The 57671-nt window shown below is 60.5% G+C and carries 52 protein-coding genes and 1 pseudogene (1 of these 53 running past the window's edge); 25 read left to right on the top strand and 28 right to left on the bottom strand.

All coding sequences use genetic code 11. From position 1 onward, the window contains the following. Window positions 1-980: 980 nt before the first annotated feature. Window positions 981-1226 carry a hypothetical protein gene (locus ACVWVY_RS18750; protein WP_456627758.1) on the top strand — a complete coding sequence of 82 codons (246 nt, stop codon included), beginning with the start codon at window positions 981-983 and terminating at the stop codon, window positions 1224-1226. Window positions 1227-1268: 42 nt separating this feature from the next. On the opposite strand, the gene ACVWVY_RS18745 is transcribed toward ACVWVY_RS18750, so the two are convergent. Next, window positions 1269-2360: a hypothetical protein gene (locus ACVWVY_RS18745; protein WP_456627757.1), complete on the bottom strand. Its 1092-nt coding sequence runs from the start codon at window positions 2358-2360 to the stop codon at window positions 1269-1271. 366 nt (window positions 2361-2726) lie between these two features. On the opposite strand from ACVWVY_RS18745, the gene ACVWVY_RS18740 reads away from it, so the two are divergent. Then, window positions 2727-3011, top strand: coding sequence for a hypothetical protein (locus ACVWVY_RS18740; protein WP_456627756.1), 285 nt, complete (start codon window positions 2727-2729; stop codon window positions 3009-3011). Between the two features lie 500 nt (window positions 3012-3511). Next, window positions 3512-3715, top strand: coding sequence for a hypothetical protein (locus ACVWVY_RS18735; protein WP_456627755.1), 204 nt, complete (start codon window positions 3512-3514; stop codon window positions 3713-3715). A 67-nt stretch (window positions 3716-3782) separates the two neighbouring features. Here ACVWVY_RS18735 and ACVWVY_RS18730 read toward each other — a convergent pair whose 3' ends face one another. Next, window positions 3783-4454, bottom strand: coding sequence for a BA14K family protein (locus ACVWVY_RS18730; protein ID WP_456627754.1), 672 nt, complete (start codon window positions 4452-4454; stop codon window positions 3783-3785). Between the two features lie 223 nt (window positions 4455-4677). Between ACVWVY_RS18730 and ACVWVY_RS18725 the strand changes: the two genes are divergently transcribed. From ACVWVY_RS18725 to ACVWVY_RS18705, 5 genes are all read left to right on the top strand, one after another. After that, window positions 4678-4953, top strand: coding sequence for a hypothetical protein (locus ACVWVY_RS18725; RefSeq protein ID WP_456627753.1), 276 nt, complete (start codon window positions 4678-4680; stop codon window positions 4951-4953). A gap of 356 nt (window positions 4954-5309) precedes the next feature. After that, window positions 5310-5873, top strand: a complete 564-nt coding sequence (locus ACVWVY_RS18720; protein WP_456627752.1) for a hypothetical protein — start codon at window positions 5310-5312, stop codon at window positions 5871-5873. 45 nt (window positions 5874-5918) lie between these two features. Continuing rightward, window positions 5919-6329 carry a hypothetical protein gene (locus tag ACVWVY_RS18715; protein ID WP_456627751.1) on the top strand — a complete coding sequence of 137 codons (411 nt, stop codon included), beginning with the start codon at window positions 5919-5921 and terminating at the stop codon, window positions 6327-6329. Between the two features lie 668 nt (window positions 6330-6997). After that, on the top strand, window positions 6998-7627 hold the full coding sequence (locus ACVWVY_RS18710; RefSeq protein ID WP_456627750.1) for a sugar transferase: 630 nt from the start codon (window positions 6998-7000) through the stop codon (window positions 7625-7627). Between the two features lie 234 nt (window positions 7628-7861). Further along, on the top strand, window positions 7862-8128 hold the full coding sequence (locus tag ACVWVY_RS18705; protein WP_456627749.1) for a hypothetical protein: 267 nt from the start codon (window positions 7862-7864) through the stop codon (window positions 8126-8128). Between the two features lie 153 nt (window positions 8129-8281). Here ACVWVY_RS18705 and ACVWVY_RS18700 read toward each other — a convergent pair whose 3' ends face one another. Continuing rightward, window positions 8282-8659 carry an H-NS histone family protein gene (locus tag ACVWVY_RS18700; protein WP_456627748.1) on the bottom strand — a complete coding sequence of 126 codons (378 nt, stop codon included), beginning with the start codon at window positions 8657-8659 and terminating at the stop codon, window positions 8282-8284. 721 nt (window positions 8660-9380) lie between these two features. Between ACVWVY_RS18700 and ACVWVY_RS18695 the strand changes: the two genes are divergently transcribed. Both ACVWVY_RS18695 and ACVWVY_RS18690 read left to right on the top strand, forming a co-directional pair. Beyond that, window positions 9381-9692, top strand: a complete 312-nt coding sequence (locus tag ACVWVY_RS18695; protein WP_456627747.1) for an H-NS histone family protein — start codon at window positions 9381-9383, stop codon at window positions 9690-9692. 38 nt (window positions 9693-9730) lie between these two features. Then, complete coding sequence (locus ACVWVY_RS18690) at window positions 9731-9934, top strand: hypothetical protein (RefSeq protein WP_456627746.1); 204 nt, start codon at window positions 9731-9733, stop codon at window positions 9932-9934. A 5-nt stretch (window positions 9935-9939) separates the two neighbouring features. Here ACVWVY_RS18690 and ACVWVY_RS18685 read toward each other — a convergent pair whose 3' ends face one another. Next, complete coding sequence (locus ACVWVY_RS18685; RefSeq protein WP_456627745.1) at window positions 9940-10287, bottom strand: hypothetical protein; 348 nt, start codon at window positions 10285-10287, stop codon at window positions 9940-9942. A gap of 265 nt (window positions 10288-10552) precedes the next feature. Between ACVWVY_RS18685 and ACVWVY_RS18680 the strand changes: the two genes are divergently transcribed. Next, window positions 10553-10960 carry a hypothetical protein gene (locus ACVWVY_RS18680; protein ID WP_456627744.1) on the top strand — a complete coding sequence of 136 codons (408 nt, stop codon included), beginning with the start codon at window positions 10553-10555 and terminating at the stop codon, window positions 10958-10960. A gap of 196 nt (window positions 10961-11156) precedes the next feature. Here ACVWVY_RS18680 and ACVWVY_RS18675 read toward each other — a convergent pair whose 3' ends face one another. Together ACVWVY_RS18675 and acdA are read right to left on the bottom strand one after the other, a co-directional pair. Next, complete coding sequence (locus tag ACVWVY_RS18675; protein ID WP_456627743.1) at window positions 11157-12002, bottom strand: copper chaperone PCu(A)C; 846 nt, start codon at window positions 12000-12002, stop codon at window positions 11157-11159. 633 nt (window positions 12003-12635) lie between these two features. Continuing rightward, a complete protein-coding gene (gene acdA, locus ACVWVY_RS18670) occupies window positions 12636-13847 on the bottom strand; it encodes a 3-sulfinopropanoyl-CoA desulfinase (protein ID WP_456627742.1) in 1212 nt (403 codons plus the stop codon). A gap of 126 nt (window positions 13848-13973) precedes the next feature. Here acdA and ACVWVY_RS18665 point away from each other — a divergent pair, with 126 nt between their 5' ends. Next, window positions 13974-14816, top strand: coding sequence for a nitroreductase family protein (locus ACVWVY_RS18665; protein ID WP_456627741.1), 843 nt, complete (start codon window positions 13974-13976; stop codon window positions 14814-14816). A 180-nt stretch (window positions 14817-14996) separates the two neighbouring features. Here ACVWVY_RS18665 and ACVWVY_RS18660 read toward each other — a convergent pair whose 3' ends face one another. The 7 genes and pseudogenes from ACVWVY_RS18660 to ACVWVY_RS18630 all read right to left on the bottom strand — a co-directional run bounded on the left by ACVWVY_RS18660 (window position 14997) and on the right by ACVWVY_RS18630 (window position 21455). Then, the gene (locus ACVWVY_RS18660) at window positions 14997-15536 is read right to left on the bottom strand and encodes a tannase/feruloyl esterase family alpha/beta hydrolase (protein ID WP_456632246.1); all 540 of its coding nucleotides are present in this window, start codon (window positions 15534-15536) and stop codon (window positions 14997-14999) included. Next, a pseudogene (locus tag ACVWVY_RS18655) lies at window positions 15528-16505 on the bottom strand (tannase/feruloyl esterase family alpha/beta hydrolase); the annotation flags it as partial. The gene ACVWVY_RS18660 and the pseudogene ACVWVY_RS18655, both read right to left, overlap by 9 nt. Before the next feature lie 212 nt (window positions 16506-16717). After that, window positions 16718-17803 carry a branched-chain amino acid ABC transporter permease gene (locus tag ACVWVY_RS18650; protein ID WP_456627740.1) on the bottom strand — a complete coding sequence of 362 codons (1086 nt, stop codon included), beginning with the start codon at window positions 17801-17803 and terminating at the stop codon, window positions 16718-16720. Between the two features lie 11 nt (window positions 17804-17814). Further along, window positions 17815-18684 carry a branched-chain amino acid ABC transporter permease gene (locus ACVWVY_RS18645; protein WP_456627739.1) on the bottom strand — a complete coding sequence of 290 codons (870 nt, stop codon included), beginning with the start codon at window positions 18682-18684 and terminating at the stop codon, window positions 17815-17817. A gap of 1 nt (window position 18685) precedes the next feature. Beyond that, window positions 18686-19387, bottom strand: coding sequence for an ABC transporter ATP-binding protein (locus ACVWVY_RS18640; RefSeq protein ID WP_456627738.1), 702 nt, complete (start codon window positions 19385-19387; stop codon window positions 18686-18688). Between the two features lie 3 nt (window positions 19388-19390). After that, the gene (locus ACVWVY_RS18635; protein ID WP_456627737.1) at window positions 19391-20104 is read right to left on the bottom strand and encodes an ABC transporter ATP-binding protein; all 714 of its coding nucleotides are present in this window, start codon (window positions 20102-20104) and stop codon (window positions 19391-19393) included. A 22-nt stretch (window positions 20105-20126) separates the two neighbouring features. Beyond that, a complete protein-coding gene (locus ACVWVY_RS18630) occupies window positions 20127-21455 on the bottom strand; it encodes an ABC transporter substrate-binding protein (protein ID WP_456627736.1) in 1329 nt (442 codons plus the stop codon). Between the two features lie 117 nt (window positions 21456-21572). Between ACVWVY_RS18630 and ACVWVY_RS18625 the strand changes: the two genes are divergently transcribed. The 3 genes from ACVWVY_RS18625 (at window position 21573) to ACVWVY_RS18615 (ending at window position 24790) form a co-directional block, all read left to right on the top strand. Continuing rightward, on the top strand, window positions 21573-22445 hold the full coding sequence (locus ACVWVY_RS18625; protein ID WP_456627735.1) for an IclR family transcriptional regulator domain-containing protein: 873 nt from the start codon (window positions 21573-21575) through the stop codon (window positions 22443-22445). Window positions 22446-22553: 108 nt separating this feature from the next. Continuing rightward, window positions 22554-24149 carry a 4-hydroxyphenylacetate 3-hydroxylase N-terminal domain-containing protein gene (locus tag ACVWVY_RS18620; RefSeq protein ID WP_456627734.1) on the top strand — a complete coding sequence of 532 codons (1596 nt, stop codon included), beginning with the start codon at window positions 22554-22556 and terminating at the stop codon, window positions 24147-24149. 62 nt (window positions 24150-24211) lie between these two features. Beyond that, window positions 24212-24790: a flavin reductase family protein gene (locus ACVWVY_RS18615; protein WP_456627733.1), complete on the top strand. Its 579-nt coding sequence runs from the start codon at window positions 24212-24214 to the stop codon at window positions 24788-24790. A gap of 140 nt (window positions 24791-24930) precedes the next feature. Here ACVWVY_RS18615 and ACVWVY_RS18610 read toward each other — a convergent pair whose 3' ends face one another. After that, entirely contained in the window at window positions 24931-25140 is a 210-nt protein-coding gene (locus ACVWVY_RS18610; RefSeq protein WP_456627732.1) for a hypothetical protein, read from the bottom strand. Between the two features lie 557 nt (window positions 25141-25697). On the opposite strand from ACVWVY_RS18610, the gene ACVWVY_RS18605 reads away from it, so the two are divergent. The 3 genes from ACVWVY_RS18605 (at window position 25698) to ACVWVY_RS18595 (ending at window position 28059) form a co-directional block, all read left to right on the top strand. Beyond that, entirely contained in the window at window positions 25698-26009 is a 312-nt protein-coding gene (locus ACVWVY_RS18605) for a hypothetical protein (RefSeq protein ID WP_456627731.1), read from the top strand. A 792-nt stretch (window positions 26010-26801) separates the two neighbouring features. Continuing rightward, window positions 26802-27617 carry a Crp/Fnr family transcriptional regulator gene (locus tag ACVWVY_RS18600; RefSeq protein ID WP_456627730.1) on the top strand — a complete coding sequence of 272 codons (816 nt, stop codon included), beginning with the start codon at window positions 26802-26804 and terminating at the stop codon, window positions 27615-27617. A 202-nt stretch (window positions 27618-27819) separates the two neighbouring features. Further along, window positions 27820-28059 carry a hypothetical protein gene (locus tag ACVWVY_RS18595; protein WP_456627729.1) on the top strand — a complete coding sequence of 80 codons (240 nt, stop codon included), beginning with the start codon at window positions 27820-27822 and terminating at the stop codon, window positions 28057-28059. A gap of 45 nt (window positions 28060-28104) precedes the next feature. Here the strand turns inward: ACVWVY_RS18595 and ACVWVY_RS18590 are convergent, their stop codons facing one another. The 3 genes from ACVWVY_RS18590 to ACVWVY_RS18580 are packed head-to-tail and all read right to left on the bottom strand — an operon-like array spanning window position 28105 to window position 30529. Further along, a complete protein-coding gene (locus tag ACVWVY_RS18590; protein ID WP_456627728.1) occupies window positions 28105-29256 on the bottom strand; it encodes a Gfo/Idh/MocA family protein in 1152 nt (383 codons plus the stop codon). A gap of 31 nt (window positions 29257-29287) precedes the next feature. Beyond that, window positions 29288-30361, bottom strand: coding sequence for a sugar phosphate isomerase/epimerase family protein (locus tag ACVWVY_RS18585; RefSeq protein WP_456627727.1), 1074 nt, complete (start codon window positions 30359-30361; stop codon window positions 29288-29290). 15 nt (window positions 30362-30376) lie between these two features. After that, the gene (locus ACVWVY_RS18580; RefSeq protein ID WP_456627726.1) at window positions 30377-30529 is read right to left on the bottom strand and encodes a hypothetical protein; all 153 of its coding nucleotides are present in this window, start codon (window positions 30527-30529) and stop codon (window positions 30377-30379) included. 506 nt (window positions 30530-31035) lie between these two features. Between ACVWVY_RS18580 and ACVWVY_RS18575 the strand changes: the two genes are divergently transcribed. The 6 genes from ACVWVY_RS18575 to ACVWVY_RS18550 all read left to right on the top strand — a co-directional run bounded on the left by ACVWVY_RS18575 (window position 31036) and on the right by ACVWVY_RS18550 (window position 44593). Continuing rightward, on the top strand, window positions 31036-35067 hold the full coding sequence (locus ACVWVY_RS18575) for an AAA family ATPase (protein ID WP_456627725.1): 4032 nt from the start codon (window positions 31036-31038) through the stop codon (window positions 35065-35067). 24 nt (window positions 35068-35091) lie between these two features. Further along, complete coding sequence (locus ACVWVY_RS18570; protein ID WP_456627724.1) at window positions 35092-37434, top strand: FAD-dependent oxidoreductase; 2343 nt, start codon at window positions 35092-35094, stop codon at window positions 37432-37434. Next, window positions 37431-40421: an FAD-dependent oxidoreductase gene (locus ACVWVY_RS18565; protein WP_456627723.1), complete on the top strand. Its 2991-nt coding sequence runs from the start codon at window positions 37431-37433 to the stop codon at window positions 40419-40421. The genes ACVWVY_RS18570 and ACVWVY_RS18565 overlap by 4 nt, the downstream gene beginning before the upstream one ends. Window positions 40422-40668: 247 nt before the next feature. Further along, entirely contained in the window at window positions 40669-41853 is a 1185-nt protein-coding gene (locus tag ACVWVY_RS18560; protein WP_456627722.1) for a cytochrome P450, read from the top strand. Window positions 41854-42234: 381 nt separating this feature from the next. Next, complete coding sequence (locus ACVWVY_RS18555) at window positions 42235-44340, top strand: carbon starvation CstA family protein (protein ID WP_456627721.1); 2106 nt, start codon at window positions 42235-42237, stop codon at window positions 44338-44340. Continuing rightward, the gene (locus ACVWVY_RS18550; protein ID WP_456627720.1) at window positions 44309-44593 is read left to right on the top strand and encodes a CstA-like transporter-associated (seleno)protein; all 285 of its coding nucleotides are present in this window, start codon (window positions 44309-44311) and stop codon (window positions 44591-44593) included. Before ACVWVY_RS18555 ends, ACVWVY_RS18550 begins: the two co-directional genes overlap by 32 nt. A 110-nt stretch (window positions 44594-44703) precedes the next feature. On the opposite strand, the gene ACVWVY_RS18545 is transcribed toward ACVWVY_RS18550, so the two are convergent. From ACVWVY_RS18545 to ACVWVY_RS18495, 11 genes are read right to left on the bottom strand one after another with little or no spacing between them, the layout of a single operon-like run. Beyond that, entirely contained in the window at window positions 44704-46101 is a 1398-nt protein-coding gene (locus ACVWVY_RS18545) for an FAD-dependent oxidoreductase (protein WP_456627719.1), read from the bottom strand. Further along, window positions 46076-46690 carry a cysteine hydrolase gene (locus tag ACVWVY_RS18540; RefSeq protein WP_456632245.1) on the bottom strand — a complete coding sequence of 205 codons (615 nt, stop codon included), beginning with the start codon at window positions 46688-46690 and terminating at the stop codon, window positions 46076-46078. The genes ACVWVY_RS18545 and ACVWVY_RS18540 overlap by 26 nt, the downstream gene beginning before the upstream one ends. Further along, window positions 46690-48750, bottom strand: coding sequence for a hydantoinase/oxoprolinase family protein (locus tag ACVWVY_RS18535; protein WP_456627718.1), 2061 nt, complete (start codon window positions 48748-48750; stop codon window positions 46690-46692). The genes ACVWVY_RS18540 and ACVWVY_RS18535 overlap by 1 nt, the downstream gene beginning before the upstream one ends. Then, window positions 48747-50486 (bottom strand): hydantoinase B/oxoprolinase family protein, encoded by a 1740-nt coding sequence (locus ACVWVY_RS18530; RefSeq protein WP_456627717.1) that lies wholly within the window; start codon window positions 50484-50486, stop codon window positions 48747-48749. Before ACVWVY_RS18530 ends, ACVWVY_RS18535 begins: the two co-directional genes overlap by 4 nt. Continuing rightward, window positions 50483-51373: an isocitrate lyase/PEP mutase family protein gene (locus ACVWVY_RS18525; RefSeq protein ID WP_456627716.1), complete on the bottom strand. Its 891-nt coding sequence runs from the start codon at window positions 51371-51373 to the stop codon at window positions 50483-50485. Before ACVWVY_RS18525 ends, ACVWVY_RS18530 begins: the two co-directional genes overlap by 4 nt. 2 nt (window positions 51374-51375) lie before the next feature. Then, window positions 51376-52077 (bottom strand): ABC transporter ATP-binding protein, encoded by a 702-nt coding sequence (locus ACVWVY_RS18520; protein WP_456632244.1) that lies wholly within the window; start codon window positions 52075-52077, stop codon window positions 51376-51378. A 4-nt stretch (window positions 52078-52081) separates the two neighbouring features. After that, window positions 52082-52825: an ABC transporter ATP-binding protein gene (locus ACVWVY_RS18515; protein WP_456632243.1), complete on the bottom strand. Its 744-nt coding sequence runs from the start codon at window positions 52823-52825 to the stop codon at window positions 52082-52084. A gap of 8 nt (window positions 52826-52833) precedes the next feature. Continuing rightward, the gene (locus ACVWVY_RS18510; protein WP_456627715.1) at window positions 52834-53823 is read right to left on the bottom strand and encodes a branched-chain amino acid ABC transporter permease; all 990 of its coding nucleotides are present in this window, start codon (window positions 53821-53823) and stop codon (window positions 52834-52836) included. Continuing rightward, a complete protein-coding gene (locus tag ACVWVY_RS18505) occupies window positions 53820-54689 on the bottom strand; it encodes a branched-chain amino acid ABC transporter permease (protein WP_456627714.1) in 870 nt (289 codons plus the stop codon). The genes ACVWVY_RS18510 and ACVWVY_RS18505 overlap by 4 nt, the downstream gene beginning before the upstream one ends. 42 nt (window positions 54690-54731) lie before the next feature. Then, window positions 54732-55967 (bottom strand): ABC transporter substrate-binding protein, encoded by a 1236-nt coding sequence (locus tag ACVWVY_RS18500; protein WP_456627713.1) that lies wholly within the window; start codon window positions 55965-55967, stop codon window positions 54732-54734. A gap of 18 nt (window positions 55968-55985) precedes the next feature. Beyond that, window positions 55986-56804, bottom strand: coding sequence for a GntR family transcriptional regulator (locus ACVWVY_RS18495; RefSeq protein ID WP_456627712.1), 819 nt, complete (start codon window positions 56802-56804; stop codon window positions 55986-55988). 115 nt (window positions 56805-56919) lie between these two features. Between ACVWVY_RS18495 and leuC the strand changes: the two genes are divergently transcribed. Then, window positions 56920-57671 carry the 5' portion of a 3-isopropylmalate dehydratase large subunit gene (leuC, locus tag ACVWVY_RS18490; protein ID WP_456627711.1) on the top strand. It continues 655 nt past the right edge of the window, so only the first 752 of its 1407 coding nucleotides appear in the window; it begins with the start codon at window positions 56920-56922; its stop codon lies beyond the right edge, outside the window.

Here is a 57671-nt window from a genome sequence, read left to right as displayed (position 1 = left end):
GTATCCCGGCAGTCGCGTTTGCGTTTACCTCGTCGCTCTTGGGCCCGGTTCCTGGAAGGACCGAGCACGACGGCAGCAATATCGCGAATGCAAGGGCGAGAACGGGGTGCGGCGTCCCGATGCGTTTCAACCACCGGAAGCTGGACTGTCGATCCGCGACCGGACGTGGCGCAATATTAAGAGGGCCACCGTCTGGCCCGCTTTTTGACACAACCGCAACTGGTAACAACCCGGATTTCACGCCCTGCCCTCAGTTCTGCGTTTCAAGTTGACCGTTTCAGACGACGTAAGCTCGCAGTAAGTTTCAAAGGGAACCTACAAGGGGAGTCGCTCGTATTAAACAGCCCAGTCGAGCCCATAGCTGGTTTTGGCCGTTCCGTTGCCTTCACGCCACACCCGGCCAAAGCGCTGTATTTCTAATGAGTTGTTCGGAAAATCTTCAAAAAGAGGTAAAAACTCCAAACAAACTGCTGTATAATCCCCCCGTGCCGCCTTGCTCCTGGACGGCTTTAGCCACCCGCCATCCACATAAAAGGCACCCGCGCGGCACTCCCGCGTCATCCCACGACCCAGATTCGTCCAGCGGACCGCAGTGTGGCCAAAAAGCCCCAAGCCGACAGCGCCCCCGTTACCCGAATATGCACTTAAAAGGTTATATTCTAATAAATCCGGACCCTTAACGTCCCCGGCAAGCGATCGCGTCAGCGAGATTGCAAAGCTTTAAGCCGAGCAACCTCCGGCACGTTCTAGCGGGGGCTGTGAGCTAGATTGATCGGGGACAGCAGAATCGCTCGTGAGGGGCGACCTGCGCAGCTTAAAGCTGTATCTTTTTGACGACAGATGATTCAATCAGTTAGGGCGCGATTCGGGGTCGGCCCCGACCAGAAACCTCAAGCAGTCGAATTAGTAAGCTTCGTGTTGCAGGCCATCAGTTGAGTGCGGGTACCGGCGTGATTCATTCAGCGGCGGGGGGAACTGGCATGATGTATGCGGCACTCTTATTGATGCTGTTGGGATTTGGACTTGGCATAGCTTCGCGACTGGGCGTGTTGATTTCGGCGTCGGCTCTGCTGGTTGTGCCATCGGTGGCCATTTCCATTGCCTGCGGGCTAAGCGTCCTGGACGCTGCTTTGGCAGCGATGGCGATGCAAACGATCGTTCAAAGCTGTTATTTCGGAGGCTCGCTGGTTAGGAGCCTTGGCGGAAGTTTTGCTGAGCGCAATTGACATAAGCTCCCACTCTAGAAGCAGCATCTGTCGCGAAGCCTTTTATGGCTTCTGACAGCCGGAATAGAACGACCCGTTGACCGCGTCGGTCCGTTCCAGGCACTGCGACAGATCGGTGATCTCGCCGGCTACCGTGAAGTCGTACCCCTGGTTCTTCAGCGCCAAGGCGTAGCGGCCAGCAGGCAGCGTGAAGTCAGGTTCGGCTGGTTGCACCAGAAGCATTTCGGGATTTCCGGCAACCGGTCGAACCCTGAATTCGTAGGACAGATTTCGAATATTCCAAGCGTCGGAGACCGGCGAAACAATCGGCTTGCCCTTGGCATCGAATTTCAGGGCGCGCATGACCTTGGCCACCACGCGAACCTCCATCCTCTCCGGCGCGTTGCCGACCAGATCGCGCCGGAACACCACGAACCTTGCCTTTCCGTCAGGAAGGGTTGTGACGCTTGATTGGCTGATGGGTGTGGATATCGAGACCCTCTTGTCAGGCACCTGCTCGGACAGAAGGTTGAGTTCGCTCAAGCCTGCGGCGCTCAAGGCATACACGCCATAATCGGTGGGTAACGGAAAAGGTGGCTTGGGCGGCGAGGCGGCCGTTGTCTCAGGAACAGGAGATGCGGGAAGCGCAGATTGCGACGATGCGGGAGGGGTTATGGCTGCCGCGCCTGCCGATGTTGCCGCCTTGCTGACTTCCGCGTCGCGAATACGTGCGAATATCAGTTGCGTATTCGCGTAAGTCGCGATGCCCGCCACTGCAGCAAATAGCAGCAGCATCCCGACCCAGAACCCGGCAGCCCTTGATGTGAGCGGCGCAGCCCGAACTGGCGAGGGCGGCATGACGTCGTCCCAGGAATAAACGACCTTCGCAGGAACGACCGTTTGCGGCGGCTCCGGACGATGGATCTCGACAACTGACGTTCCCGGTGTTTCTTCCGGGGGTCCCAGGCCTCCGAGTTGCGGAGGCTGCGTCGATGCCTCGATGCGTGCCCGGTCACCGCCGCGGACCGCGAAGTCTTCAACGCCACGAATCGCCGTTTCGAGCGAGGTCAGGAGCCGCTTTCGTTCAGCCTCGTTGGCCCAGGATGTGTCGGTCTTCAGCCGCGCGCGGGCAAATTCGTAGATCGCCAGGCGCATCTGTGAAGGGTCGTCCTTCACGGTGGTTATCATCCGCGAAAGAATCAGGGCGAATTCGACCGCCTGTACTTGGAATAGGGCGGTCTCGTCTCCCTCCGATGTTGGCGTTTCTGACTTCATGGCGGCAAGAGTTACTTCTGTGAGTATAGAATTTTACCTAAGGCACTGCAAAATCACGCAATTACTGTTTTCGGCTCCTGCTCCACAGGCGCATGATGTACCAGCACGCGCACCGAGCCAAAGACTATTCCAGAACTTTCAGGTGGCAATAGACCAAGGCGTTCTCGGCAGAGCTTGGCCAACCGGCCCATTACAGTTTATTGTTTAGCTAGAGCTCGTCATTCCACGCGAATCAAGGATTTGGAAATGCACGCCATCAAGATCGCCGTGTTTTCAACGATCGTCGCAGCCCTTGCTGGCCTGTCGGATGAAGCATCTGCACGCGGGGGTCTGTATCCGTTGACTCGCTGCGGGCCGGATCTTGCCTATCTCTGCCCGATCCATGGCTACTACGACCAGCCGTCCTTCCACTACAATCTCGCGGTCCATCCCGGCTGCATCAAGACGGTCCGCGTCGAGACGCCGGCGGGCGTTGAACGCCGCCGCGCGATCGTTTGCGGAGCGCCGGAAAGACCGATGGTCTACTGGTAGGGACCAGCAGGCGCCGGACGGACCTTTCCATCAGGTTATTGCCTGGAGTTGTTCGTGATGCCGGTATTAATGCCGGTGTTTGGCGCCGTCCTCTGCGCTGGCCTCGCAGGCGCGTTTAAATTGTTGACGGGCGCGCGATCGTACGTCCGTCCAGAATTCATTCCGGAATCGCGAATAAGATTGCCATTGCCGTCTCGGGCATTGGATACGCCATATTGCGCGAATGCCGAACTGCTGCAGGCAACGAGACAAAGAACCGTGAGCGTTATTTTCATATGACCTCTTTTTTCTGCTGCGTTCATCATAGACACGAATGCACAGGAATACACCCCAGGCATTGCACGATTAGCTGGCGGACCGTTTCAAGGCCAAGCTTTCGAATTCCGCATTAGACTTCAGCGCGATTTCCAGATTAATGAGCGGCCAGACGCTTCAGAATTTCAGCGGGGCGATCGCATCACGAACAGCCGCGCTCGAATAACACTGTCAGGAGTCACCCCTTGGAATGGGTTCTTTTCGTCTCACTGCAATGGATCGTTCTGGGAAGTCCCACCCAGCCGACTTCGCAGGTGATTCAACCCTTTGCTTCTGAAGAGGTCTGCAACAAGGCTGCAGAAGCACTCAGGAACGAATTAAACGCGCCGATTCCGACCCAGCGGGTTCAAACCGTGGGACGCGTCGTTTGCCTTCGCAAGGACAAATGAAAGAGCTGCGGCACCGGCGATTGCGTCAGTTTCTTGCCGCGACCGCCGCGCCTCTTGCCATCCTGGCCTAGGGGCACGGCCGACGTTGCCCGTTGAAATCGCGATAGCTCGCGGTGGCAGCGTCGTAGCTCCGGAATCTCGCGCAGCCGGACGTACCGGTTGTACCGACGACCCGGTTTCGATCCTTGCCGCGCTTGGGCAGTGCTGCCGTTGTCGGAGGCTCAGCCTCGGAATTGCCGTTTGCATCGGGCGCCCCGGCGGCCTGATTGGCTGCAGGCCGGGCGGCTGGATCCACCAAGGCCTGTGTCGCTGCCGGTTTTGCCTCTTTGTCATCTGCCGGGCTGCTACCGGCGGCGGTTGGCCGCTTGGTTGGTTCGGTGTCGGTGGGCGGCTTGCTGGCCTCGGCAGTCGCCGGTGCTCTTCTGGCCTCGGCGATGGTCGGAGCCTTGCTGGCTTCGGGAGCAAGCGGCGCCTTGCTGATTTCGGTAGCGGCGGGCTTGGTATCCGCCTCGCTGGAAGCACGATCCGCAGCCTTATGCCGCTCGATAAAGTCCCTGCAAGTCAACGGGAAAACGATTTCCCCTGAAGCAGTTACACCGATCGGAGTGCAGCCGCCGGGCGGCGGCCCGCCGTCGGAAGCCCCCGCTCGCTGAAGCGGCTCGGAGGTCTGGGCAACCCCTTCGCGACTCGTCCCCAACAAGGCCGACAGCGTTGCAGCCAAAATGAGAATAATTGCCAATAAGTGTCTCATGGCTACAACTCAACAAATTTAAGACTGGGCCATAATGGGTTCCGATAGATAGCTTGTTCTGGGCGGGCTGATGGCGCGAAAAGGGTCACCGTGCGGCCAATTACTGGCACAACTGCGCATTTTGCTGGGTGGCCTCCTTCCGTCGATCCGTGCCCCGGTTGACGCCACAGGGAATGTTCCGGCACTATTCATCATCTGGGGATCGAGATTCATGAAAAGCATCAAGCCGATTTTGACTGCCTCTCTTATTCTGGGGACGACCGCGATAGCCGCTACGGGTTCCGCTGAAGCCCGCCACTTGCGGCACGCTGGCGGCGCGTATGCGGTAACTGCGGGCGCCTGCAGCGATCCAGGGCCGCGCCCGACCTACATCTATCCGGCCCCAAATTGGGAGCCGTTCTTCCGGCGACACGTCTATCGTTACGGTCCGATCCTGATTTGCGAACCGGTGCTTCAAGCCACCAATGTGATTTCCGTGCGTTACTGACCCCAGGACGGTCGTCCTAACATCCGCGATGACCCGGCCAGCGGGATAACTAGGCTGTGCTTATTCGAGCGCGGCGCTTGGCCGCCCAGGGCGCCGATTCGTTGTTTCGGAGCCTCGGCCGGGCTCGATCTGTCGCCGTTTCCTTGAGCACTTGATGCCAACGACATGGGCTGGCGAGGTGCACCTTCGCAGCCCGATACAGCCACGTAACACCTTTGCCAGGCACCCGTTTTACCTGACCGCGCCCCCGGCCCCGGCGGTCGGGTTTCCGTCGCTGCGGCCGCCAACAAAATTACCTTGCGCGCTTCCCGGGGGCGCGGAAACATCCCTCCTCCAGATCGACGGCGGGTGATGCGATGCTTGTTTGGATCGTGATTTTATTGCTTTGGATTGTGCTGATATCGCTGATCTTGCACGACGCCACCAAGGGGGACAACAGCGGGCGGAAAGCACGATCCAGCAGAGCGACCAAGCATCAGGATGCAAAGAAAACTTCATTGCAGCCTTCGTTGAAGGTCGAGGAGCCTGCGGCGCGTACTGTTTCGTCGTCTTCGGAAGCAGCGCCACAAGAAGAGCCGGGCGCGGAGAAGCAGACCCTGGGCCGGCCGCAAAAGAAGAAGTGGTGGAGCAAAGATTCCCGCGCGCAGATAACCGGTGCGGAGCTCGAAGCGGCAATATTGGAGGCCATGAAGAAAACCGCTCCCTGCCAAGACTTCATCGGGGTGATCGTCGGACGCAAGACCCCTAAATCGCACCTCGATCCAAACTGGGAAGTTCAGGGAACAAAATTCGGCAAGGCGGACCGAAAGCTGGCTGAGGAAATGTTGGCAAGTGTTGTCCAGCGCATGCAGAAAGAACTTGTGCTCGTCGAGGAAAGAGACACGACACCACAACGCGCCACGGGCCGGGTTGTGCTCTGATCGGCAGCGCCGATCTATCGCGCCCCTTCAGTCGCGGCGTCTGCGTTGAATCAGAACTACCGCCGTCAATACGGCAGCCAGGGCAACAAGCGCCAATATGGCGATCTCCGGCCGCGTGAAACCGGCATGAACATGAAGGGTATGCCGGAGGACGGCTGCGGCAATCACCGCGGCGACGAGAATGCCGGCGACATATCTCATCCGTATTTTGGTAGGATCCATTACAGATATAAACGTCTGCGCAGGGCGGCACCTGACGGGTCCGCGATTGACGGATTTCAGCAAAGCCGCCGGCGTTGGTTTGGCGCGGGCAGTGCACCCGTTTTGGAGATTACCGAGCCCTTGCGCGTCTCCGCCGCTGAACCGCTTTGCCAAAGTGCTTGTCTTCTGAGCGCCACAATCAACCCGGCGAACGAGGCTCGCAACCCCGTTCACCTCGCTCCACAGCCTTCCTAGCACGATTATTTCGTGTTCACACGCGAAGCGCTGAAGCTCGGAACGCCAGCCGGTCCCATTGTCAAAAATGCATTTCGGCGCCCGCCGAGACGAACCATGTTCGAGCGACGGGCAACTCGATGCGCCCATGGGCGACCGGCGTCAGCCAGGCATGCTGACGTCAGCGACGCCGGGCAATACCCCTACAGGGATTTCTCTGAACGCTCCGCAGGCGGGGTACGCGTTTTCGCCGCCAACTCGGCCCGTCGAACCCGGGCTCTCAGGCGCAGTATTTCGGCATATTGCTCGGCAAGGTTGCAATCGATCCCGGTTTCCCCATTCGTCCTGGAATTGATCTGCTGCATCTGGTGCACCCGGTTCGGATCATCATCATTGTTAGTGAACCCAAGTTCGTTTCAGGTTCAGACCGCGCCCTCGTTACAACCCCATAGCGTTAACACGGGCAAGATGAACGAGCATTGTGACCGGCTCAAGAACCAAGTCGATTCCCGACCCGATGACCGTGCCGCACGTTAACTCTGTTATCGGGTCGCGCTCTTGATCACGGCGAAGGCAATGTGATTTCGTAACTGCGGACCGAACGCCAATCACAAACATGGGCGTGCGTGAGCGATGCGCTCAGACCGATAATGCTTGCCGAATTAATGCGTTGCGATAGAATATCAAAGTTGATTTTCTATTTAATTTTCGATGACGATATTTTGGATGGACGATCTTTCATGGCGGAAATTGCCAAACCGATCCCGGACACGCGAGTCGGTCCGAAGAGAGTTGCGCCGGTAGGTGGCGCCATCAAACGGTTGATCGACATCATTCTGGCGGCCGTGGCGATCGGGCTCATGCTGCCGCTCCTCGTTCTCTGCGGGGTTGCAACGTTCCTCGCCTCGGGACGGCCGGTCGTCGCCCGCCATCGGCGGATTGGCTTTCGCGGTCGTGCTTTCGAGTGCTTCAGTTTCGAGACCTCCGCCGAAACGCGCGTCACACGTTTGGGCGCCGTACTTCGCAAGGCCGGTCTCGATGAATTGCCGCAGCTGTTCAATGTGCTGCGGGGCGACATGAGCATCGTAGGACCACAGCCCATCAGCGGTAACGAGTTCGACCAGTACGCCGATCAGGCAGCAGCCTATCTGTCGTGCAAGCCGGGCATTACCGGGCTCTGGCGAGTTCACGGCAAGGCGAGCCATCTCGAGCGAGTGAGCCTGGACTGCGACTATGCCAGGAGTTGGTCTCCGTTGCTGGATGCCAAGATCGCGATCTCAACCTTCTCTGCCGCATTGGGCCCGACAGCGCATCGCTAAGGAGCGATTTTTCCGACAGACTCTTCACCTTATCGAATCGACGAGTGCGATCTCGTAACACCATCCGAGGACGGTTAGCGGTCCCTTGGCGTCCGCGCATGGCTCAGTGCTTCAGGAAAGCATGATTGGAACGCCTGGCGCCCCCGGATAGGTCTTCGTTAATGATTATCACATTAAACTCATTTGAACGCATCACGACGATTCTGAATGCCAGGATCAGCCACAGGCGGGCAAATGGAACTGCTTATCGCTCTCTGCCTGGTCGGAGTTTTCCTTGGCGTCTATTGCCACTTTCTTGTCCTGGTGCCGCTGACGCTGACTACCGCGATAGCCTGCGGCGCCTTCGCGGCATGGCACGGCCAGACCATCTTCGAGACGCTGCTGACCATTCTGACATCGGCGGTCGCGCTTCAGGGGGGATACATGATCGGGCTAACCAGCCGCCAACTCCTGGGCCAACTGCTTTCCCGGCTGCATCTGGTACCTTCCAAGCGCATTTAGGCTCAAGCCATTACGCGGCCTGTTGCGCTACAGCGGGTTCATCGAAGAGGTCAATGGCCGGCGGCTTGCCTAACCGCCGAAACGAGAGCCAATAAGGAAACGGAGGACCTTCGCGCTTTGCTGGCGATTTGAATGCCGGAAGCGGAGATGGTTTTAACGCAGCGCTCTCACCTTCCCTTGCTTCGCACCGGGGATCTTGAAGTCCTCAATCATGCCACCTGCCTTCAAAGCGGAAACTAGCCATCGCGGCTGTTTGCCTCGTCCAGACCAGGTTTCGGACGGCACTGCTGGATTCCGATATTTTGGGAAAACCCTGGGATAATGGCGACGAGGGCTTTTGCGATCGATCTTGGTTGATTTCACCTCGACCGCAACCGAAGCTTGCGCGATTTTTCCGCGGTTGAGCTGGACCAGCCTGCTTTCCAGCTGGCGCTTCTCCGCCATAATCCGCTTGGACAAGATGGCGGTGAGTTGCTCGTGAAGGGACCACAGACGATCAAGAGGCATCGCCTCAAGTTCTGACTTTTCCATGGGCGTTCAACAACGTTTCCGACTCGGTTAGGGATAACATATTACTCCGTATTACCCTGCGTTCAACCCACCTTCCTTCAACCACCTTCGCACCTTTCCTGCTGGCGGCAGTCTGCGCGTGGGACGACCACGCGGGCAAGCCGCAACGACCGTGCCCGGCAGCTGATCCTGGTTGCAGATCGGCGATTGCCGCGAGGAAATTTTGCGGTACTCAGAAAGAGCCCAGCTTCGTTCTGCACTGCCTTTGAGTATGCTCCCGAACGGTCAGGATCAACGACTTGCAAGTATCAGCAGTGTCGCTGCTCTGAAGCTTCGCAAGAAAACGCTGAGAGGTTTGCAAGGCTTCGCTGGCTATGGTCGGCGCGCGCCCGATCCCTTTCCGTTGCTGAGGGAGTATCGGTTCTTTCCCGGTGGGCCGGCGACCAGAACAGATTGAGCGATGCAGCAGAAGTTCATCCAGGCGCCGGAAGGTAAAACCGAAGCCGCCGCAGATTGTTCAGGAGCGGGGTTTCGGCTATCAGTTTGAGATTGAAGTCGGCCCCACCGCTCGGGACCATAGTACCGCAAATTAGCCGGGGAACGAGCAGCGAGACCTGGTTTTTTGCGGCGCGGTTGACATCCAATTTAACTCCCTTGCTGATTGTTTTATTCAGATCAGAGTTTCTTTCGCCAATGCAACTGTCGTCAATATCGACATGCACGCTCCCTTTGGCGGTGGGATATGAAAGACAGCGATCTTGAAAAGATGCCGCACGACGCGCTCTGGGAGCTGCACCAGAGGATCGTTGAGGTTCTATCTAGAAGGCTGAAGGACGAAACCCTCAAGCTACAAAAGCAACTCGATGAGCTTGGACGCAAGTCGGGTGGATCTCCCAACGACCTCGTGCAACGTCGTCCATACCCCAAGGTCCAACCAAAGTTTCGAAATCCAGACAATCCTTCAGAGACGTGGTCTGGAAGAGGCAAAATGCCACGCTGGCTGGTTATACTCATCGCGTCTGGAAGAGACCGCGATGAGTTCAGAGTTCGATAGTCGTTTCTCCGTCGCCTCCTCCGCCAGCAACACGGATCATGTGCGATTGCCGTCGATCTGCCCAGCTTATCACGGTTGCACGGCCGCGATCCGCGATCGTCGACCGGCCACGGATCAAGAGCCTCATCGCCAACGGCGCCGTGAAGGTGATCGATGACCGGCTTTCCATCAGCGACGGCGCGGAATTCCTGGTTCGGAGCATCGCGTCGGCGTTCGATGAAGCGACAGTCGCGTGGCATTGATGTTCCTACCGCACCTTGTCGGCGAAATACCGGCTGAAGACTTCCTGAATGGCGCCCAGACCGCCCAGCTGGCGCTCGAGCTCCTGGGTACGTTTTTCGCCGCTCGCCATTTGCTGCTCGTATTCCCTGATCCTGGCCGCGTCCTTGGCGTCGCGCGTCAGATATTCATCATAATCAGTGCCTGTGGCAAAGGCAGCCTGATCGCGCGCCGCGTCGACCCGCGCACGCAGGGCGTGCCTCTCCCTCGTGATCGACGCGACTGCGGCCTCAACGGCGGCAGAAATTGAGCCGAGCCGTTCGCTGTCGGTCTGAGCATCGCGCTCCGCGGAACGAACCTTGAAAGCTCGTGCCATATCGAGTCTCCTTGGGGGCACCGGTTTTCGCTGCACTGCTTCGCTGGACCGGCAGACCGCTAAACCACCGTTGGAAGGGAAGTTTTATACAGCCTATCGAACCGCTGCCCGATCAACAACGTTGCATTTTTTCGAAAAAGCGAAAGGCTGGATTCTTGGATGATTCGGAGTTTCTGGAATAGTAACGACCGTGCTCGCGTATAGGCTTGCCAAGTATTTGCCGAGGTGACGACCGGACAAAAGCAAGATGAGATTTCGAGACACCTTGAAATTTGCTCTTGAGCTGTTTGTGCCTGAAAGGCTCACGCACCCATGCGGGAGTTCTGCGCCCGATCGGAGGCCCGAACCTTCGCAGAATGTCGCGACAGGTCTCGAGGTCGAGGAAGCCGTACAGGTCGGAAAGGGCCGCCGGATTATCGAGGAGTTGGACTATGGCCAGTTTGGCGGTCCCTCGTTCGGTCCGCAAACGATCGAGTTGATGTCAAAGGCGCTGGAAGGTGCCGAGGCTTCCTTGCGCGGGCCGGCATCGGATCAGCAGCTTCGATTGATCGCAGCCAAGATCTTGAAGGTGGCCGGCGACGGCGAGCGCGATCCGATCCGCCTGAAGGCCGCGGCGGTGTCTGCCCTGGAGTCGGTTGCTGGCAATGCGGATGAAAAGCCGCCGGCGACCTGACAGCAAGCGCCGCCGAAAGAACGCGCCGCCGAAGCTACCGGCCCGGCATCCGCCTGATCGGACGGGGTGATTTGCCGCTGAAGCGGATGGCAAGCTTTAAGCTGATCGAGCGGTTGTCGGCTTCGCCACGCTGAACACGTTTGCCGGCACCAGCATCAAGCGGGGCTGGCGCCTTCGTCCGCGCATCGTAGCCTTGTCACTCGATGAGTATCGGCGCCGCGATGTCGACACGGTCGTCCTTCGCCAGGTCGATGCCGAGCGACAGCGACCACTTCCCGCTCGCCGCGGCCGTCAAGCGGACACGCCAGCTATCGGCCGCCACGCGCTCGGCCGTCGCGGTGACGGGAGCGATCCCCTTGTCGGGATTGGACAGGGTCACGGAAAGCCCATCGACCGCGAGAGGTTTTTCGTCGCTGTCTTCGATCTGCACCAGAACCTCGATCGGACCGCTGCGGCCCGGCGAGACGGTAATGTTGGCCATCACGCGCGTTCCGCAGATGTGGGTGAAGAAGGGTTCGTCAGCCGCAGCGGCTCGCGCCGGCGCTGCCGCCGCCACGGCAGGCTCCGTCGAGGCGACCTGCAATCTGGGCCCCTTGGCGCCGACGCTGCCGACCTCGAAGCTCACCTCGATCTTGCCGGCGCGCTCGAAATTCAGCGAGACCGGGACGCGTTGGCCCTCCTCGAACGGCGCCGTCAACCCAATGAACATGATGTGGTCGCCTCCCGACTCGAGCGTCACCGTGGCTTCCGGAGGGATCGCCAGACCGTCGTCGCGAGGCCGCATCGTCATGATGCCGTCCTGCATGCTCATTTGATGGATTTCGACCCTGGCGGCTGCGCCGCTCGACGCGGAAAGCAACCGGTCCGGCTGCACCCCCCGGTTCTCGATGGTGAGGTAACCGCCAGCTACTTTTGCCGCCTTTGGAGTAGCGCGACTCCAGGCCTGGCTCACGGAGACGTCATGCGCGACTGCCGGCGAGGAACCGAAGAACGCCGCCAGAGCGGCGGCGGCGAGCATGATTTTTCTGAACTGGTAGGGCATGACTGAACCTCCGACGAGATCGGGCTTGCTTCCGCAACGTCACATATCGCGGCGTTCCCGACTTTGATAAGGCGCAAACTGACGATGATCGAGGCAACTTTCCGTCTGCGGCTTTTGTAGATGGGCGGCGCTTCAGCGTTCGACGAACCGATCCTTTGCGGAAAGAATCGTAGGGCCGCTTTCGTCGCGCGCCGTGAACACCACATCGGCCTCCCCTGAAACACCGTGACGCAATGATTGCAGTCGACGCAGTCTCCCGCCGGCCTGAAGGCATCCCGCGAATACCTGAGTGTGTAATGCCAAGGTGGGCCAGCCTTTTCAACTGCACCGCAATTGACGAGCCGATCCGCGGCCGAATTGGCTCGCCGTGATTAAATCAGCAAAAGGCCCGGCACGAGGGCCGGGACTGATCGCCAATATATTTCAAGGGTCGAGAATGTCTTCAACTGACACCATCCTGAAACTAGTGTCTGCGCAAAAGGTCACTTAGGAACTTTGATCTTCTCTGGTCGAGTTGCGCCCCAGGTCCGCCTTGCAGCATCATTCCGCTACCTTTCGCTTCGTTCCGATTGCAGCATTGCGGAGCGGTCAGGCTGTGCCGCGGCAACGCATGGCCGCGCGGTCTGATCGAGATCACTTCGCAGCGAGGGATGGAGCCTGAACCGCCTCCAGATATCCGTTGCGGGTCTGCGGGATTTTGGTGTCGAGAATCCGGGACGCCACCAGCGTCCTCAGCACCTGCGCCGTGCCGCCGGCAATCGTGAACATGCGCGCATCCCGAACCATGCGTTCGAGTGGATAATCCCGCGAGTAGCCTCTGGCGCCGAACAGCTGGAGTGCCTGGTTGGTGACCGCATTGGCCGTCTCCGAAGCAATGATCTTCGCCTGCGCCGCGAGAAGTGGATCCGGAAAGGGATCGGCGCTAAGAGCAGCCTGATGAAGCGATAGCCTCGCTGCATTGAGCGCGACCGCCATGTCGGCCAGCATCCACTGCAGGCCCTGGAATTCGGCGATCGGCCGTCCGAACTGCTTGCGCTCCTTCACGAAGGTCAGGGCCTTCTCAAACGCACCCTGCGCGAGCCCGAGCGCGACCGTGCCGGCGCCGACCCGTTGGCTGTTATAGGCGTCGATGAGGTCGGCAAAGCCGCGCCGCAGCCCGCGCGGCGGCAGCACCAGCATATCCTCAGGGATTTCCAGATCTTCGAAGATGATCTCCGTTTCGGGAATGCCGCGAAGGCCCATGGCGGGTTCGCGTTTGCCGATGATCAGACCGGGCGTACCCGCAAGCGCGAGGAAGCCGCCGATCCCCTGCTGTTCGCCCCGCTCGTCGAAGACCCTCGCGAAGATCAGATGGAGTTTTGAAACCCCGCCTCCCGTGATCCAGTGCTTCTTGCCTCGGACAACGTAGGTATTGCCGTGCTTGTCGGCGCGCGTCGTCATCTCGGTCGCCGCCGATCCGGCTTCCGGCTCGGTGATGCAGATCGCGGGCTTGTCGCCCGAAAGAACGAGATCGGCTCCCAGCCGCCTCTGCTTTTCGGTGCCATACTGCATGACCGCGGAGATGGCGCCCATGTTGGCTTCGACCGTAATGCGTCCCGTCGCCCCGCACACCCGCGCCATTTCCTCGATGATCAGGGCGGCTTCGAAGTAACTTCCTCCCCGACCGCCATAGGATTTTGGAATCGTATAGCCCATGAAGCCTGCGGCCTTCAGGGCCGCCACGTTGTCGAACGGATAGGCTTCGGTCCGATCGATCTCCGCCGCTCTGGCTGCGAATTCGGTTTCGGCCAGTTCACGCGCGGCGCTGCGGAGCTTCAGTTGCTCGGGCGACAGTTTCATATCCATGGCAATCATCCTCCGGGAGCCGGCGCGGTCTTTTCGATCATTCGGCTCCGAAGCGCTGCAAAACGCAACCGATTAATTTATGCTCCCGACTTCAAATCATGAGCAGCGCCCCTGGAGATTTCTGAGATGTCCAATTCAAAAACCCCGCTCGTCGATCGCTTTGGTCCTGACGCTGCGGATGTGGAGCTCGGCAACGTCGCCCCTCCCCTCCTCGGTCAATTGGCAGCCCGCGGCTCGGTACGAAAATTCCGGCCCGATACCATTCCGTACCTGACGTTGCGGCGGCTCTGCGCAGTGGCGCTATGCGCTCCGACCAAAAGCGATCTCCAGCAGCGCGATATCATCATCATCGACGCGCCGTCGCTGAAATCCCAGATCGGCGCGCTGCTGGCTCACGGCCCGCTGGGCCAGAAATGGCTAGCAAACGTTCCGAACCTTCTCATCTTCTGCGGCAACAATCGAAGGCAGCGTCGAATCCACACATTGCGCGACCGGCATTTCGCCAACGATCATCTCGATGCCTTCTTCAACGCCGCGGTCGATGCGGCGATCGCCTTGTCCGCGTTCGTGATCGCGGCGGAGGCTGAAGGCCTGGGTGCCTGTCCGGTCAGCGCGGTCCGCAATCACTCGGATGCGCTGTCGCGTCTCCTGAACTTTCCCGATCACGTTTTCCCGGTAGCGGGACTCGCCGTGGGATATCCCGCCGAGGCGCCGCAGCTCAGCATGCGGCTTCCGCTGTCCGTGACCGTGCATCACAACACGTTTCTGGAAGACGGCCTCGATGAAGCCATCGAGGCATACGATCGGCGCCGCGAGGCAGCGCAACCTTACGCGGCTCAACGCTATGTCGGGGAGTTCGGATTGGCCGAACCCTATGGCTGGTCGGAGGACAAGGCGCGGCAATATGCGCAGCTCGAGCGCGCGGACTTCGGCGCCTATGTGAGGCGCATCGGCTTCAGGCTGGACTGATCGCTCGAACGATCCCGCGCGGGGCGTTAGTTGAACAGATGAATCAGGCCGATACTGATCGCGAGCAGCAGCATCAAGCACGATTGGCGGATCGTTGCTCGATCTGCTCGATGATCGGCGCGGTCCGCACAACACGCGCACCAATCGTTATGCATGAACCATCGGTTCACGGGATTTCCATTATTTGCACTCGAAGCTCGCGGCGTTTTCCGGATCGCCCTGCCCCTTGAATTGCGCATGTTGCGGATAGGGGCAAAGCGGCCGACTGCGGCCAGGAAAGGCCGGGCCGGTCGCGATCACCGAAAGGGGCGCCTTGCCGTCTTCGACCCAATCCACGACGGCGCTGAGAAGATCGAAACGTTCGAGCGTGGCACCGCTCGAGCAGTGACCCATGCCGGGCACCAGATAGGCCCGGCTCGATTGCTCCCGCACCAGCTCCATTCCACCGGAGTCCGCCGCCATCCGCTCGTAGTAGTTCACCGTATCGAGTGCCGAAAACCACGGATCGCTCGAACCGTGGTAAAAGAGAATCTTGCCGCCATGACCGAAGAAACTCGTCAGATTGGTCCAGTAGGCGGTATTGGTCAGGCGCTCCAGCCCGCTCGTTGCGACTCTGTCTTCGAGTTGATCGACATTGATGCTTTCCCAACTGGTCGGCCCGACCGGACTGCGTGCGCCGGTCGTCAAGATGCCGGGAATGGCAACGCCTTCGGCCGCCACACCGCTGTCCCACGGGAAAGCCGGATAGACCTGGGTGCCGCGTGAATTCTTCGGTCCCGCGAACGCTTTTTTCAAAGCATCGACCTGCTGCGGCGCCAGGCAGGAATCGGTCTTGGCGCCGTTGCAGGTGAGTGCCGCGGGATCGAATTGACACGCCTTGCTGTCGAAAATCATTCCATCCTTGACGCCGTCCTTGGCGTCACAGGCATCGAGGATTCCTTCCGTAATCAGCTTTCTTTCTGCGGCGGAGAAAGTATTGGCAGGCTCCGGCTTCCCCGAGGCGTCTTTCGGCGCGATCTGGCTGAAGGTAGCATTCGCCCAGGCGAGACCAATATTGGAATTGCCGGTACGCATCGCAGGAGCGCCGGCGACGATGCCGTCGAACTGTTCGGGATAGCGCGCCGAGGCCAACATGCCTTCGCGGCCCCCGGTCGAACACCCCGCGAAATAGGAACGCCTGGGAGGCTGGCCGTAATAATGAGCGACAATTGCCTTGGCGGCATTGGTCACCTTGCCGACCGACGCATTGGCGAAGTTAAGGGCCGCTTCCTGGTCCTTCAGAAAGGAGGCGTCGAATACCGCTCCCTGATGACCGCTATCGGTCGAGACCACGGCAAAGCCACGCGCGAGGGCGGGCACCTCGCCAGCCGCTTGCGAACCTAGCGGGGGCCGGATCGAGCCGTTCAAACCGCCGCCGCCCTGATACAGAAACCGTCCATTCCAGCGATCGGGCAACGCGACTGCAAAGCCGATCGCGTAGGATTTGCCTTCGACACCCACGCGCTGGTCAATCACGCCATCCGCACGGCAGTTTGGCGGCAGCGCGACCGATACCGTCGCCGGCGATGATGGCGACGGCTGCACGGTCCCCGGCGGCGCCTCGGGCACCTCCTGCGCCTTCGTGACGATCGTCGTCGAGCCGGGGACCTTCCACCCGGTCAGGTCAGCGCATTTGAGCGCTGGTGCCATGTTCGCCGAATTGGCACTGGAAGCCTCCGCGCTGGCCGGCGAGATCCCAGTAATCGAGACGGCCCCGAGGGCCAGGCAAACTACCGCGCAATCAAGCGCCACGTTTCTTTTTTGCTTCATCATTCCTCCCGCCGTTTTCTGCCTGCGTTGCACCTCTTTCCTGGCAGCAGAATAGCCGGAAAGGCGAGCCTGCGGGAAGGCGTACATCTGAGCTACGCCCTTCCCTCATCGTCACGGGTGCGAACGACAAGCCGACGCCGCGTCGGAAAAAGCGTCAGATCGTAGCGTTCGGAAACAAGGCCCCACAAGCCTTTTGGTGCAAACAGCATGACCAGAATTCCGAGTGCGCCGAGCAGAATGAGATACGAGGCGCCGAAGTCGGCGAGATAGCGCTGCATCAGATAGAAGACGATCGCGCCGATGACCGGACCTTCCATCGTGCCGATGCCGCCGATCACGACGATGAAGATGACGTAGGCGGTCCAATCGAGCACCGAGAAGGCCGCGTCGGGCGAGATGCGCGCCTTCTGAAGGTAGATGAGCGCACCGATCATGCCGGTCATGGCGGCGGTCGCGACATAAACGGCAAGCTTGATCCGATAGATATCGACACCGAGACCGGCGGCTGCGGCCTCGTGGTCGCGGATCGCACCTAGCGCAAGGCCGCGACGCGACCGGAGGATGAGATAGACAAGGGCGAGCGTGCCGGCCGCCAACGCCAGCGCCACCCAATAGGAGACGATGTCACGCGCCGCCGGCGTGCGCACGTCGAGCAGGGATTTGACCCATTCGATACCGGGAACGGACGATGTGACGGACGGCGTGAGCGACGTTCCGGTGCCGCCGCCGAGCGGCTTCACTTGCGCGAAGACGAGGCGATAGACCTCGGCCACCACCCAGGTGCCGATCGCGAAATAAGCGCCGTGCAACCGAAAGACGATGAGCGCAGTTGGCAGCGCGAACAGTGCGGACACGACGCCCGCGATGGGAATGGCGAGCAGCGGATTGATGCCGCCGAGCAGCGTGAGCGCGAAAAGGAGATAGCCGCCGAGCCCGACAAAGGCCTGCTGGCCGACCGAGATCAGGCCGGCATAGCCTGCGAGCAGGTTCCAGCATTGCGCGAGCGCCAGCATGTAGAACAGGAAGATCAGGTCCTGAATCAGGTTGCGGCCGGCGAAGACCGGAAGCAGCACCAGGATCAGCAGAACGACACCGGCGGCAAACGCGGCGGCGCGTGAGGCGCGGCCAGCGGCCTCGATGCGGAATGCCTGCGTCGGCTTGGCTGATGCCTCATCCATCAACGCATCCCTCAATCCTGCGCACGGGGAAACAGGCCGCGCGGCCTGAGCACCAGCACCACGAGGAAGGCAAGATGGCCCGCCAGGATCTGCCACTCGGGATCGATGCGGGCACCGATGGTCTGGGCTAACCCGAGCACGATGCCGCCGGCGAGCGTCCCCCAGAAGCTGCCGAGACCGCCGATGATCACGGCCTCGAAGGCATAGAGCAGCCGGGCGGGACCGATGGTCGGATCGAAATTCGCCCGCAGTCCGAGATAGAGCGCGGCGATCGTGATCACGACAAAGGCAAGCCCCATCGCCACCGCAAAGATACGTCTGATATCCACGCCCATGAGCTGCGCGACTTCGAGGTCGTCCGACGTCGCGCGAAACGCGCGGCCGATCGGCGTCCGGTAGAAGATCAGATTGAGGAGCACGATCACGGCAATCGCGGACAGGAGCGTCAACAAGGGCACGACGCCGACCGCGATGCCGCCGCCAAGCTGGATCGAGGCGGTTTCAATTGCGCCGGAGCGCAGGCGCTGGCTGTCGGCGGAAAAAACCTGCAACAGTCCGTTCTGGATGATGATGGAGAGACCAAAGGTGACGAGCAGCGGTGGCAGCAAATCGCGCCCAAGCGTCCGGTTCAACAGCACGTGCTGAAGCGCAAAGCCGATCACGAACAGGATCGGCATTGCCACCAGCACCGCGACAAAAGGATCGAGCCCAAGCTTGCTCGCGACAAAGAGGATCGCGAAGGCAGCGAGCACGATGAGATCGCCATGGGCGAGGTTGACCAGCCGCATCACGCCGAACATGAGCGAGAGCCCGGCCGCGAACAGGGCGTAGAGGCCGCCGAGCAATACCCCCTGGATCAATGCATCGAGCCAGCCGGTCATGTCATGAACCAAAATAGGCGCGGTGGATCTGGTCGCGGGTCAGGTCCCGCGGGCGGCCGGTGAGCGACAGACGGCCTTCCTGGAAGCAATAGACGCGATCGGAAACCTTCATCGCCTGGACGATATCCTGCTCGACCAGCACGACGCTGGTGCCCTCCGCCTTGATCTGCGGGAGGGCCGCGTAGATGTCGGCGATGATGATCGGCGCGAGGCCAAGGCTGATCTCGTCGCACAAGAGAATGCGCGGATTGGACATCAAGGCGCGGCCGATTGCAGCCATCTGCTGTTGACCGCCGGACAGGGTCGGCGTTGCCGAGACGCGCCGCTCCTTCAAAATCGGGAACAGCGCATAGACGCGATCGAGCGTCCATGGGCCCGCTATCTTTCGGCTGTAGCCGCCGATCAGGAGGTTCTCTTCCACGGTGAGCGAAGGAAACAACCGCCGCCCTTCCGGCACGAGCGCGATGCCGAGCTTGACGATGTCGGCCGCTGGCCGCGCGCCGATCGGCGAGCCGTCGAGCAGGACACTGTCGGCGGCGCCTTGAATGAGGCCCGCGATTGCCTTCAGGAAGGTCGACTTCCCTGCCCCATTGGCGCCGATGATGGCGATGGTCTCGCCCTTCTCCAGCATCGTGTCGATGCCGTACAGCGCCTGGAAGTCGCCATAGAACGCCGTGAGCCCGCGGGTCTGAAGCAGCGGCATGCGTCAGGCCTCGATGCCGATATAGATCTGGCGCACTTGGGGCAATTGGATCACCTCTTTCGGCACCCCCTCCGCAATCTTGCGCCCGAAGTTAAGCACAACCAGGCGATCGATAACGGCGAGCAGGGCGTGCACGACATGCTCGATCCACAGGATCGCGACGCCGGTCTGGCGTATCTCGCGGATAGTGGCGACGAGTTCGAGGCACTCGCCCTCCGTCAGGCCGCCGGCGATCTCGTCCAGCAGCAGAAGCCGCGGCGCGGTTGCGAGCGCGCGGGCCATTTCCAGCCGCTTGCGTTCCAGGAGCGTCAGCGAGCCCGCGAGCGTGTTGGCACGCTTGATGAGCCCGAGCCGTTCGAGGATCTCGCCGCAGGATTGCGTAACCTCCCGCTCTGACTTGTGGCGGCCATAGACCGCGCCGACGAGCAGGTTCTCGAACACGGTGAGATTCTCGAACGGTTGCGGAATCTGGTGGGTGCGGCCGATGCCGGCCCGGCATCGCCCTTGCGGCGGCTGCTTTGAGAGGTCTCGGCCGTCGAAACGAATGCTGCCGGCGGTCGGCGTCAGGCCGCCGGCGATCAAATTGAACAGCGTGGTCTTGCCTGCGCCATTCGGCCCGATGATGCCGACCGCCTCGCCCGGCGCGACCACAAGATCGAGATCGTCGGCGACGATGATCGAGCCGAAGCTTTTCTTCAGGCCTGCGACTTCCAGCATGAGATGTCAACGCGTCGCGCGATCAGGCGATGGCCTCCATTTGGCCACCGACGGGGATCGCCGGCGCCGTCTTGTTGTCGGTGATGACGATATCGTATTTGCCATCCTTGAACCGCCACTGACCGCCGACCAGCGGAGTTTTCGCGACGTTCTTGGCAGCGAAGGGCGGCAGGTTTGCACCGCCCCATTGCACCTTGCCGACGACCGTGTCGAGATTGGTCGCAGCGATGGTCGCAGCGATCGCCTTGGGATCACGGTCGGGCGCGCGCTTCAGCACGTCGACGGCGACTTCGAACAACGCATGGATGAAGCCGATCGGCTGCGTCCACTGCTTTTTGGTCGCGGTCTGATAGGCGCCGGCGAGGTCTTTAGCGCTCACTCCGGTGAGCGACGACTTGAAGGGATGACTGGGCGACCACCAGACCTCCGAGGACAAATTGTGACCGTCCTTGCCGAGTGCCTCGACCGCGACCGGAAAGAGGATCGCCTTGCCGATGGAAGCGACCTTCGGCTTGAAGCCTTGCTGGAGTGCCTGTTTCCAGAACGTCGTGAAATCCGGCGGCAGCACCACACCGGTGACGATCTCGCAACTGGCCGACTTGAACGCACCGATCTGGGCGGAGAAACTATCGGTGAGATTCTGATAGCGGCCGGGATCGGTGAGCTTGTAACCGCCCTTCTCCAGCACCGGCGGGAAGCCAACGACCTTGTCACCCCAGGCATTGCCGTCGCCATCGTTCGGAAACAGCCCGCCGACGGATTTGTTGGTCGCGACCTGGCTCCACATGTTGGTGAAGACGGCGATGACGTCCTCAAGCCCCCAGAAGAAATGATAGGTGTAATTGAAGCCCCTCCAGGCCGGCGGCCCGCCGCCGGGATTGGCCTGACGGCCGATGAACCAGGGTTGCCACGGCGCCATGGTGGAGATGCACGGCACCTCCTCGATCTCGCATTGGGTCGAGACCGGATTGGTGGTCTCGGGCGTCGATGCGACAAGCATGAGATCGATCTTGTCCTGGACGATCAGATCCTTTGCGACTTCGGCGGCGCGGTTCGGATTGGACTGGCTGTCCTTCACGATGACTTCGACCGGCACGGTGGCGTTACCAATCTTGATGCCGGCCTTTGCCGCTTCCTTGAAATTGGCGATGATGAAATTGTCGGCTTCCGCAAAGGCTGCGAGCGGTCCCGTGAGCGGAGAGACATAGCCGAGCTTGATCGCGCGCGTCTGCGCGATCGCCGGCGATTTCAATCCAACCGACAGCGCGGCGCCCGTTGCGGCCGAGTATTTCAGGAGCGTACGGCGGTCGATCTGATAGCGATGAGTCGAACTGATGTTGTGGCAGGTCATCTGCGCGTCCTCCCCTCTGGATGCCCCGGATTTCCATCGTGGTTCGATTGACACACGGGCCGGCGTTCGATATTCGAACATACGTTCGTATGTCGACCAGTCTCCGCCAGAGACCACATGGAGTCAACAGGCCGCGTCATGACGCAAACCCCGCCGCCACGTAAGGGCGACCCCGGGCATCGCAACGGCGAGCCAGGGCATCGCAAGGGCGAGCCTAGGCATCGCAAGGGCGAGCCCGACGACAAGGAGTTCATGACGACGCTCGCCAAGGGCCTCGCCGTGCTTGGCGCGTTCGGCCGGCAGCGTCCGACCATGACCTTGTCTGAGGCCGCAGGGGTGGCGGACCTGTCGCGAGCCACTGCGCGCCGCGTGCTGCGCACCCTCACCCAGCTCGGTTATGTCGAACAGGACGGCAGGACGTTTTCGCTGTCGCCGCAGATTCTCGACCTCGGCTTCGCTTATCTGTCGACGCAGAGCTGGATCGATCGCGCACTGCCCCTGATGCGCGAGCTCAGCGAGCGGCTCGGCGAATCCAGCTCGGCCGCGATCCTGCAAGGCAACGACATCGTCTATGTCGCGCGCGTCCCAGCCCGCCGGATCATGTCGGCGGCGCTGTCGGTCGGCAGCCGTCTGCCGGCGCTGCACACCGCGCTCGGCCGAATCATGTTCGGCTATCTTGACGACGCCGAGATCTGGCGGCGGCTCAAGTCGCAACGCATCGAGGCCTACACGCCGCAGACCATCACCGACCTCCAGGCGCTGTTCGATCGGATCCGCGCTGATCGTGCGCAGCGGTTTTCAATCGTCGACGAAGAGCTCGAGCGCGGCCTGCGCGCGTTGGCCGTGCCGGTGCTCGATCGCAGCGGACAGGCCGTCGGCGCCATCAACCTGTCGACACACTCGACGCGCACGACGCGCAACGAAATGCGGGAGCATTTTCTCCCCGAGCTCAACCGCATCTCCGAACAGATCTCATCGATGACCTTCTGAACAAGCGCTGCCCTTGCCAAGCGACCGGCGCGGCCGTATCGTCGCACTAAGTTCGGAATACGGACACTAGTTCGATAATCGAACAATGAGATCGAGGGAGATCGCGCGATGGCAGGCAAGGCGCAGGGCAACGCGGCATCGGCAATTCCGCCGGAGCACATCGGCAACGTCAAAGTCACCCGTCCGCAAACCGGCCAGGAATATCTGGACTCGCTGCGCGATGACCGCACCGTCTACATCTACGGTGAGCGGGTCAAAGACGTCACCACCCATCCGGCCTTCCGCAACACCGCGCGCATGGTCGCCCGCCTCTACGACGCGCTGCACGACGACAAGCGCAAGCACAAGCTTCTGGTGCCGACCGACACCGGCAATGGCGGCGTGACGCACGCCTTCTTCAAGGCGCCGAAGACCATGGACGATCTCATCGCCGGGCGTGATGCGATCGCCGAATGGGCCAGGATCACCTATGGATGGATGGGACGGGCGCCGGATTACAAGGCCGCGTTCCTGGCGACGCTCGGCGCGAATTCCGATTTCTACGAACCCTACCAGGACAATGCCAAGCGCTGGTACAAGTTCAGCCAGGAGCGCGTGCCGTTCATCAATCACGCGATCATCCATCCACCGGTTGATCGTGACCGTCCGCCGAACGAAGTCGCCGACGTCTGCTGCCATATCGAGAAGGAGACCGACGCCGGCATTATCGTGTCCGGCGCCAAGGTGGTCGCGACCGGCTCGGTGCTGACCAACTACACCTTCGTCGCGCATCACGGGCTCATTCCGCTCCAGGACAAGAAGTTCGCAACCGTGTTCATGGTGCCGACCAACGCGCCCGGCGTGAAATTCATCTGCCGCACCTCGTACGAGATGAGCGCGAGCGTGATGGGAAGTCCGTTCGACTATCCGATCTCGAGTCGTCTCGACGAAAACGATGCCGTGTTCATCATGGACAAGGTGTTGGTGCCCTGGGAGAACGTCTTCGTCTATGGCGACATCGAGAAGGCCAACAACTTCTTCCCGCGAACCGGTTTCCTGCCGCGTTTCGTCGTTCACGGTTGCACGCGGCTTGCCGTCAAGCTCGACTTCATCAGCGGGCTGTTGCTGAAAGCGACTGAGGCCGCCGGCACCAAGGACTATCGCGGCGTGCAGGCCAATGTCGGCGAAGTCATCGCCTGGCGCAATCTGTTCTGGAGCCTGTCGGATGCAATGGTCCGCGATCCCAAGCCGTGGATCGGCGACTACGTGCTGCCGAACATGGATCCCGGCAATGCCTACCAGATCATCGCCACCATGGCCTACACCAAGGTCAAGTACCTGATCGAGCAAACGGTCGCCTCCGGGCTGATCTATCTCAACAGCCATGCCAGCGACTTCAAGAACGACGAGATCCGTCCTTATCTGGATCGCTATTTGCGCGGCTCCAACGGCTACAAGGCCGAGGAGCGCGTGAAACTGCTCAAACTACTGTGGGATTGCATCGGCAGCGAATTCGGCGGCCGGCACGAACTCTACGAGATCAATTATGGCGGTTCGACCGAGGAGATCCGCCGCTACTGCCTGTTCGGCGCGCAAGCCTCCGGCAATGCCGACCGGTTCAAGGGATTCGCCGAGGACTGCATGGCCGAATACGACCTCGACGGCTGGAAGGTGCCGGACCTCACCGATCCCGGCGAACTCAGTTATCACATGCTGCGAAAGTGACGGACGATGTCGCAGCGGCGTCATGACTGCTCTGACATTGGGTCTTGGGAAACCCTGGCGACATGAACACACGCATCTCATCTCTGGGGCAAGGCAACCGAAGCGCGATCTTGCGCGGTGTCTCCATCGATCCCAAGCAATTCCGGTCTGTCATGGCAACCTTTGCAACCGGGGTCGCCGTCATCGCAACCGAATGGAGCGGCGAGCTTTTCGGCGTGACCATAAACTCGCTGACGTCGGTCTCACTGGAGCCCTGCATGCTTCTCGTTTGCACAAGCGAGGGCAGCGCGACTGGCACAGCTATCCGCAACCGGGGCTTCTTCTCGGTGAACATTCTTGGCCAACATCAATCGGAACTGTCGGCTCGCTTCACGGGGAATCAGCAGAACCGATTTAAGGATCTTGCCGTTGCGTTCAGCGCTGACGGGCTGCCCCTGTTGCAAGGTGCCGCGGCTCAACTCTGCTGCCGGGTCGCCGCGATCCACAAGGCAGGCGACCACGATATCATCCTGGGCGAGGTGTTCTCGGGCGAAGAGATTGCTTGTCGTCCGCTTGTTTTTCACAAAGGGGCGTATGGGAGTTTTCAGCGTGGAAATCTCGGCTCGCGGCAGAAGGAGAGCGACCCGAACCACAGTTACTAGAATGGCGGCCCGGGACCGAGACTCCCAGTTTGACCGAAGCGGACTGACAAGCGCCGGCATCAACGTACGGGATTTTATCGAACGCGTGTTTCGGTACGCGCGGGGCCGACACGCCAGCACTGAACGCCTTAAGGCGGCCCTTAACGCACTTCAGCTGTTGAAGATATATAACCCATGTGCAAGCAGGTCGGTCTTCTGTCTCCATCGAACAGCACGGTGATACCGGTGTTGTGACGGCTCAAGCCGACAACGATGCCCATTTTGTCAGCCAGCTTTGGACAACGAACGGCTCCAAGTTTGCTGATTTTAAAGCGAGTGCCAACTGCAATTCCATTTGTTTCCCAGTTCATGGTTTAGCTCCGCAAAGCCTTTATCGAAAACCAGGAATCGTTGACGGCCTGTGTTTCAGGATTATTTCGTGGCCTACAGAAATTGGTTTCGTGGCAGCTACCGGCAATATTCGTTCCGGTTTGTCATTCCGCCTGGGAACGCCGCATCTGCTACGGAAGCCAAACCGTTCGCATGAGAGTACTCGGGCGACCGGCAAATCATCTTGCATCGCGTGTCATCGCGTTTGCAGTTAGTTGAGGCTGTGGATCCGGTCAGCGAGGAAGCAGCCTTCGATAGCGGAGAACGTGTCGAACGGTTTGGCCGATGGCTCTTCTGTGAAGGGTGGGTGTCCGCTTACCGTCCAGCCCACCCGGTCAGCGCCGGAGCTGGAACATGTCCGGAAGGTGAATGGAACTTAAGAGGGATCCTCCTTTTTGGCAGCTATTGCATCAGGTTCCTGCGGATAGAGTGTCGCGGCCTGCCGGGCTTACGCCGCCCAGCCCCCTGCCCGGAGAGCAAGCGACCCTGCCAAGCGAGGCGGGGTCGCTTTGTGCGTGACTTTCTGGAGCCAAAGGTAATGCCTCGCTCCCCGTCCATCGTACCGCCAAGCGCCGACCATGACACCTATCTGGTGCTGAACGATTTTGGCAGGCTCGGGCGCGCCTGGTGCGAGGCCGACGAGGAAGGCACCGACCGCGAGACGCTGATCCGCCGTCTCCTGGAAGACCAGTATAGCCATCCGGTTCGTGTCGTCGCCTTCAACACCGCCGAGGGCTGGTCGCGAGATGTCACGGTCGATATTGCCGATGAGCTGCGTCGGCGCTTTGTCGAATACGACGAGGTACCGCGCTCGGTGCAAGAATTCCTGGAAACCGCTGTCCGGCGCTGAGCTGTTCGCCTAAGAGCCGCCAGGCTCAAGGAGGAGATCATCTCTTCGCGTGCCATTCCTATGCTGGATAAGGATTTTAAAGAGCAGCGCGCCAAGACGGTGCGCGATCTCGCCGCCAAAGCCATCGTCTCTTTCATTAAGACACGTCGCAGAACGGTACGCCGGCGAGCGCACGACCGTGCGCGCGGCAACGACGATCGACCTACAGCTTGCAAGCCCGGGGCAAGGAAGTCGATTTTCTGCCAGGCATCGGGTCAGGTTGTTAGACCGAAATTCGGATGCTGAACATGTGTCCCCCTTACCACATCGCGCTAGTTCCGCATTGATCTGCTCGCTTTGGTACAGACTCCTCTGCCGACATCGGCAACCTTTCCTATTGGGGAAGGTAGCGGCGGCGGCTGCGGACTCGTTGAGGAAACCTCCAAGCCTCGAACGAGTCCGCTCGCCCGGCATTCAACGCCAAGGGCGAGGCCCGCGGTTGTTCTTGGTTTTGAGGCCGAGTTTCCGTCGCTCGTTCTGTAGCTTTGGTCTGGCTGGCGCGGCATGGCTGGACGCTATCAATCTCAATCTTATCCAAAATGGATAGCACCGGCTGGCGCCTTGTCGTCGGCCGCATCGGCAATGCCCGGAAGCGCATTGGCGCTTTCCAGCCTGCGGGTAAAAATGCCGAAACCGCTCTTGAGGTAAATCGACGATCGCCGCTATTAATCTTACCCAAATGGTTATCGGACTTCGATTATCGTATCCAGGATATCCAATGAATACCGACGGCTTTGCGCGGGGGAATATCCGATGAACTCGAGCAGCGCAGATTCGACGATACTAGACCGCATTCTTGATACGGCGGCGGACAATCTCAGGATCGCAAAGATTCTGGTTCAGATGGGTCTCGATCCCAACAACATCACCTACGACGCACTATTCAACCGGCTACTGGAAATCGGGTTGGCCAACATCACGCTTGCCAACATGTTCGCCCTGATTGGCGCCATCTTCTTTGTCGCGACCTTGCTGATGCAGACAATGGTGCCGCTGCGCATTGCGAACATGGCCGGCTGTACATTCTTTGTTGCCTTTGGCGCGCTCTCCGGCAACGTCGCAACGTTTCTGCTTTATCTGCTTTTGCTACCGATCAATGCCGTTCGCCTCCGTCAAATGCGCAATCTGATCAAGAAGGCACGTGTCGCGACCGAGAGCGATACCTCGATGGAATGGCTCAGACCGTTCATGACCGAGCGCAGATATCGCCGGGGCGATACATTGTGCAAGAAGGACGATGCAGCCAACGAAATGTTCCTGACAATCACAGGAAGGTATCTAGTCACGGAAATCGGCGTCGAACTTCCGCCGGGACGCATCGTGGGCGAACTTGGCTTCCTGACGCCCAATAAGCAGCGAACCGCGACGGTCGAATGCATAGAGGACGGGCAGGTACTGACCATAACTTATGACAAGCTGCTCGAGATCTATTTTCAGAATCCGCAATTTGGCTATTACTTCCTCGTCCTGACCAGCCAGCGCCTGCTGGAGAACATCTCGCGACTGGAAGGAATTATCGCGCAAGAAAAACCCGCAAGGCAAACTCTGGCCGCGGATGACATAGCTTAACGCTTGGCTCTTGATGTCCCGCACTTTTGGTAACAGGACATCAGGCGCAGCGCGGGTGACTCGAAGCGCGCGCCCCCGATTCCCGGACCTTGCCGTGCGAATACCCAGCCTATCGAAGGTCGCGCTCTTGCAAGTGGAACCCGAATTGCTCTCGTTCTGTTAGGTATGGGCCGCGCGGCCTCCGACCAATGGAGCCAATCCGATGCCCAAGATCCGCGTTTCAATGCCGGAATTGCACCGTCGAGCGTTGCTGGAAGTTAGAAGGCAGCCCGGCTGCCATAACGTGCAGGACGTAGCGATCAATCGGGTGACAAAGCATGCTGAAAATAACTGGTCGCTGTGTGTGCTTGCAGCGGGCACTGCAGATGCCAACACCGCCGCGCGCGCGGCGGTTCACGTTCAAACTGTTTTGCGCCGGGACTATGATTTGCTGAAGGATTGATCTGCAGGTCCATAAAAGGGGGCGTAGATGGCGTGGTCGGTGCGTTCACAATTCAACCGGCATCCATACCCCTCCGGCTGCGCTCGAGCGCAGGACGGCGTCCACCATCGCAACACCGGCAAAGCCATCTTCAATCGTTGGAAAGGTCAGCCCCGGATCGGCAAGGGAAGCGGTACGACCCGCTACAATAGCTGTGGCCACTTCGGTATAGATCGTCGCGAACGCTTCCAGGTATCCCTCAGGATGGCCGGGTGGCGTACGATTGACGCGCTGACCGGCGGCGTTCATGGACGTTGTGCCGCGGCGGATCAACCGTGGTGCTTCACCGAGCGGAGACCACACGAGAAGGTTCGGGTCTTCCTGCCGCCAGTCCAGACTGCCCTTCTCACCGAAGATCCGTAACCGCAGCCCGTTATCGTTTCCGGGCGCGACCTGGCTCGCCCACAGTGCGCCCCGCGCCCCGTTCCCGTAACGCAGCAAGATCTGAACGTTGTCATCGACACGGCGGCCCGGCACGAAGATGGTCGTCTCGGCCAAGATCTGCTCAGGCGCCATCCCGGTGACAAAGTGCGCCAGCTGGTATGCATGGGTGCCGATGTCGCCGACGCAGCCGCCGGCACCCGAGCGCGCCGGATCGGTACGCCAGTCGGCCTGCTTCTGGCCGGTGGCCTCAAGCGGACCGGCCAACCAGTCCTGCGGGTATTCGACCTGCACGATCCGGATCGCGCCGAGTTCGCCACCCTGAAGCATAGAGCGTGCATGGCGGACAAGCGGATAACCGGAATAATTATAGGTGACGGCAAATATCAGTCCGCTCGTACGCGCCTTGTCGCGCAAGCGGCGTGCCTCCTCAAGGGTCGTCGTCAGCGGTTTGTCGCAGATGATGTGAACCCCCGCATCCAGGAAGGCGTCGGCGACAGGGGCATGCATATGGTTTGGCGTGACAATCGCAACCGCCTCGATACCGTCGGTTCGCGCGGCTTCGGCCTGAGCCATGGTCCGGAAGTCCGGATAGGACCGATCGGACCCAAGGCCGATCGCCGCCGCCGATCGGATCGCTTTATCGGGCGAGGCCGAAAGCGCGCCAGCGACGAGTTCATAGCGATCGTCCAGGCGCGCGGCGATGCGGTGGACGGCGCCGATGAAAGCGCCTTCCCCGCCGCCTACCATTCCAAGTCGAATACGTGGTTCAGCCATGCCGCGCGCTCCTGTCGCTTTATATCGGCGCTCAAACGAGACCCAATGTCCGTCGGATCTGTGCACCGTCGCTTGCGCCGCCGGCAAAGTCGTCGAAGGCTCGCTCGGTGACACGGATGATGTGGTCGCGGATAAATCCGGCGCCCTCGCGCGCGCCGTCCTCCGCGTTCTTCAGGCAACATTCCCACTCCAGCACTGCCCAGCGGTCGAATCCGATGGCTGCCAGCCGCGAGAAGATCGCCTTGAAGTCGACCTGTCCGTCGCCGAGCGAGCGAAAGCGGCCGGCGCGATTGAGCCAGGACTGAAAGCCCGAATAGACACCCTGCCGGCCGGTCGGATTGAACTCCGCGTCCTTGACATGGAAGGCGCGGATGCGATCGGCGTAAATGTCGATGAAGGCCAGATAATCCAATTGCTGCAGGACGAAATGGGACGGATCGTAGTTGATCGCGCAACGCGGGTGATTGCCGGTGCGGGCGTAGAACATCTCGAAGGTAATGCCGTCGCATACGTCCTCGCCTGGATGGACCTCGTAGCAGAGGTCGACGCCCGCTTCCTCATATGCATCGAGGATCGGACGCCAGCGACGCGCGAGTTCGTCGAACGCCGTCTCGATCAAGCCGGGCGGCCGCTGCGGCCAGGGATACAGGAACGGCCAGGCCAGCGCGCCGGTGAAGCTCACGCTGCCGGTGAGGCCGAGGCGGCGAGACGCCTGCGCGGCCTTCATCATCTGATCTACCGCCCAGATCTGACGTTCGTTCGGCCTGCCCCTGACTGCGGGCGGCGCAAAAGCGTCGAAGGCTTCGTTGTACGCTGGATGGACCGCGACGAGCTGTCCTTGCAGGTGGGTGGATAGTTCCGTGATCACCAGGCCATGGCTCGCAGCCACGCCGGCAATTTCATCGCAATAGGTCTGGGAGGCGGCTGCCTTGTCGAGATCGATCAGGCGCGGATCGGAGGTCGGGACCTGAACGCCCTTGTAACCGAGCCCTGCCGCCCAGCCGCAGATGGCATCGAAGCTGTTAAATGGGTGCGCATCGCCGATGAACTGCGCCAGAAAAATCGCGGGCCCCTTCATGGTCGCCGGTCGAATAATCGCTGACATTATATTTTCTCCGGTTCAGACCGCTGCGCTACGCCAGTAGGACGCCGCCTCATTGTCCGACAAGGATGCCGGCCGTTCAATACGCGAGACGATCTTGATCGTCCTCCCATCGGTGCCGGTCTGCCGGATCGCGCGCAGCATGGCCGGTGAAGCGTCGTTAAGTGTCATCTAACTGCGGCGGCGGTTCTCCAACTTGCCTCATACGGCGGCGCCCAATACTGCCGCAGCTGCCGTTATGGTCATTTAGGCGGATACCGACCAGTTCCGCCGGGCTGGATAGACAAGAACTGAGACGATGAGAGGTGCGACTTTTCCAATCGCGGTAACTAACCTCTCCTGAAAAGACGAGGTCAGATCATTATCCAGGGACCCGCGTATCCAGCGACCAGAAGAATGGAAAGCGCACAATGAGGCTCCCCTAGACGCTGCCGTCCGGATCTCAACGACGGACAATCCCGATCATTCAAATAGTTATGAATACCGCCAACCTGTTCGTGTCATCTCGCAAACGCGATGCAATTTGGGCTAAACTCTATGGTTGCGGCCTTCTGCAAAAGCCTATTAAATGGAACCGAGTAACTTTGCGAAAACGAAAATTTTTTCTAGACGGCCAACGCAGCGGTTAACCCGGCGTTGCTGTGAATTGCGTGAGCGCGGGACACGGGGTCACGTCGATGGACAGACTCAGCGTGGATGCCAACGCGTACGTTCCGAATTGGGTTCGGACCGCGCTCGCCGAAGGTCGATTTTCCTCCAGCGCGCCCGTGGTTGAATCTGGATTTGCGGCCGTACTGCTCCTGGACGTAGCAGGGTTTGTCGAGACCACCAACCGGCTGGCGCGCCGCGGCCCCGATGGCGCTGAGGAAATTTCAAATCTTCTCAACCATTCATTTGGACCTCTCACCGACATCATTCGCGAGCATGGGGGGGACGTCATCGCGTTCGCGGGTGACGGCATGCTGGCGATGTGGAACGACACGCCCAGGATCGATGAGGCAGCGCATCTGGCAGCACGGTGCGGTCTTGCGCTGAGAGACGAAATGAACCGACAGGCGGTGTCAGGACAGCACCAATTTCGCGTTCGCATTTCCGCTCAAGTCGGCGAGATCCACTGCTGCAAGTTAGGCGGGCTCGACGACCGATCATGCTTTGTAGTTGTCGGCTCGCCGATAGAGTGTCTAGGAGACGCATATCGCAGGGCCAACGTTGGCGATGTCGTGCTGTGCAGCGAGCTGCATGGCCTCATTAGAGATTATTCTGAGGGAACGATTTCCGACGGACTATTTGTGCTTAACCGACTGTCAAACAGGAAATATCCATCGAAGCCGGCGTTGCGGAAGGACTTGCAAACTCTTCAACTTCAGGCGCTTGTTCCAGATGTGGTCGTCGACCATCTTCGATTTGGCGAACGTAAGTGGTTGGCGGAGTTTCGCAACATTACCGTCGTCCACGTCAATCTGGGCGGCCTTGCGTTTGGGGATGCGTTTGCAGATGCGCTTCAAACGTCCGTTTTAGAAGCCCAGCGAGCCGCTCATAGATTTGACGGCGTTGTTCACAAAGCCATCATGGACGACAAAGGCTTTAGCCTGTCGCTCGTCTTTGGCCTTCCCCGATCGACGCATGAAGACGACCCTCAAAGAGGAATCGAGGCTGGCCTCGCAATATCCAGGGAGCTTGCGGCTATCGGTGTGCGGACCTCGATCGGCATCGCTTCCGGCAAGTTGTTCTGTGGGGACTACGGTGGCCACGAGCGTCGCGAATACTGCCTTATGGGCCCAGCAATCAACATGGCCGCGAGGTTGATGGATCTAGCGGCTGGAAGAATCCTGTGCGACATGACAACAGCGGAAGCGGTTCGGGGTCGCGTCACCTTTTCGATTCTGCCGCCGCAGCGCGTCAAGGGAAATGAAGCCCTGGTCGCAGCCTTTAGACCCGTGACCGTTTTAGGAACGCATCGCGATCACTGCGATGGACAGATTGTCGGGCGAGAGAGCGAACGTCGCCAGCTTCAGGATGCGCTTCAAAGCCATTGCGGCGGGGCAATCATTGTTCAGGGCGAGCCAGGCATCGGGAAATCTGTTCTGCTCGATGATCTGATCGAATTTTCCCGGACACAGGGATTGCCTGTCTTGAAGGGCTTTGCAACTTCGATCGATAGATTGACGCCATACTTTACCTGGCGAGACATCGTTCACGACCTTCTCGGAGGTAACTCGCCGGAATACATAAGCAGGATTGCTCAGGAAAAACTGGGGCACGACGCAACTCTTATCTCATGGCTGCCCTTGCTGCGGGACGTCGTCAATATTAGCCTTACCGAAACCGCTCTCACCAGACAGATAACCGGTTCTGCGCGGGCCGCCTGTATTGAAGCGTTGATTGTTGCATTGCTTGCCGATTCCGACCGGGGCCCGCGCGCGTTGGTCTTCGAAGATCTCCACTGGTTTGACAGCGCATCCATCAAGCTTCTGGCGGCTGTCGCTCACAAATTGCCCAATCTGCTGCTGATCGTCAGTAGTCGCCCTCGCGCCTTCGTCTCGGCGCATCCGGATCCCGCAGCAGAACTTGATTTCTCTATCGAGATCAACCTTTCTGCGATGACCAAGCCATCGATCGAGGAGCTCGTGCGTAGAAAGCTGCGCGCGAACGAGCTTCCCGAGCCCATGGTGAGCTTCATCTATCAACACGGGGGAGGAAACCCGTTCCATTGCGAGGAGCTCGCACTTGCGCTTCGCGATACCGGGGCGGTCGCCGTGATCCGAGGCGCTTGCGAAGTACTGGCCGACCTCAGTGATCCGACAAATAGGTCGCTACCACCAAATCTTGAAGGGGCGATTGTCAGTCGCGTTGATGCGCTTCCTGTCGAAACCCAGCTCTTGCTAAAAGTTGCAAGCGCGATCGGAAGCGACTTTAGCGCAGACATTGCGCAAGCCGTTTATCCAACGGACACCGGGGTGACCAACATTGTGGCTATGCTTGATCAACTGGTGGATCAGGATTTTCTCCGGGTCGAGGACGAGGAATCGATACCAATCTACTCCTTTCGCCACGCAATCAGCCAGGAAGTAACCTATAGGCTCTTATCCTTCGCTCAACGCATCACGCTCCACAGGGGGATTGCGGACGTCATCGAGCAGCGCCACTCCGAATGGCTGGAACCCTACTACTCCCAACTCGCCCAACATTGGGAGAAAGCGAACGAGGCGAGACGCGCTATTCGCTACCTCGAACTCTCAGCAGAGCATGCGCTTCGAAGTTACGCGAACCGAGACGCCATTCGCTACATCCAGACTGCGTTTCGGTTGGTAGAGAGTGCTTCGATCGCGGACACCGACGTTCAGCAATCGAAGTGGGAAGAAATCCTCGGAGACGCCAACAACGAGCTCGCAGAATACGAAGAGGCGTTCCTTCACTACGTCCGGGCGATGACACTCATGAAGCAAGCATCTCCGCATGGACGCGCGGGCCGGCTCGCCCGTGTGATGTCCAATGTGGCACAGCAAATGCGATTGCGACTTTTGGCCCCGCGAACGAATAAGCACTCGACAACGAACCGGCTGCAGTTTCAACGAACTGCACACATTCGGGAACGGCTGGCGGAGCGACATTTCTTTTTAAACGAGTCGTTAGCAGTTCTTGATGAGACATTGTCTGCGCTAAATCTGGCGGAGCGCAGCGGAGCCATTGCCGAAACTATCAGCGGATATAGCGCTTTGGGCTTGGGTCTTGGAATGTCAGGACTACGACGGATTGGTCGCTACTATTGCTCTCGCGCATTGAACGTTGCTGAAGAGGCCGGCAATTTGCCCATCAAGGCTCGGGCGCATCTTCTCGCCGCTGTATATGGCTACGGGATGGGCGAATGGGAATTCACAGAGCGTTGCGCCAATCAAGCGCTTGGGCTGTATCGCCAGCTTGGAGATCGCTCGCGCTGGCCCGCACCGCTAACGATCCTGGCGCTATCTTCGATCCTGCGTGGCGATTTGACGGCGGCCGAAAAATTACTCGCTGACCTGGAGACGATGATTTCGCCCGATTCGACCTACCAGGCCCGGGCATGGCACGCCGCGACCATGGTGCTGTCCAATCTGATGCGCAACAGGACCGACCCGGTGCAACTTCGGCGCCTGAATGACCTCACCCAGGTACGGCTGGTTCGGGCGGATCGATTGTTCTGCCTCGGAATTCTGTCTTCAGCCTATCTCCAACGGCGGGAGATGAAGGAGGCGCTAGATGCAGCCGAGCGTGGCCTCGCGGTTCTACGCGAGGTGGACGTCGTTTGGGGGGCCTACGTTTATGGAGTGGTGGGAGTGACGGAAGTGCTTTTGGAAAGGTGGGGAGAGGAGAAAGACCGCAAGGACGTCGCTTCCTACGCCAGATCGCGGGCGCTCCTTGCCTGCCGGCACGCAACAAGGGTCATGCGAATGTCCCCCGTCTGTCGGCCGCAAGCCCTCCTGTTGCAGGGCCGCTCCGCGCTCCTATCCGGTCGGCCCGCCAAAGCTCAACGCATCTGGAGTGCAGCCGCACAAGCAGCGAAGAACCTGGAAATGCCTCGTGAAATAGGGCTTGCACTCTATGAAATCGGTCAGACGAAGCCGCACGATGATCCGGAAAGGTCGTTAAATCTAGCTAGAGCTGCAGAACTTCTGGAGCTTGTAGGAGCCCAACCTGATCTTGCTGCGGTCCATAAGGCCCTGTCTGCCTGAGGATCGAATTTGGGGAGTTCATGCATGACGAAGCAACGAATTGCCATCGTGGGCGGCGGAATGGCTGCACTCGCGACGGCTTTCGAGCTAACTCAGCGCGGGGACCTGCAGGAACGCTTTGATATCACAATCTATCAAATGGGCTGGCGCCTCGGCGGAAAGGGAGCGACGGGTCGGGACTGTCAGGGCCGCGTAGTCGAACATGGATTGCATATCTGGTTCGGTTGCTACGAGAATGCATTTCGCATGTTGAGAACGGCCTACGAAGATTGGAAGCCCTTCAAAGAACAGGCGATCAAGTCCTGCGAAGGTGCTTTAAAAGCTCAGCAAGATTCTTCGATCGGCGTCGGCGATAGCTCCGAAATCATCTGCTTGAATTGGCCTCCCGCCCCCGGGGAGCCTGGGATTGATGTGCCGGACCTTGCACCATTCTCCGCCTTCTCGCAGATGCTCCGCGTCGTGCAATGCTTCTACGATCAGCTTGTCAAGGAGAGCATCGTCGACGCGCCACGGGATCTGCCCATCGATCTCGACACCATCGAGCTTCTCGCGTTAGCGGGCATCGACATCAATAAATACACTGAGCCCGTCGTGGCCAGGGCCGGGTCGCAGGTCGTGAACGTCAGGCACAACAGATGCCTTGAACTTGGCAGAGACTGGTCGCGCATACTGGCGAGCAGCGACGCCATCAATAATGAGACTCAGATTCGTGGCTTTACCAACTTCATTCAAAAGTTCGCGAAGCATGTGCTTCACGATGAAAAGTTCGGAAGGCGTGCGGCCGGAAGGTTCCTGGCCCAACTTATTGACGTTGGAACAGCAACCATCAAAGGCGTCGCGTTGGACATGATCCTGCGAGGTGCCACGGTGGGAGATCTGGACTTGATGGATTTTCGCGAATGGCTCGCTATTTGCGGAGCCGAGCGCGCTTCGGTCTATGGTTCACCAATCATTCAGGCGCTCTATGACTCGATGCTGCAATATTGCGAAGGAGACCAGCGACGCCCCAGCTACGGCGCTGGAACGGCCGCTCAGGCCGTCGTCCGCCTTTACGGCACCTACCGGCATGCTTTCGCATTCGAAATGCAATCTGGCATGGGTGAAGTCGTAGTAGTCCCGCTCTATAGAGTCTTGAAGCAACGTGGAGTAAAGTTTGAGTTCTTCATGAAGCTTAAGCGTGTCGGCTTGAACGCCAATAGGGACTCTGTTGCGCAACTTGTATTCGACAAACAGGTGTGTTTGCGGGACGGAAAATATTGCCCGACAATCGCTCCCAGCTCGGATAACGGCTACCTGGAATGTTGGCCTGATGCGCCGCTATGGGGCCAAATTGTCTGTGGTGAACAACTCGCCGCGAAGAATATCGATCTTGAGTCTTATTGGTGCTCCCATCGTGTTGACGAGGTGACGCTCCAGCAAGGGCACGAATTCGACGCCGTCGTCCTCGCCATTCCGCTCGGAGCGTTCAAAAAGCTGAATGCTGCACCGGGACCGTGCGATGAACTCATTGAAGCGAACGGTCGTTTCCGCGCGATGACCGAAACGGCGAGTTTGGTTCCCAGCATTTCGGTCCAGCTATGGTGCAATAAGGACGTCGCTGAACTTGGATTTCCACCCGAGCAAGCGGCTCCACCAGGCGCGGCTGTAAAGACTGTTATATCGACCGGGCCAGATCCACTCGACATATGGGCGGATATGTCACAAGTCCTGAAATACGAGCCTGCCGATAGCCGCTACCAACCGCCGAAGTCTCTTCATTATCTTTGCGGGGTGTTCGAAACCGATCTGTTCCGCGCTTTGCCGGATCAACATCACGTTCCGGCGATGGCAAACGAACTCGCTCGTCGCCGCGCGATCGACTGGCTCAACAACAAGTCTAAATACATCTGGCCAAAATTGAACTCCGGCGGGCGTTTCGATTGGAGCGTTTTGTTCGACCCGAACAATGCAAAAGGCGCCTATCGAATTGACGCCCAGGTGTGCCGAGCGAATATTGATCCTTCTAGCTGCTGCGTCGCATCATCAGCCGGCTCCACGCAGTGGCGATTGGCAACAGACGCTTCCGGCTTTAACAATTTGTACCTCGCCGGCGCGTGGATCGACACTGGATTCAACACCGAGTGTATCGAGGCCGCGGTCATTTCTGGAATGCAGGCAGCCCGTGCTGTTTCTGAAGCGAGCTTTGCAATTATCGGCGAGGATTTCTTGCGCTTTGGGCAGGGTCTACCCTCGCTGATTACCCTCGCTGCTGAAGGAGCTATATTGCTGTTGGAAGTTGTGACTGGCGCAGTACGGACCAGCAGCGGGACCGAAATTGATCGGCGGTCCTCTGCAACGCGCTTCACCAGCAGCGAGAGCCGGCCATGACGAAGACGCAAATTGCGATCTTCGGCGGCGGCATCGGGGCGCTCACGGCCGCCTTCGAGCTCACGGAGCAGGATCCGGAAAAAACACGTTACGACATTACGATCTATACCCTCGGTTGGCGTCTGGGAGGAAAATGCTTCGTTGGCCGAGACGAGAGGGATTTGCGCGCGGTCGAACATGGCCTCCATGTCTGGGCCGGATTCTATGACAACGCATTCGACCTGGTGCAGCGGCTCTACGCTCGTCTCGAGCGTTCGCCGGACGAATGGCGTGGCAAATTCGACGGGCTAAACCACTTCACGGCCATGGAGCATGTAGGCAACACTTGGAAACCGTGGCTCCTTCAAGCGCCGCCTAACTCTCTTACTCCTGGAATCGATCTGAACAACAGCCTGACGCCGCTCGCTCTCTTGAGAAGATTGCTGTCTTGGGTCGAGCGGAGTTTCGTCGATTCTCTCCTCTCCGCTTTTCAGAAACCGAGTGCCCAGGTTGACATGCAACGGCGGATCGCCTCGATCTTGCAGACGCCTGAAGTTAACGCCTTTCCAACGCCACTTTCGGCGATTGAAGCACTACTCATTACCCCTGAGTCGATCAGTCCCAGCGATAGAATCAAGGCAATCGAACTTGTGCAGGAATTTCGCAACCAGGTTCAAAACGCCGTTAGTTTTGCGCCCAAGGATGACGCGACACGCCTGGACGTCCTATATGACTTGGCCGCGGGACTGATCAGTGGAATTCTCTCGGATGAGGTACTCTCCGGCGGACTTGACGCCATTGACCATTGGGAATGGTCCTGCTGGATGGAGCGCAACGGCTGCAGAAAAGAAAGCCTGCAGTCCGCGGTCGTAAACGGATGCTACGATTACGTGTTCGGCTACGCCCGGGGAATTCGATCGGTCGGTGCAGGCGTTGGCACGCTCGCGCTTCTTCGTCTCCTGTTAACGTTCAAGGGGTCGATCTTCTATGCGCTGCGCGAGCCGATGGGCGATTTTCTATTTGCGCCGCTTTACACCTACCTTCACGAACGAAAGGTGAAGTTCAGGTTCTTTCACAGGCTGGATGCGCTTCACTTGTCACGAGACGGAAGTGAGATCGAAGAAATCGCTATTGGCCGCCAAGTCAAACTTGAAGACTCTAACGGCGAATATGACCCGCTGATCGACGTACCTGGAAAACCGTTTGGTAGTTGGCCACCCCACCCCGACTACGGTCAGATCAAAGAGGGCCATTTATTAGAGACACACGACCTGGAATCGGCCTGGACCGCTTGGCCCGATGCGGATACTCGGCTCACGTTGAAACGACGACCAGCCGGTGATGAGACTCTGGCGCCTGACACATTTGACATTGCGATCCTTGCCGTTGGCTTCGGGGGTCTTCGTTCGATATGCGGTGACCTTTGCGTTCGCCATCCAAACACCTGGGGCAAGTGCGTCAGCGAAATTCAAACCACGCAGACGCTGGCCCTCCAGTTGTGGCTGACCAAGGATACGGCGCAACTTGGCTGGCATGACCCCAGAACCATGATGGTCGGCTTTGGGGCGGGTGAGGAGTGGAGCAGCGCGCCTCTCCACTCGTGGCAGGACAACACGCAGCTGCTCGCGACCGAAATCGCAAGATACGGAGAGTTGCCGCGATCAATGGCGTATTTTGTCGGCGTTTTTCCGGAAGCTGAATACATGCCGCCGCCCCCGAACCCACAGTTTCCCAAAGCCGAACTTCAGCGTGCCAAGGCAGCCATCGTGCCATGGATGAACAGTCACCTTAAATTCATTTGGCCAAACGCCAGCGATCCCCAGACTGGAGGTTTTCGTTGGGAGCTGCTCGACGCACCGGCGGATTCGGTCGGCTCCAAGCGCCTCGACTTTCAATACGTGCGGACAAATATAGACCCGTGGGAACGCTACGTGCTGTCAACGCCGGGGACCCTTCGTTGGCGGCTTTGGCCAGACGGATCGGGCATTTCAAACTTGTTTCTTGCGGGCGACTGGGTCCGCACCGGACTAGACGCTGGATGTATAGAAGCGGCGGTTATGTCTGGCCGTGCAACAGCTAGAGCGATAACAGGAGGGAACATGCATATCCCAGGCTTCGGCAATTCCCGAAAAATTCCTGTTCCCATTACCTTGCTGCCAATCGTCAAGTTGGTCACACAGTTGAAAACGGCCGTCGCTGGCGGCGTTGGATCGATGGAAGGTTATTGCGTCACCATTTGGCGCAAGGCCGGAGAGGTCGCAAAGTTGCTGCCGCCGAACCTTTTCCTCGATCCGCCGAGCAGCTTCGAAGGGACGTATCCCAACGGCTATCATCCAATCGTGTTTCTGTTCTGCCGACAAAAGAACGTTCGCCCCGGCTTTGTCCCGTTTGGTGGGATGCGGTATCATGAAATAATTGAGCTTATCCCTTACGTTCGACGAGCGGGTATCGATGCTCCAAGCGGCGGTCCGTTCAACTACATGCCGCATCTCTTTCTTGACGAGATTGCCCCAGTGTTGATCGGCGTCAATCTTTATGGCTTCAACAAGCGGCTCGCCCGCATAGCTTCGAATGGAGGATCCTTTGAACTGCAATCCGATCTTGGTGAGGTGAGCACCGATTTGTCCGAGAAAGGGTTACCAGGCCGGGCTAGCACTCCACGTTTTTCACGCCTCAAGTCAATGCGAAAGCTCCTCGACCATCCATTTGTCGCGCTCACCACGAATGGCGTCTTTGTATATTCCCATCTCGACTTTTGTTTCGACACCGCAATGTTTCAAGGCGTTTCCGGCCACGTCGGCATGGGCCGTCCTCTTGATCCATCGCCAGAGGAGAATGGGACGTTTGAGGTCCAAAGTATCCTTGATAAAGATTTTGGCGCGTTCCGGTTTCAGACCAACTGGAAGCTGAGCATGCCTTTGTCTGGCGGCGAAGAATCCTCAAGTGTCGTCCCCCGCGATCTACAGGCATTGACGGCCACTTTGCTCGATCGTCGTTCGCCGCCCTAGACTTAATGACGGCCTCTTTGATGCCGATTGAAGCGGCGCTGTGGCCGAGGTCGGCTTGTGGCACTTAGCCACCGTGTGCGTCTGCCCGGTTGTCCGCTTTGCGCCAAAGCCGGTCCCTCCTCAAATGTGCCTTTTAACCCACAACAGGCCCGGGGCGGCGGACGCTGGGGCTGCGCTGTTCCGCACATGCCCCATTGCGCTTGCCCCGCCTTGGCTCATACTCGCGTGGCCAACAGGACCACCCGTCATGTCGACTGCCGCCTTGGGCCCCCTGGACGAGACGATTACGATCGCGGACCTCACGCGCGATCCCTATCCGATCTACAAGCGCCTGAGGCGCGAAGCGCCCGTGTTGCGCGTCAAGTCCGTGGGCCGCACGTTCCTCACGAAGGCCGCCGACACCAAATACGTGAAGGACAACGCGGCGTTGTTCAGCTCCAACGATCCGAACACGCCCATGAAGCGCGCCTTTCTCGCGCATACGCTGATGCGCAAGGACCACGACGAGCATCGGACTGAACGCATGGCGATGATGCCGGCCCTGATGCCGAAGACGATCGAATCCGTCTGGGCGTCGCTATATGCGAAACTGGCGGCGGCGTATCTCGACCGGCTGCCGCGCGGCGAGGTTGTCGATCTCTTTCCCGCTCTCGCGGGGCCGCTTGCCGCGCGGATGCTGGCGCATGCGATGGGCGTTCCGGACGCCAGCGATGAGGACATGCAGCGGTGGTCGCAGACGCTGATCGACGGTGCCGGCAATTTCGGCTGGACACCGGGGCCTTTCCAAGCGACCGACATCGCCAATGCGGAAATGGACAAATGTATCCGCGCGAACGCCGAACGCGTGCGGACCGAGCCGGATTCCTCAGCGCTCTCCTTCATGGTGAACGCGAAGTCTCCTATCCTGGAAAGCCAGATGATCGCCAATGTAAAAATCGCGATCGGCGGCGGCATCAACGAGCCGCGCGACGCCCTGCTGACGATCCTCTATGGCCTGCTCACCAATCCCGATCAGCTCGACGGCGTGCGCGCAGGCGGCAAATGGCGCGCCGCCTTCGAGGAAGGGGTGCGGTGGGTGGCGCCGATCCAGGCGAGTTCACGGCTCGTTATGGAGGACACGGAGATTCGCGGCTGCTTCATCCCAAAGGGCGACACCGTGATGACGATCCAGGCCTCCGCCAACCGGGACGAGGACGTTTTCGAAGATGGCGAGAACTACAACGCGCTCCGCGATCCCAATCCTCACCAGGCCTTTGGCAACGGCCCGCATCATTGCGCGGGCGCGCACCTGTCGCGGCGAACTGTCGGCGAAATCCTGCTGCCGATGCTGTTCGAGCGCTTTCCCAACATGACCTTGCCTGATCCCGCGAGCGTGCGCTGGCACGGATTCGGGTTCCGCGGCCCGCTCAATCTGCCGGTTCAACTGCAATAGGTCGGCGCGAGGCAGAGACTTTATTCTGTCTCACCAAGCGATGAGACAGAATTCTTCGACGCTTGTGAGCGGACTCTGATTGGCCGTCCGAGCCCCGAACAGGGAAAGAAGACGCAACTCTAAAACCTTCGCTCTCAACTTGTAAAACGGAGCAAGAAGGTAGAGAATAAACTTCATCAGCTCGGTATTACACTATGCCGATTCAGGTGCGCAGGTCGACGCCATCACCTCAGCGAGGTCGCTGTCCTTGCCGCGCCACCCTCATGTGCTCAACGCGCAAATGGTCGCCACGTCGGCCTGGTAAACTACTTGTCGCAGGTAGCCGAGCGAGGATTGCTTGGGCAATACCTCTGGACTGGAGCCAACCTAGGGAGGAAGGCCATGTCGCAACGCGCACTAAATCCTGAGCTGCCGAAGCGGGCACTATCTTGGGTGATATGGACCGGTATAACCGCGCTGGGCGCCTTCGCACTTGCTGGCATCGCGCTCAATCGCAATGAGCCGGTCAGCGCGGCCTGGCTGGTGACCGCAGCTATCTGCGTCTACCTCATCTCCTATCGGTTTTACAGCAAGTTCATCGCCGAGAAGGTCTTGCAGCTGGACGACACGCGCATGACGCCGGCCGAACGCCATAATGATGGCCTCGACTACGTTCCTACCAACAGATACGTCGTCTTCGGTCATCACTTCGCAGCCATCGCGGGGGCCGGACCACTGGTCGGGCCGGTGCTCGCTGCACAGATGGGCTACCTTCCGGGAACTCTCTGGATCCTCGTAGGAGTGGTGTTTGCGGGCGCGGTACAGGATTTCGTTATTCTGTTCTGCTCGATGCGACGCGACGGCCGTTCACTCGGCGAAATGGTGAGAATGGAAATGGGCCCAATCGCGGGCGGCGTCGCCCTCGTTGGCACCCTCGGGATTATGATCATCATCCTCGCCGCGCTCGGCCTGGTCGTCGTGAAGGCATTGGGCGAAAGCCCGTGGGGCACGTTCACGGTTGCCGTCACGATCCCGACCGCCATGGTCATGGGTGTCTACATGCGGAGCATCCGGCCCGGCAAGGTGGGCGAAGCCTCTGTATTCGGCGTGATCGTTCTCTTGCTCGCCATCTGGTATGGCCAGTACGTGGCCCAGGACGCAACGCTCGGGCCAGCTTTCACCTACAGCGCGCCTGCTCTGGCTTTGGCGATCATCGTCTATGGCGCCATCGCCTCCATGCTGCCAGTATGGCTCCTCCTCGCTCCTCGCGATTACCTCAGCACGTTCCTCAAGATCGGCGTCATTGTCGCTCTCGCGATCGGCATTTATCTGGTCCAGCCCGATCTAAAGATGGGGGCGGTGACCCGTTTCACCGACGGTAGCGGACCAGTGTTTTCCGGCCCACTATTCCCGTTCCTTTTCATCACCATCGCATGCGGCGCAGTGTCAGGCTTTCACGCGCTAATCTCGTCGGGCACGACGCCAAAGATGATCGAGCGAGAGTCGGACGCCCGTTTTGTCGGTTACGGCGGCATGCTGATGGAGTCTTTCGTCGCCATGATGGCACTTTCCGCTGCATGTGTGCTCGATCCTGGCATCTACTTCGCCATGAACAGTCCGGCGGCGGTAATCGGCGACACGCCTCAAAGGGCAGCCGAGGTAATTAGCAATTGGGGTTGGGTGATCACCCCCGAAACGATCAATCAGACCGCAATCGACGTCGGCGAACACACTATCCTAAACCGGGCCGGTGGCGCCCCGACTTTGGCGGTGGGTATGGCGCAAATCATGGCACAGGCCTTTGGAGGCAAGGCGCTCGAGGCCTTTTGGTACCACTTCGCCATCCTGTTCGAGGCACTGTTCATCCTCACGGCGGTTGATGCCGGCACCCGCGCAGGACGATTTATGATTCAGGATCTACTCGGCAACATCTATGCCCCGCTCGGCCGCACTGAGTCCCTGCTTTCCAATGTGGTTGCTACACTGCTCTGTGTCGCCGCGTGGGGCTACTTCGTCTATCAGGGCACGATCGACCCGCTTGGCGGAGTGAATACGATCTGGCCGCTATTCGGCATCTCGAACCAGATGCTCGCCGGCATTGCGCTTCTGTTGGCCACTACCGTGCTAATCAAGCTTAAGCGGGAGCGCTACGCCTGGGTGACGCTTGCGCCCACGGCATGGCTTCTGGTTTGCACGCTCACGGCAGGGTGGATGAAGGCATTCTCGTCCGATCCGCGCATTGGATTCTATGCGTTGGCCAACAAGTACAGCGAGGCGGCTTCGGCTGGCACTATCCTTGCCCCGGCCAAGAGCATTGCCGAGATGGAGCGTGTGGCTTTCAACAACTATATATGCGGCACGCTCACAGTGCTGTTCGTTGCTCTCGTGCTGGTCATGGCTTATTTCACGCTAAGAATGTCGCTGAAAGCGTTCCGCAACGCCATCCCGACTGCAGCTGAGACGCCGCCTGCAATTCGTGAGGGAGGATTGTCTGGTGCTCCTGCGTAATGTTCGGAAATCGGTCCTGTCCTGCCGGGAAGTCACTGGCGCGACGGTAGAAGAGTGTCTTGCGGGCGCGCGGGACGCGGCCACACAACTGCGCCAGGGTTGGCTTAGGGTTATTGGTGCGCCCGATTATAAGGCCTACTTGATCCACCATGCGGCGCGGCATCCCGGCACGGCACCGATGGCTGAGCGTGAATACGTCAACATGTTCATCGAGCGGCGCTTCGATGGACGGAGTGCTGGGCGCTGCTGCTAGTTCATAATCCGGGTGGCGAGATCAGGCTCCAGCCGTCTCAGGTATCTGGTCCCATCGCCGGTGCGCTGCCGACCGCGTGAGCCAATGCCTTCACCTAAGTGCGGCCGCTGTCAGCGCACCAACTGAGCGGCTGCGTGCCCCGCCAGACGGCCAAGGACGGTTGCGGTCAAAAGGCCATTTCCAGACAGATAACCCGCCGCCGTCGAACCCGATACGCCAACTGCAGCGCCGCCGGCCGCAAACAGATTCGCGATAACGGTATCGTCCTTGCGCTTCACCCGGCAGACAGCATCAATCAGGAGACCGCCCTGGGTATGAAACAGCGCGCCTGTGACCTTGACCGCATGGAATGGCGGCGCGAAATGCTGACCAGGCGCGAACTGACGTCCATACCGATCGCGCCCACCGCACGTCTTGAGCGCTTCGGTTTCGCTCAACTCCTCCGCGAAGGCTTCCGGCGGTACGCGCATTGCATCCGCAAGGGCTTGTACGTTTTGGCGCATCACGATCGCACCGCTTCGTTCGGCATTCCGAAAATCCTCGAACTGCCGCGCCACGGTGGCGATGCGGGCGTCGAATACGCTCCAGGCGATGCTGCCCGGCTGGCGAAGCACCTCGGCCGCCTGTTCGGAATAGCCCTGTGACTCGTCGCAGAAGCGGCGGCCCTTGGTGTTGACCTGAAAGCCGCCCTGCATGATCACTGCCCAGGTGATCAGGATATTGTGCGGCGTCGCCACCGACCCGTGGCCTTGATAGGCACCGAGGTGAGCCGGTTGCGCGCCGAGCGCCTCACCCCACTGGATGGCATCGCCGCGATTTCCAGGATGGCCGAAATAGAGGGCGTTTGCCATCTCCGGGATATAGCTTCGGACAAGATCGGGATTGCCGCCGTAACCGTTGCAGGCCAGGATCAGCGCCTCGCAGCCGATGCACTCGCGGGCGCCGTCGCCGCGAAGGATTTCCACGCCACAAACCCGGCCGCCAGGCTCGATCAGGAGCGTTTCTGCCAGGCGCTCGCAGACAATGGAAATGCCGCTGGATTCGGCCGCGCTGCGCAGCTGGTTGATCAATTCCGATCCCGTGCGCGTGGGCAGGCCGTGCATACGCAAGGCGGTATGGCCGGGGTAGTTGAAATTGTCGATCACATCGAACGGCAGGCCGTGACGATCGGCCAACCATTCGATCAGTGGCCCGGCACCCTGTGCGACCGCATCTACGACGGCCGCATCCACTTCGCCTTTTGCCTTGCGCTGGATATCGGCGGCGAACAGCTGCGGACTGTCAGCAATGCCCCTCGCCCGCTGAAAGCGCGTACCGGCGGCCGGAATGAGCCCGGCCGACAACGACGTCGATCCCGCCGGAACCGCGTCACGTTCGATCACCAGCGGCTCGGCGCCCGCTTCCTTCGCCGCCAGCGCGGCGCACAAGCCGGCAGCGCCGGCGCCGATGATCAACAACGGCACCTGCGCGTCGAGGGTGACGCTAGAGACCGGTTTGATCCTGCGCATGATACGCGAATTCCTGCATCGCCTCGTCAATGGTTGCGATCCTTGCGACCGTCCGCAGCCCTTCGATGGCGGCCCGGTGCACATCTTTCGAAAAAGCCGCGCAGCCATCTTCCAGCACGATGACGTCGAAATCCCGGACGTGTGCGTCACGCACGGTCGATGCAACGCCTCCGTTGGTGACAATACCGGCACAATACAATTTCTTGACGTGATGCTTGCGCAGCACCCACTCCAATCGCGTCATGTAGAAGGCCGAGAAGGCGATCTTCTCGACCGAAAAATCCGCTGGCTGCAACTCATCGACCAGCGCCTGGCCCCAACTGCCCGGTGCGAAATCGCCCTTGGCCAGGAACGGTCGCAGCATCTTCAGATGTGGCGAAATCATCGGCTCGCCGCCCTTGCCCGGTACCAGGGTAAACAAGGTCGCGCCGATCAGGCCGCCTTGCTTGCGCAACAGATCGGTGAGCGGCTTGAGCCTGGCCGGCAGCGCCGCGATATCCGGACTGCTCTGGCCCGCACGACCATAGGCGCCGTTTGAATGCAGAAAATCGTTCTGAAGATCGAGCAGCAGAAGCGCGGATGACGCCATCATTTGGAGACCCGTTCAACGATGAGATTTCCCAGTTTATCGACCCGACCGCGCAGGCCCGGTTCGATGTAGATCGTCGCGTCGGGCTGCTCCAGAATGGCGGGCGCTTCAACGATCGCGCCGACCGGTAGATCGAGCCGCGACCATATCCGGGTGTCGAGCCATGCGCCCTCGATCCATACCGGACGCGTACCCCGTTTCGCCTTTTCGACCGTGGCTTCCGGCCCCGGCGCGAAGGCCGAAAGGTCCAGCGCCGGGCGGCGGCCGATAGCTGCACTTCGCAGCGACACGATGCGGATCGGCAGTCCGGACAGCAGGCGACTGAACGACGCCGCATAGGCGGTTTCGAAAGCCGACTTGATGACTGCGGAGGTAATGCCGGTAGTCCCGTCCTGCAGTATGACCGGAACCGGTACCGCGACGGTGTGGGTCTGTCCGACATAATGCATGTCGAACTCGAAAGTTAGATCGATCCGCTCGATCATGGCGCCGGCAGAACTCACCACCGCGCGAACCTCCTCGCCTGCCGCGACCATACGGCGGTCGAGTGCGGCAATGTCCAGGTCGTCAAGCAGAAGATTTAGTGTCTGCACCTGATCATGGCGAAGATCGGCGATGACGCAGCCAAGCGCAGAGGTGACTCCGGGAAACCGCGGCACCAACGCGACTTCCAGACCGATCTCCTTGATAATGGCACTGACATGCAGCGCGCCACCGCCGCCGAACGGCACGCCGACGAACTTCGCCGGATCGTGACCGCGCTCGATCGATACCAGCCGAATCGCGCCGGCCATGCGGGCGTCGGCCACCCGCACGATGGCCTCAGCCGCCGTCAGCAGATCGATGCCGAGCGGTTGGCCTACATGAGTCATGATCGCCCGCGCGGCGGCCTCGGCATCGAGACTTGCAAGCTTGCCGCCGATTGGTTTGTCCGCGTTGATGCGGCCGAGCACCACATGCGCATCCGTCAAGGTCGGACGCTCATTGCCCTGGCCGTAGCAGGCCGGGCCTGGCATCGAACCGGCGCTTTCCGGCCCCACCTGCAACAGCCCGCCGCGATCGACCGAAGCGATCGATCCGCCGCCGGCGCCGATGGTGGTGATTTCGATCATCGGCGTGCGAACGACCAGCCCGAAATCGATCGTGGTTTGCGCCGCAAGCGAGGCTTTGCCGCCGACGATAACAGAGACGTCGAACGAGGTGCCGCCGAGATCGCAGGTGATCGCATTTTCGTAACCGGCTTGACGCGCGATGGTCGCGGCGGCGATCACGCCGGCCGCCGGCCCCGACAGGGCCGTGCGAACCGGAAAGCGCCGCGCGGTCGCGGTCGACATCACCCCGCCATTCGACTGCACGATGTAGAATTGTCCCTCGAAGCGTTGCCGAGCGAGCGCTTGCTCGAGCTTGCCGAGATAGCTGCTGACCACCGGCTGCAGATAGCTGTTGAGCGCCGTGGTAGAGGAACGTTCGAATTCGCGAATTTCAGGCAGCACCTGGTGCGAGGCGGAAACGAACTCATTGTCCCAGACGGATTTCGCAGCGACAAGCGCCTTTCGCTCGTTGTCGGGATTGGCGTAGGCGTTGATGAAGATGATCGCCAGCGCCTCGGCGCCACGCTGGCGCAGCGCCAGCGCAGCCTTACGAACGGCCGCTTCATCGACCGGCTGGCGAATGCTGCCGTCGGCGAGCGTCCGCTCATCCACTTCGACGCGGAGATCGCGATCGACGATCGGCGTGAAATCACCCCACAAGCCCCAGGTTCGCCGCCGGTCGCGCCGGCGCATCTCCAGGACGTCGCGGAAGCCGTAGGTCGTGATCACGCCAATCTTCGGCCCGCGCCGTTCCAGCAGCGTATTGGTGCCGACGGTGGTGCCATGCACGATCGAGCCGATGTTGATCCCCAAACCAACCGCGGCAATGCCCTGCATGAATCCAGCCGACTCATCGCCGCGCTGCGAGGGAACCTTGGCGGTGCGAAAGGCCATGGTTTCCGCGTCGAACAGCAAAAGGTCCGTAAAAGTCCCGCCGACGTCGACGCCCAGAATGCTCGAAACCTTCATTGGCCGGCTCCACTTCTTAGAGCCGCCGTCGCCGCGGTATCGACCGCGCCATTTTCACCGATGACTACGCCGTATTCGTTACGCGCAGCCGCCTTCGTGACGTAACCGAGATTGACATCGCGACCGACACGGACCGGATCCCGCGTCATGGGATCGCCGAATCCTCCGCCTCCCGGCGTCTCCAGGCGTACGTGCTGGCCTGCGACGATCCTGATATCGGTGACCTTGCTGACCAGCGGCGGGGTGCGCTCGCGGCTGTCGGTCTGATAAACGAAGCGGTTGAGCGCGGCGCTCCTGCCGCCGTTGACGCCGAACGGCGGGAATTTACCCCGCTCGCCCAGCAGCGATACGTCGGTGGCGCCGTCCGCCAGCGCTTCGATTTCATAGATCGCGCCGAGGCCGCCGCGGTTGAAACCGGGTCCGCCGGAATCCGGGCGCAGCGCCCATTGCGTGAACATCACCGGATACAGCGACTCCAGGATTTCCGCCGGCGGAATGGTGGCGGTCGAGATCGGGTTATTGCCGTGATTCAATCCATCGGTCTCCGGATTGCCGCCCAGGCCGCCGCCGAAGAAGCAGAACATCACCCAGCGCCGGCCGTGCTCGCGCCAGCCGGAAAGCGACAGCGCGTTGATGGTGGCAAACGGCGAGCCGTTGGCGCGTTGCGGGGCGACTTTGGCAAACGCGCCGAACACCGTGTCGATGACGCGCAGGATCGTCTCGGTGTAGCCGCCGACCGGCCGCGGCGCGGAGACAGCGAGCAGCGTGGTGTTCGGAATCACGAATTCGATCGGCGCCAGGCAGCCGGCATTGGCCGGCACGTCGGTGAAGATGTGCTTGAGCGCGACATAGCAACAGGCGACCGTTGTGGAGAGCGCAATATTGAGTGGGCCGTCGCAGGGTGGCGACGAGCGCGAGAAGTCGAGCCGCATCGTGTCGCCGGAAATGACCAGATCGAGCGCGATGCTCAGCGGCACATCGGTGATGCCGTCATTGTCGAGAAAATCGTCGTACGAGTAAGTACCGTCGGGCAGGTTGGCGATATTGGCGCGCATCAGCTTTGCGGCACGCGCGGTCAGGAGATCGAGCGCCGAGGCGACCAGTTCCTCCCCATAGTCCTCGAGCAAGGCCTGCACCCGCCTTTCGCCCAGATCGAGCGCATTGAGCTGGCCGTTGAGATCGCCCCAGTTCGAGTTCGGTACCCGCGAATTGGCTGCCAAAATGTCGATGATGTCCTGCTGGATCACGCCGGCTCGGGCCAGCTTCACCGGCGGAACGCGGAACCCCTCCTGGAAGCTTTCGGTCGCCTTGGCGTTGAAATTTCCTGGCACGTTGCCGCCGACGTCGAGCCAGTGGCCGACCGAAGCCAGCCATGCGAACAATTTGCCGTTCCAGAACAGCGGCCGCACCAGGCGAAAATCGTTGAGGTGGGTGCCACCGTCATAGGGGTCGTTGAAAAGATAGGTGTCGCCGGCCTCCAGATTGCCGTCCGCACTGGCCTTGTCGATCACGGCCTTCACCGCGAAGGCCATCGCGCCGACAAAGATCGGCAAGCCAGTCGTACCCTGCACCAGCGTAGCGCCGGTTTGTGCGTGGTAGAGGCCGTGGCAGGCGTCGTGGGCCTCGGCGATGATCGGATTGAACGCCGAGCGATACAACGTCGCGTCCATCTCGTCGGCGATCTGGACCAGGCGGCCATTGAGCACCGCAAGCAGGATAGGATCGATATCACTCATTGATCCTGCTCCGGCTCGTTGGTGCCAAGACGCCTGCCGCGCTCGATCATTTCGGGCGTACCGAGCAGGCTGTTGAGCTTGTCGAAATCGAACATGCGGTCGCGGAATGGCTGTGTGCTGCCGTGGGTGGCGAGCGAGGCGTAATATTCGGTGGCCGTCTTGGCCAGCGTGCGCACGATGCCGCCCGGGAAGATAACCAGCGAGAAGCCAAGCGCTTCGAGTTCGGCTCCCGACAGCATGGGTGTCTTGCCGCCCTCGACCATATTGGCGACCAGCGGCACGGCGCGGCCGACCTGTTTGACGATGTCGGCGAGATCCTCGCGCGCCTTCGGCGCCTCGACGAACAGCAGATCAGCGCCGGCATCGCGGTAGAGCACCGCGCGTTCGATCGCGCGGTCCAAACCTTCGACCGCCACCGCATCGGTGCGGGCAATGATCAGGGTGTCCCTGGAGTGGCGGGCATCGACCGCGGCCATGATCTTGCCGGCCATTTCAGCAGCCGGGATCAATGATTTCCCGTCGAGATGTCCGCAGCGTTTGGGAAAGCTCTGGTCCTCGATCTGGATTGCGCACGCGCCCGCCTTCTCGAGCAGCCGCACCGTGCGCTCGACGTTGAGTGCGTTGCCATAACCATTGTCCGCGTCGACGATCAGATCGGCGTCGACCCGATCGTGAATCAGGGCAACCGTTTCGATCACCTCGGAGACGCTGACAAGCCCGATGTCCGGCTGCCCCAGCCGGGTATAGGCGATCGCCGCACCCGAAATATAAAGCGAATGGAAGCCGGCTTGCGTTGCGAGCAAGGCCGTGAGCGGATCGTAGATGCCGGGAGCGATGACGATCGGCGGTTTCGAAAGGCGTGAGCGCAGGGTGCTGGATTGGTTCATGATCATAATCCGAGAAAGGCGCGCTTGAGATCGGCGTTGGAACGAATATCGGCGGCGCTGCCCGACATCACAAAGCTGCCGTTTTCGAGAACATAGGCGCGGCGAACGATATCGAGGCTCTGGACGACGTTCTGCTCGACCAGCAGCACCGCGAGGCCCTCCCTGTTGAGTCGCAGGATCATGGCGAACATTTCCTCGACCAATAACGGCGAAAGACCGAGCGAAGGCTCGTCCAGGATCAGTAGCTTGGGCTCCGCCATCAGGCCGCGGCCGATCGCCAGCATCTGCTGCTCGCCGCCCGAAAGCGTGCCGGCGCGCTGCGCCGCGCGTTCGCGCAGCCGGGGAAACATCGAAAAAACCCGCTTGCGGTTCGTATCGCGCTGCGCCGACGCTCGGCGATAGCTGCCGAGATCGAGATTTTCGGCGACCGACAGATTGGGAAAAATGCGGCGGCCTTCCGGAACATGCACCAGGCCGGCGGCGACGATCTCGGCCGGATCGGCGTTTTGGATAGGGCGGCCATCGAACTCGATTGAACCCTGGCGCGCGGCAACCAGCCCGGAAATCGTCATGTTGAGCGTGGATTTTCCGGCGCCATTGGAGCCGAGCACGGCCACGATGTCACCGGCGCCGACCATGAGATCGATGCCACGCAGGATTTCAACCTCGCCGTAGCCGGCGTGCAGACCTCGCACGCTGAGCAGCGCCCTATCGGCCATGGGCGCCTCCCGCAAGCCTGGCCGCGGCGCCGGCGCCGAGATAGGCCTCGATCACCCTGGAATCGGCGACGATGGCAGCCGGCGGCCCCTGCGCGATGACGTGGCCTTCGACCAGCACGTAGATGTGCTCGGCGAGACTCATTACTGCCTGCATGACGTGCTCGATCATCATGACGGTCACGCCGCGTTCGCGAATGGCGCGGATGATCGGCACCATGTCGCGAATTTCCGACGGGTTGAGTCCGGCCAGCACCTCGTCGAGTAGCAGCAGCTTCGGCGACGTCGCCAGCGCGCGGGCAAGCTCCAGCCGTTTGCGGCCCGCCACGGTCAGGGTCGCGGCCGATTGTTGCAGGACATGTTCGAGCCCGACCAGCCTCGCGATCTCGTTGGCCGCGGCCAGCGCCGCGGCGCGTCCCGCGATATGCAGATGCGCGCCGACCGCGACGTTTTCCAGCACCGTGAGACCGGCGAACGGCTGCACGATCTGGAAGGTGCGCGCCATGCCCCGCATCGCCAGCCGATGCGCAGGCCAGCCGGTCACGTCGGAGCCGTTATAGAGGATACGCCCGCCGGTCGGCGTCTGGAAGCCGGAGATCATCGCGAACAAGGTGGTCTTGCCCGCGCCATTCGGCCCGATCACGGCGGTGATGCGGCCGGCGTCGACCGTGAGCGAGGCGTCGCGCACGGCCTGCAAGCCACCAAACCGCTTGGAGACGCCTTCGACCGCTAATATCCGATCATTCATGCGACGTGGACTCCCGCGTCGGGTTTTCGCGGCGGCGCCAGCCGTGTACGGACGGCAGCAACGACGCCGGCGAGCCCACGTGGCGCGAAGGCAACAACCACGATCAGAACGACACCGTAGATCACGAGATCAAGGCCCGGCGCATCCCCGGTCACAAGCTTGGCCGCTTCGCCGAGCGTCTTGATCAGGAGCGCGCCGAGCAACGGCCCGAACACGGTCCCGACCCCGCCGATGATCGGCGCCAGCAGTGCCTCGACGGAAATCCATGGACCGTAGGCGATCGGAGCATCAATAAACAAAAAATACTGCGCGTAAAAGCAGCCGGCGGCCGCCGCCATCGCCGCCGATACGGTCATCGCACCGAGCTTGACGCGGGTTGCATCGACGCCAAGCGCGCGTGCGGCATCTTCGTTTTCACGCACCGCCACGAGCTGCGCGCCGAAGCGCGATTGCGCGATCAAACGCGTAATGACGAGCGCGATGGCCACCAGCGCGAGGATGAACCAATAGAACGAAGCCCTGCTCGCAAACTGGAGTGCGCGCGGGCCAACATCGAGTTTGATCAGCGTACCGACGCCGGCGCCGGTGATCGGCGCCACGCTGGCGATGATGCGCAGCACCTCGGCGAAAGCCAGCGTAACCAGCGCGAAGTAGGAGCCGCGCAGCCCGGAACGGAAGGTCAGCACGCCGATGACGGCGCCAACGCCGGCGCCCGCCGCGATGCCCGCGGCGAAAGCCGGCCACGCATTGAACCCATAGCGTGTCTGCAGGATCGCGGTGGCGTAGGCGCCGGTGCCGAAAAACGCCGCGTGGCCGAAGGAATATTGGCCGCCATAGCCGCCGAGGATATTCCAACCCTGCCCGGCCAACGTCAGCAGCAGCGCCATCACCAGGAAATTCATCACCACGTTGGAATCGATCATGAGCGGAATGCAGGCCAGCGCAGCGACCGCGGCGACAATTGGAAAAAAGCCGCTGCCGTTCACGCGCGTTCTCCCAACAAGCCGCTCGGGCGAAACAGAAGCACCAGGATGAACATCAGGAAAATGCCGATCTGGCCGAGGGATTCACCGAGATAAAGCCCGCACAGGCTCTCCACCACGCCGACGAACAGGCCGCCGAGCAGCGCGCCCGGGATCGAGCCCATGCCGCCCAGCACGACGGTCGTGAACGCAATCAGCACGAAGGCATTGCCGACATGCGGGTTGACGTAATAGGTCGGAATCAGCAGGCAGGCAGCGATGGCGACGCAGGCGGTTCCCAACCCGAAAGTCACCGCGTAGATGTGGGCGACGTCGACGCCGCACAGCTGCGCGCCGAGTTTCTCCTTTGCCGCCGCGCGAATGGCCTTGCCGGTATCGGTCCGGCCAAGCAGCAGCCACAGCAGCAGCGCGACGATGACGGCACCGCCAAATCCGACAATGCGCGGCGCTGAAATGAACATGCCGGCAACCGGCACCACGGCAAAGCCGTAGGACACGTCGATCGTTCTTGTATCGCCGCGAAACGCAAACAGCAGCGCATTTTCGATGATGACGGAAAGCCCAAGCGTCACAAGCAGGATGTTGCCGTCATTGCCATGCGACGCGGGACCGATCACGAAGCGCTGCAACCCATAGCCGAGCGCGAAAAATGCCGGGGTCAGGACCAGTACGGCGAGATAAGGATCGATCCCCAGCGTCTTATGCAGGAAGAATGCCGCGAACAGCGCCGCCGTCAGCAGCGCGCCGTGGGCAAAGTTGATGATGTGCAGCACGCCATAGACCAGCGTCAAGCCAAGCGCGATCAGCGCGTACAGCGCGCCGGTCAGCACGCCGTTGACGACAGCGGGAAGCAGGATACTCAAATGCACAGGTGCTGTCCGGCCGACACCGGCGCTTCGATCAGCGTCATGTCAGGTCCGTGGCATCGGATAGACCGGCTTGGCCGATGCAAAGGCCTCGGGCAGCACGACCTGGATGTCACCGTCGATGACCTGGGTATTTGCAGGGGCCGCGCCCTGGTTCTGACCATTGACGAATTTGGTCGGCGCATACGGCATCACGTGGCCGGCAAAGGTGGAGTTGCCGAGCGCCTCGATGATCTTGGCGCGGTCGGACGATTTCGCCCGCTCGATGGCATCCGCGAGCAGCAGTGTCGCGGAGTAGTTCATATAGACCTCGTAGGTGAAGAACTGGCCCTGCGCTTCGACCTTCTTCTTCAGCGCCTGCGCCTTCGGGTTTCGTGGATCGAACCAGTGGTTGCAGTCCATGATGTACTGGGCTGCTTCCGGGAATTCCTTGACGAATTTGTAGGACGAGGCCGCACCGCCGAGGATCGAGTAGATCGCCGCCTTCGGCCGGACCCGCTGTTGCTGCATGGTGCGGGCGAGCAGCACATATTCATTATAATAGTTGGCAGGTATGACGATGTCCGGGTTGGCTGCCTTGATCTTGAGCACGACGTTGTTGAAGTCCCGGGTCGGCGTCGGATGCGGGATGGTCTCCAGCACCTCGAAGCCTTGCGGTGGAAGCTGTTCGTTGAGCAGTTTTGCCAAACCCGATCCAAAGGCGGAATCCTCGTGCACGATCATCACGGTTTTGGCAGGCTTGCCGGCCTTTTCGTTGATGGCGATCAGATTTGCCAGCGCGGTCTTGGCAATCACGCCGAAGCCGGGGCCGAATCGAAAAGTATTCTTCAGGCCGCGGGTGACGATCGCGTCGGTGACGCCGACGTCCACGACGTAGGGCAAGTCGTAACGCGCCGCGGTCTGGGTGGTGGCAAGACAGATGCCGCTGGCGTATCCGCCGACGATGGCGCAGACGCCGGCCGAATTCATCTTCTCGACCTCGGCATTGCCGCCATCGGGGGTGGATTGCGCGTCGCCGAGCATCGGTTCGATTTTTCCGACCTCCTTGATGCCGCCGGCAGCGTTGATCTCGTCGACCGCGATCGAGGCGCCGAGCCGGCCCTGCTGGCCGGAATAGGCCAGCGCGCCCGATACCGGTTGCAGGAAGCCGATCTTTACGGCTCCGCTTTGCGCGCGCAGAACAGAGGGTGCCGCCAGCACGCCACTGGCGGCCGCGGCAGCCGTGAACGCCGTTGTCTGCAGAAGTTTGCGGCGGGTAACGCTGTTGTCGTTGCTTGGCATGGTGGTGCCCCCTGTGACCTAGATGAATCGAATAGCGTTCGACGATTTCGATTTTCCCGCCGGTTTGCGCGCGGCGGGCGGTGAAGCGGACCAGCTCCGTTTTCTGGCCGCCCCGGAGCGGACCAGGTCGAATTCGAAACTGTAACGGTCGGGCCGGTACAAAGCATACAAATGTTCGACGCCGCGTCCGTCCCGGTCATAGACGGTGCGTACCAGTTCGATCAACGGCGATCCGGTCTCGATACCAAGAGCGCGGGCAACGTCCGGCGCAGCAAGCGCGGCGGAAATCCGCTGCGTCGCGCGCTCGACCTTGACGCCCGACCGTTCGAGCAGTTCTAGCAACGGCCGGTCGCCCAGTTCCTTGGCGTTGAACGTGACGCCGATGCGCTCCGGCACATGCGCCAGCAGATAGGAAAACGGCAACCCATCGGCCGAGCGGACACGGACCGAACGCTGCAGCAATTCATGCCCGCCGGCGCCGAGCGCCTCCGCTGCAGGACCGCTGGCCTGCACGTAGCCGAACGACAGCAATTTCACTCCGGTGCTGCGGCCCATGTCGGCGAGGTTCGCCAGCACACCAGAAATGTCGGCCATCATCCGGGCCGGTGGCGCCCGGTAGACGACACGGGTGCCGGCACTGCGGCGTCGCTCGATCAGATGCTCGCGCTGTAGCTCGCCCAAGGCGCGGCGTACGGTGACGCGCGATACGGCGTGCGCCAGCGCCAGGTCGTTTTCAGTGGGCAGCCTTGCGCCGAAACCCATGGCCCCGCTCATGATGCGGTCGCGCAAAACCAGGTAGACCTGGCGTGCCTTGGCTTCCTGCAACCGGTCCGCCACCAAAAAACTCCCTGCAAAGGCGCTGGCCAGGGCGAAATGCCTTGGCTTTACTTGGTATTATTTAGCATACAATATAGCGCTCCCACTGCAATGGGCTCGAGCCCGAAATAGCCGCATGACCACGCCACTGACATTGTTCGACAAGCTCTGGGCCCGGCACGAGATCGTGCAGCGCGACGGCGAGTCGCTGCTTTGGGTCGATCGACATTATGTGCATGAAGGCTCGTTCCACGCTTTCAGCCGCCTGGCGGAGCGCGGCGCCACGGTGGCCGAGCCGGAGCTGACGTTCGGCGTCGCCGACCATTACGTGCCGACGCGCCGCCGTGGCGAGCCGATCGCCAATCCCGAAATCGCGCGCATGGTCAGCCAGCTGGACAAGAACGCGGCCGATCAACACATCACCTTGTTCGGGCTCAACGACCGCCGCCAGGGCATCGTGCATGTGGTCGGCCCGGAATTGGGGCTGACGCTGCCGGGCCTGCTGATCGTTTGCGGCGATAGCCACACCTCGACCCATGGCGCCTTCGGCGCGTTTGCGTTCGGCATCGGCGCCTCGGAAGTGGCCCATGTGCTGATGACGCAGACGCTGTGGCAGAAAAAGCCCAAGAGCATGCGCATCACGGCCGACGGCGAACTTGCCGAAGGCCTCGGCGCCAAGGACCTCGCGCTCGCGATCATCGCCAAGATCGGAGCCGACGGCGCCGCCGGCCACGCCATCGAATTCGCCGGTTCCGCGGTTGGCGCGCTCTCGATGGAGGGGCGCATGACCCTGTGCAACATGGCGATCGAGGCCGGCGGCCGCTGCGGCATGGTCGCTCCCGATACGACGACATTCGCCTATCTCGGGGGACGCGAGTTCGCGCCGAA

The sequence above is a fragment of the Bradyrhizobium sp. URHC0002 genome, from assembly GCF_054059515.1.
The sequence above is the reverse complement of the archived record's forward strand: the minus strand, read 5'-3'. Positions and strand labels throughout refer to the sequence as shown.

Coding starts and splice junctions, on each gene's coding strand:
- ACVWVY_RS18750 (WP_456627758.1), top strand. CDS start 981: ATGATGTATGCGGCACTCTTATTGATGCTGTTGGGATTTGGACTTGGC.
- ACVWVY_RS18745 (WP_456627757.1), bottom strand. CDS start 2,360: ATGCGCCTGGCGATCTACGAATTTGCCCGCGCGCGGCTGAAGACCGAC.
- ACVWVY_RS18740 (WP_456627756.1), top strand. CDS start 2,727: ATGCACGCCATCAAGATCGCCGTGTTTTCAACGATCGTCGCAGCCCTT.
- ACVWVY_RS18725 (WP_456627753.1), top strand. CDS start 4,678: ATGAAAAGCATCAAGCCGATTTTGACTGCCTCTCTTATTCTGGGGACG.
- ACVWVY_RS18720 (WP_456627752.1), top strand. CDS start 5,310: ATGCTTGTTTGGATCGTGATTTTATTGCTTTGGATTGTGCTGATATCG.
- ACVWVY_RS18705 (WP_456627749.1), top strand. CDS start 7,862: ATGGAACTGCTTATCGCTCTCTGCCTGGTCGGAGTTTTCCTTGGCGTC.
- ACVWVY_RS18700 (WP_456627748.1), bottom strand. CDS start 8,659: ATGGAAAAGTCAGAACTTGAGGCGATGCCTCTTGATCGTCTGTGGTCC.
- ACVWVY_RS18695 (WP_456627747.1), top strand. CDS start 9,381: ATGAAAGACAGCGATCTTGAAAAGATGCCGCACGACGCGCTCTGGGAG.
- ACVWVY_RS18690 (WP_456627746.1), top strand. CDS start 9,731: ATGTGCGATTGCCGTCGATCTGCCCAGCTTATCACGGTTGCACGGCCG.
- ACVWVY_RS18685 (WP_456627745.1), bottom strand. CDS start 10,287: ATGGCACGAGCTTTCAAGGTTCGTTCCGCGGAGCGCGATGCTCAGACC.
- ACVWVY_RS18675 (WP_456627743.1), bottom strand. CDS start 12,002: ATGCCCTACCAGTTCAGAAAAATCATGCTCGCCGCCGCCGCTCTGGCG.
- acdA (WP_456627742.1), bottom strand. CDS start 13,847: ATGGATATGAAACTGTCGCCCGAGCAACTGAAGCTCCGCAGCGCCGCG.
- ACVWVY_RS18665 (WP_456627741.1), top strand. CDS start 13,974: ATGTCCAATTCAAAAACCCCGCTCGTCGATCGCTTTGGTCCTGACGCT.
- ACVWVY_RS18650 (WP_456627740.1), bottom strand. CDS start 17,803: ATGGATGAGGCATCAGCCAAGCCGACGCAGGCATTCCGCATCGAGGCC.
- ACVWVY_RS18645 (WP_456627739.1), bottom strand. CDS start 18,684: ATGACCGGCTGGCTCGATGCATTGATCCAGGGGGTATTGCTCGGCGGC.
- ACVWVY_RS18640 (WP_456627738.1), bottom strand. CDS start 19,387: ATGCCGCTGCTTCAGACCCGCGGGCTCACGGCGTTCTATGGCGACTTC.
- ACVWVY_RS18635 (WP_456627737.1), bottom strand. CDS start 20,104: ATGCTGGAAGTCGCAGGCCTGAAGAAAAGCTTCGGCTCGATCATCGTC.
- ACVWVY_RS18630 (WP_456627736.1), bottom strand. CDS start 21,455: ATGACCTGCCACAACATCAGTTCGACTCATCGCTATCAGATCGACCGC.
- ACVWVY_RS18625 (WP_456627735.1), top strand. CDS start 21,573: ATGGAGTCAACAGGCCGCGTCATGACGCAAACCCCGCCGCCACGTAAG.
- ACVWVY_RS18620 (WP_456627734.1), top strand. CDS start 22,554: ATGGCAGGCAAGGCGCAGGGCAACGCGGCATCGGCAATTCCGCCGGAG.
- ACVWVY_RS18615 (WP_456627733.1), top strand. CDS start 24,212: ATGAACACACGCATCTCATCTCTGGGGCAAGGCAACCGAAGCGCGATC.
- ACVWVY_RS18610 (WP_456627732.1), bottom strand. CDS start 25,140: ATGAACTGGGAAACAAATGGAATTGCAGTTGGCACTCGCTTTAAAATC.
- ACVWVY_RS18605 (WP_456627731.1), top strand. CDS start 25,698: ATGCCTCGCTCCCCGTCCATCGTACCGCCAAGCGCCGACCATGACACC.
- ACVWVY_RS18600 (WP_456627730.1), top strand. CDS start 26,802: ATGAACTCGAGCAGCGCAGATTCGACGATACTAGACCGCATTCTTGAT.
- ACVWVY_RS18595 (WP_456627729.1), top strand. CDS start 27,820: ATGCCCAAGATCCGCGTTTCAATGCCGGAATTGCACCGTCGAGCGTTG.
- ACVWVY_RS18590 (WP_456627728.1), bottom strand. CDS start 29,256: ATGGCTGAACCACGTATTCGACTTGGAATGGTAGGCGGCGGGGAAGGC.
- ACVWVY_RS18585 (WP_456627727.1), bottom strand. CDS start 30,361: ATGTCAGCGATTATTCGACCGGCGACCATGAAGGGGCCCGCGATTTTT.
- ACVWVY_RS18580 (WP_456627726.1), bottom strand. CDS start 30,529: ATGACACTTAACGACGCTTCACCGGCCATGCTGCGCGCGATCCGGCAG.
- ACVWVY_RS18575 (WP_456627725.1), top strand. CDS start 31,036: ATGGACAGACTCAGCGTGGATGCCAACGCGTACGTTCCGAATTGGGTT.
- ACVWVY_RS18570 (WP_456627724.1), top strand. CDS start 35,092: ATGACGAAGCAACGAATTGCCATCGTGGGCGGCGGAATGGCTGCACTC.
- ACVWVY_RS18565 (WP_456627723.1), top strand. CDS start 37,431: ATGACGAAGACGCAAATTGCGATCTTCGGCGGCGGCATCGGGGCGCTC.
- ACVWVY_RS18560 (WP_456627722.1), top strand. CDS start 40,669: ATGTCGACTGCCGCCTTGGGCCCCCTGGACGAGACGATTACGATCGCG.
- ACVWVY_RS18555 (WP_456627721.1), top strand. CDS start 42,235: ATGTCGCAACGCGCACTAAATCCTGAGCTGCCGAAGCGGGCACTATCT.
- ACVWVY_RS18545 (WP_456627719.1), bottom strand. CDS start 46,101: ATGCGCAGGATCAAACCGGTCTCTAGCGTCACCCTCGACGCGCAGGTG.
- ACVWVY_RS18540 (WP_456632245.1), bottom strand. CDS start 46,690: ATGGCGTCATCCGCGCTTCTGCTGCTCGATCTTCAGAACGATTTTCTG.
- ACVWVY_RS18535 (WP_456627718.1), bottom strand. CDS start 48,750: ATGAAGGTTTCGAGCATTCTGGGCGTCGACGTCGGCGGGACTTTTACG.
- ACVWVY_RS18530 (WP_456627717.1), bottom strand. CDS start 50,486: ATGAGTGATATCGATCCTATCCTGCTTGCGGTGCTCAATGGCCGCCTG.
- ACVWVY_RS18525 (WP_456627716.1), bottom strand. CDS start 51,373: ATGAACCAATCCAGCACCCTGCGCTCACGCCTTTCGAAACCGCCGATC.
- ACVWVY_RS18500 (WP_456627713.1), bottom strand. CDS start 55,967: ATGCCAAGCAACGACAACAGCGTTACCCGCCGCAAACTTCTGCAGACA.